Annotated in this window: 46 protein-coding genes (2 of these 46 cut by a window edge); 23 read left to right on the forward strand and 23 right to left on the reverse strand. The window is 30.9% G+C overall.

Annotated elements, in window-relative coordinates; all coding sequences use genetic code 11:
* The 3 genes from ACH5TW_RS01115 to ACH5TW_RS01125 all read right to left on the reverse strand — a co-directional run.
* Positions 1-40 carry the beginning of a phage tail-like protein gene (locus ACH5TW_RS01115; protein ID WP_439334633.1) on the reverse strand. 1,643 nt of this gene lie to the left of the window's left edge, so 40 of the gene's 1,683 nt are visible here — the first part of the coding sequence; the start codon lies at positions 38-40; its stop codon lies off the left edge, out of view.
* 4 nt (positions 41-44) lie between these two features.
* Positions 45-536 carry a T9SS type A sorting domain-containing protein gene (locus ACH5TW_RS01120; protein ID WP_439334634.1) on the reverse strand — a complete coding sequence of 164 codons (492 nt, stop codon included), beginning with the start codon at positions 534-536 and terminating at the stop codon, positions 45-47.
* Positions 537-827: 291 nt separating this feature from the next.
* Complete coding sequence (locus ACH5TW_RS01125) at positions 828-1,937, reverse strand: heparan-alpha-glucosaminide N-acetyltransferase domain-containing protein (protein WP_439334635.1); 1,110 nt, start codon at positions 1,935-1,937, stop codon at positions 828-830.
* Positions 1,938-2,231: 294 nt separating this feature from the next.
* Here ACH5TW_RS01125 and ACH5TW_RS01130 point away from each other — a divergent pair, with 294 nt between their 5' ends.
* The 4 genes from ACH5TW_RS01130 (at position 2,232) to ACH5TW_RS01145 (ending at position 6,707) form a co-directional block, all read left to right on the forward strand.
* On the forward strand, positions 2,232-2,486 hold the full coding sequence (locus ACH5TW_RS01130) for a DUF4212 domain-containing protein (RefSeq protein WP_439334636.1): 255 nt from the start codon (positions 2,232-2,234) through the stop codon (positions 2,484-2,486).
* Positions 2,476-4,200, forward strand: a complete 1,725-nt coding sequence (locus ACH5TW_RS01135) for a sodium:solute symporter family protein (protein ID WP_439334637.1) — start codon at positions 2,476-2,478, stop codon at positions 4,198-4,200. Before ACH5TW_RS01130 ends, ACH5TW_RS01135 begins: the two co-directional genes overlap by 11 nt.
* Positions 4,201-4,229: 29 nt before the next feature.
* Positions 4,230-6,137, forward strand: a complete 1,908-nt coding sequence (gene acs / locus ACH5TW_RS01140) for an acetate--CoA ligase (RefSeq protein ID WP_439334638.1) — start codon at positions 4,230-4,232, stop codon at positions 6,135-6,137.
* A 96-nt stretch (positions 6,138-6,233) separates the two neighbouring features.
* Positions 6,234-6,707, forward strand: a complete 474-nt coding sequence (locus ACH5TW_RS01145) for an OsmC family protein (protein WP_439334639.1) — start codon at positions 6,234-6,236, stop codon at positions 6,705-6,707.
* A 47-nt stretch (positions 6,708-6,754) separates the two neighbouring features.
* Here ACH5TW_RS01145 and ACH5TW_RS01150 read toward each other — a convergent pair whose 3' ends face one another.
* From ACH5TW_RS01150 to ACH5TW_RS01160, 3 genes are read right to left on the reverse strand one after another with little or no spacing between them, the layout of a single operon-like run.
* Positions 6,755-7,417: a 3'-5' exonuclease gene (locus ACH5TW_RS01150; protein ID WP_439334640.1), complete on the reverse strand. Its 663-nt coding sequence runs from the start codon at positions 7,415-7,417 to the stop codon at positions 6,755-6,757.
* Between the two features lies 1 nt (position 7,418).
* The gene (locus tag ACH5TW_RS01155) at positions 7,419-9,338 is read right to left on the reverse strand and encodes a DUF294 nucleotidyltransferase-like domain-containing protein (protein ID WP_439334641.1); all 1,920 of its coding nucleotides are present in this window, start codon (positions 9,336-9,338) and stop codon (positions 7,419-7,421) included.
* 41 nt (positions 9,339-9,379) lie between these two features.
* Positions 9,380-9,994 (reverse strand): fumarylacetoacetate hydrolase family protein, encoded by a 615-nt coding sequence (locus tag ACH5TW_RS01160; RefSeq protein WP_439334642.1) that lies wholly within the window; start codon positions 9,992-9,994, stop codon positions 9,380-9,382.
* A gap of 135 nt (positions 9,995-10,129) precedes the next feature.
* On the opposite strand from ACH5TW_RS01160, the gene ACH5TW_RS01165 reads away from it, so the two are divergent.
* The gene (locus ACH5TW_RS01165) at positions 10,130-10,291 is read left to right on the forward strand and encodes a hypothetical protein (protein WP_439334643.1); all 162 of its coding nucleotides are present in this window, start codon (positions 10,130-10,132) and stop codon (positions 10,289-10,291) included.
* A gap of 72 nt (positions 10,292-10,363) precedes the next feature.
* On the opposite strand, the gene ACH5TW_RS01170 is transcribed toward ACH5TW_RS01165, so the two are convergent.
* Both ACH5TW_RS01170 and ACH5TW_RS01175 read right to left on the reverse strand, forming a co-directional pair.
* The gene (locus ACH5TW_RS01170; protein WP_439334644.1) at positions 10,364-11,800 is read right to left on the reverse strand and encodes a DUF1593 domain-containing protein; all 1,437 of its coding nucleotides are present in this window, start codon (positions 11,798-11,800) and stop codon (positions 10,364-10,366) included.
* 132 nt (positions 11,801-11,932) lie between these two features.
* Positions 11,933-12,169 carry a hypothetical protein gene (locus tag ACH5TW_RS01175; protein ID WP_439334645.1) on the reverse strand — a complete coding sequence of 79 codons (237 nt, stop codon included), beginning with the start codon at positions 12,167-12,169 and terminating at the stop codon, positions 11,933-11,935.
* A gap of 136 nt (positions 12,170-12,305) precedes the next feature.
* Between ACH5TW_RS01175 and ACH5TW_RS01180 the strand changes: the two genes are divergently transcribed.
* From ACH5TW_RS01180 to ACH5TW_RS01205, 6 genes are all read left to right on the forward strand, one after another.
* Positions 12,306-14,261, forward strand: coding sequence for a peptidylprolyl isomerase (locus ACH5TW_RS01180; RefSeq protein ID WP_439334646.1), 1,956 nt, complete (start codon positions 12,306-12,308; stop codon positions 14,259-14,261).
* Positions 14,262-15,113, forward strand: a complete 852-nt coding sequence (locus ACH5TW_RS01185; RefSeq protein WP_439334647.1) for a peptidyl-prolyl cis-trans isomerase — start codon at positions 14,262-14,264, stop codon at positions 15,111-15,113.
* Entirely contained in the window at positions 15,076-16,587 is a 1,512-nt protein-coding gene (locus ACH5TW_RS01190) for a peptidylprolyl isomerase (RefSeq protein ID WP_439334648.1), read from the forward strand. The genes ACH5TW_RS01185 and ACH5TW_RS01190 overlap by 38 nt, the downstream gene beginning before the upstream one ends.
* A gap of 4 nt (positions 16,588-16,591) precedes the next feature.
* Positions 16,592-17,545 carry an AAA family ATPase gene (locus ACH5TW_RS01195; protein WP_439334649.1) on the forward strand — a complete coding sequence of 318 codons (954 nt, stop codon included), beginning with the start codon at positions 16,592-16,594 and terminating at the stop codon, positions 17,543-17,545.
* Between the two features lie 379 nt (positions 17,546-17,924).
* The gene (locus tag ACH5TW_RS01200) at positions 17,925-20,702 is read left to right on the forward strand and encodes a bifunctional aconitate hydratase 2/2-methylisocitrate dehydratase (protein ID WP_439334650.1); all 2,778 of its coding nucleotides are present in this window, start codon (positions 17,925-17,927) and stop codon (positions 20,700-20,702) included.
* Between the two features lie 169 nt (positions 20,703-20,871).
* Positions 20,872-23,145, forward strand: coding sequence for an aconitate hydratase (locus tag ACH5TW_RS01205; protein WP_439334651.1), 2,274 nt, complete (start codon positions 20,872-20,874; stop codon positions 23,143-23,145).
* 408 nt (positions 23,146-23,553) lie between these two features.
* Here the strand turns inward: ACH5TW_RS01205 and ACH5TW_RS01210 are convergent, their stop codons facing one another.
* Positions 23,554-24,996 (reverse strand): cadherin repeat domain-containing protein, encoded by a 1,443-nt coding sequence (locus ACH5TW_RS01210; RefSeq protein ID WP_439334652.1) that lies wholly within the window; start codon positions 24,994-24,996, stop codon positions 23,554-23,556.
* Positions 24,997-25,177: 181 nt separating this feature from the next.
* Here ACH5TW_RS01210 and mazG point away from each other — a divergent pair, with 181 nt between their 5' ends.
* Positions 25,178-25,957, forward strand: a complete 780-nt coding sequence (gene mazG / locus ACH5TW_RS01215; protein ID WP_439334653.1) for a nucleoside triphosphate pyrophosphohydrolase — start codon at positions 25,178-25,180, stop codon at positions 25,955-25,957.
* A 184-nt stretch (positions 25,958-26,141) separates the two neighbouring features.
* The gene (locus ACH5TW_RS01220) at positions 26,142-28,622 is read left to right on the forward strand and encodes an FIDD domain-containing protein (protein ID WP_439334654.1); all 2,481 of its coding nucleotides are present in this window, start codon (positions 26,142-26,144) and stop codon (positions 28,620-28,622) included.
* A 67-nt stretch (positions 28,623-28,689) separates the two neighbouring features.
* Here ACH5TW_RS01220 and ACH5TW_RS01225 read toward each other — a convergent pair whose 3' ends face one another.
* The 11 genes from ACH5TW_RS01225 to ACH5TW_RS01275 all read right to left on the reverse strand — a co-directional run bounded on the left by ACH5TW_RS01225 (position 28,690) and on the right by ACH5TW_RS01275 (position 43,253).
* Positions 28,690-30,750 carry a DUF349 domain-containing protein gene (locus ACH5TW_RS01225; RefSeq protein WP_439334655.1) on the reverse strand — a complete coding sequence of 687 codons (2,061 nt, stop codon included), beginning with the start codon at positions 30,748-30,750 and terminating at the stop codon, positions 28,690-28,692.
* 105 nt (positions 30,751-30,855) lie between these two features.
* Complete coding sequence (locus ACH5TW_RS01230) at positions 30,856-31,596, reverse strand: shikimate dehydrogenase family protein (RefSeq protein WP_439334656.1); 741 nt, start codon at positions 31,594-31,596, stop codon at positions 30,856-30,858.
* Complete coding sequence (locus ACH5TW_RS01235) at positions 31,593-32,609, reverse strand: DUF368 domain-containing protein (RefSeq protein ID WP_439334657.1); 1,017 nt, start codon at positions 32,607-32,609, stop codon at positions 31,593-31,595. The genes ACH5TW_RS01230 and ACH5TW_RS01235 overlap by 4 nt, the downstream gene beginning before the upstream one ends.
* Entirely contained in the window at positions 32,609-33,529 is a 921-nt protein-coding gene (locus tag ACH5TW_RS01240) for a polyprenyl-phosphate transporter (protein ID WP_439334658.1), read from the reverse strand. Before ACH5TW_RS01240 ends, ACH5TW_RS01235 begins: the two co-directional genes overlap by 1 nt.
* 52 nt (positions 33,530-33,581) lie before the next feature.
* Entirely contained in the window at positions 33,582-34,970 is a 1,389-nt protein-coding gene (locus tag ACH5TW_RS01245; RefSeq protein WP_439334659.1) for a tetratricopeptide repeat protein, read from the reverse strand.
* A gap of 161 nt (positions 34,971-35,131) precedes the next feature.
* On the reverse strand, positions 35,132-36,313 hold the full coding sequence (locus ACH5TW_RS01250; RefSeq protein WP_439334660.1) for an aspartate aminotransferase family protein: 1,182 nt from the start codon (positions 36,311-36,313) through the stop codon (positions 35,132-35,134).
* 5 nt (positions 36,314-36,318) lie between these two features.
* A complete protein-coding gene (locus ACH5TW_RS01255; protein ID WP_439334661.1) occupies positions 36,319-38,478 on the reverse strand; it encodes an OstA-like protein in 2,160 nt (719 codons plus the stop codon).
* Between the two features lie 138 nt (positions 38,479-38,616).
* Complete coding sequence (locus tag ACH5TW_RS01260) at positions 38,617-39,900, reverse strand: adenylosuccinate synthase (RefSeq protein WP_439334662.1); 1,284 nt, start codon at positions 39,898-39,900, stop codon at positions 38,617-38,619.
* Positions 39,901-39,911: 11 nt separating this feature from the next.
* Entirely contained in the window at positions 39,912-40,364 is a 453-nt protein-coding gene (locus ACH5TW_RS01265; RefSeq protein WP_439334663.1) for a Fur family transcriptional regulator, read from the reverse strand.
* Positions 40,365-40,390: 26 nt separating this feature from the next.
* Complete coding sequence (locus ACH5TW_RS01270) at positions 40,391-42,610, reverse strand: RelA/SpoT family protein (RefSeq protein ID WP_439334664.1); 2,220 nt, start codon at positions 42,608-42,610, stop codon at positions 40,391-40,393.
* A gap of 70 nt (positions 42,611-42,680) precedes the next feature.
* Entirely contained in the window at positions 42,681-43,253 is a 573-nt protein-coding gene (locus ACH5TW_RS01275; protein ID WP_439334679.1) for a non-canonical purine NTP diphosphatase, read from the reverse strand.
* Between the two features lie 98 nt (positions 43,254-43,351).
* Between ACH5TW_RS01275 and ACH5TW_RS01280 the strand changes: the two genes are divergently transcribed.
* Together ACH5TW_RS01280 and hpf are read left to right on the forward strand one after the other, a co-directional pair.
* Positions 43,352-43,741, forward strand: a complete 390-nt coding sequence (locus ACH5TW_RS01280) for a hypothetical protein (RefSeq protein ID WP_439334665.1) — start codon at positions 43,352-43,354, stop codon at positions 43,739-43,741.
* 170 nt (positions 43,742-43,911) lie between these two features.
* A complete protein-coding gene (gene hpf, locus ACH5TW_RS01285) occupies positions 43,912-44,211 on the forward strand; it encodes a ribosome hibernation-promoting factor, HPF/YfiA family (RefSeq protein ID WP_439334666.1) in 300 nt (99 codons plus the stop codon).
* A gap of 39 nt (positions 44,212-44,250) precedes the next feature.
* On the opposite strand, the gene rlmH is transcribed toward hpf, so the two are convergent.
* Positions 44,251-44,724: a 23S rRNA (pseudouridine(1915)-N(3))-methyltransferase RlmH gene (rlmH, locus tag ACH5TW_RS01290; RefSeq protein WP_439334667.1), complete on the reverse strand. Its 474-nt coding sequence runs from the start codon at positions 44,722-44,724 to the stop codon at positions 44,251-44,253.
* 131 nt (positions 44,725-44,855) lie between these two features.
* On the opposite strand from rlmH, the gene nadC reads away from it, so the two are divergent.
* The 3 genes from nadC to priA all read left to right on the forward strand — a co-directional run bounded on the left by nadC (position 44,856) and on the right by priA (position 49,191).
* Complete coding sequence (gene nadC / locus ACH5TW_RS01295) at positions 44,856-45,716, forward strand: carboxylating nicotinate-nucleotide diphosphorylase (protein WP_439334668.1); 861 nt, start codon at positions 44,856-44,858, stop codon at positions 45,714-45,716.
* A 76-nt stretch (positions 45,717-45,792) separates the two neighbouring features.
* Entirely contained in the window at positions 45,793-46,734 is a 942-nt protein-coding gene (locus tag ACH5TW_RS01300; protein ID WP_439334669.1) for a YihY/virulence factor BrkB family protein, read from the forward strand.
* Positions 46,735-46,737: 3 nt separating this feature from the next.
* Positions 46,738-49,191: a replication restart helicase PriA gene (gene priA / locus ACH5TW_RS01305; protein ID WP_439334670.1), complete on the forward strand. Its 2,454-nt coding sequence runs from the start codon at positions 46,738-46,740 to the stop codon at positions 49,189-49,191.
* A gap of 16 nt (positions 49,192-49,207) precedes the next feature.
* Here the strand turns inward: priA and ACH5TW_RS01310 are convergent, their stop codons facing one another.
* The gene (locus tag ACH5TW_RS01310) at positions 49,208-49,903 is read right to left on the reverse strand and encodes a LytR/AlgR family response regulator transcription factor (protein WP_439334671.1); all 696 of its coding nucleotides are present in this window, start codon (positions 49,901-49,903) and stop codon (positions 49,208-49,210) included.
* A gap of 280 nt (positions 49,904-50,183) precedes the next feature.
* Here ACH5TW_RS01310 and rpsF point away from each other — a divergent pair, with 280 nt between their 5' ends.
* The 5 genes from rpsF (at position 50,184) to hisS (ending at position 53,366) form a co-directional block, all read left to right on the forward strand.
* Positions 50,184-50,522 carry a 30S ribosomal protein S6 gene (gene rpsF, locus ACH5TW_RS01315; RefSeq protein WP_439334672.1) on the forward strand — a complete coding sequence of 113 codons (339 nt, stop codon included), beginning with the start codon at positions 50,184-50,186 and terminating at the stop codon, positions 50,520-50,522.
* A complete protein-coding gene (rpsR, locus tag ACH5TW_RS01320; protein WP_204244201.1) occupies positions 50,522-50,821 on the forward strand; it encodes a 30S ribosomal protein S18 in 300 nt (99 codons plus the stop codon). The genes rpsF and rpsR overlap by 1 nt, the downstream gene beginning before the upstream one ends.
* A 13-nt stretch (positions 50,822-50,834) precedes the next feature.
* Positions 50,835-51,281: a 50S ribosomal protein L9 gene (gene rplI / locus ACH5TW_RS01325; RefSeq protein WP_439334673.1), complete on the forward strand. Its 447-nt coding sequence runs from the start codon at positions 50,835-50,837 to the stop codon at positions 51,279-51,281.
* A gap of 98 nt (positions 51,282-51,379) precedes the next feature.
* Complete coding sequence (locus ACH5TW_RS01330; RefSeq protein WP_439334674.1) at positions 51,380-51,847, forward strand: DUF6495 family protein; 468 nt, start codon at positions 51,380-51,382, stop codon at positions 51,845-51,847.
* A 148-nt stretch (positions 51,848-51,995) separates the two neighbouring features.
* Positions 51,996-53,366, forward strand: coding sequence for a histidine--tRNA ligase (hisS, locus tag ACH5TW_RS01335; RefSeq protein ID WP_439334675.1), 1,371 nt, complete (start codon positions 51,996-51,998; stop codon positions 53,364-53,366).
* A 76-nt stretch (positions 53,367-53,442) separates the two neighbouring features.
* On the opposite strand, the gene ACH5TW_RS01340 is transcribed toward hisS, so the two are convergent.
* Positions 53,443-57,671 carry the 3' portion of a DUF8693 domain-containing protein gene (locus ACH5TW_RS01340; protein ID WP_439334676.1) on the reverse strand. 1,864 nt of this gene lie beyond the right edge of the window, so 4,229 of the gene's 6,093 nt are visible here — the last part of the coding sequence; its start codon lies beyond the right edge, outside the window; the stop codon is at positions 53,443-53,445.

The raw sequence follows: 57,671 nt of genomic DNA on the forward strand, positions 1-57,671 counted from the left end.
AGACTAACAGTAAAATTATAATTAGGGCTAGTTTTTTCATCGGATTAATTTTTAATTATTTTAAATGTTTTGGTTGTGTGGTTATGTGTATTATTAATTTTTAGAAGATAGGTAGCCATTTCTAAGTGGTTTACATTAATCATAGTAGTTTTATCTTTAATGGTTCCGCTGGTTATTAATTTTCCAGAAATATCTAATAGTTTGTAAGACATTGCTTTCGGTTTAAAATCATCAATTTGAATATTTAAAATAGACGTAGTTGGATTTGGATAGGTTGAAACATCTAGATTGGTTTCTAAATCTATAACCGTTAAACTTGAAGCATCAAAATTAAATTGAATGCCTTTAATAACAGTACCATTTGAGCTGGTTGCATTCTGTTGCATTATTTGACCAACAGAATAACTAACAGAACCTCCAGTATCTGTTGTACTATTTCCTGAAGTTAAAAGGACTTCTTGAGCTTCTATTTTATTAGTATGAATTACTAATACTAATAAAAAAACAATAGATTTTAAAATGTTTTTTTGTTTCATATTATGTGTTTTAAAACTTAAATAATCGATAAAATACTTATAAATCTGTTCAAATGTAATAAAACTATATTTAAAAACAAAAAAATCTTACAATTTAGTTGTTGTGTAGGATTTTGAAATTCCTTTGGAGAAGAATATTAATTTGTTGATTTTAATATTTTTCTATTTGAGGTTTTAATTGTATTCTTTTGAAACGTAAAAATGTTTTTTTTAGATAAGTATAATTAAAACCTTTAAGAAGAAACTTTTGTAAAAGCCGATGTTACTAATATTCAAAAAAGTGTATTGAAGTTAATCTTTTAGTGAATGTGTTTGTTTTTTGAATTTGTCAATTAATTTCCTAGCTAAATTATAAACAAAGTGATTTGTTTTTATATAATAAAATGAAATAAAACAGACTATGGCTATAAATAGTAAAGCGCCTAAAATGGCTTCAGTGGGATTTAAAGATTGATTTAAAAACCGTTTTAAGCCATAACCGGTATAACTTCCAAAAAGAATAATAAAATGTATCACATAAATGGATAGTGTTTTTTCTCCTATTCTAGAAATAATAGATTGTTTTAAGAAATTTTCAAATGCATAAAAAAGACCAAACAGGATGAGTACATTTCCAAAACGAGAAAAAAGGTAATTGTAATCGGCACTTCGTTTTAATAATTCAATACCTGTAAAAGTATTTAGTTTTAAAAGAAACCATGTAGAAAAAAACATAAGTAAAATTCCTATTGCAAAAAATGTAAGTATAGTAACTATTTTAAAACGATTACGATGCGCATGTCTAAAAAATACGGTAGAAATAAAAGCACCAAAAGCAGAATAGCCTAACCAAGGTAAAATGGTGAAAACAGAGCCGTTTATTTTTGTCATATAGTTGGCAATAATAAGAGGCAGGTTGTTTATAACTAAATTTCTATAAAGCGGTTCAGATAAAAAAGAAAAGCAACCAATTGCTAAAAGCACACATGCAAATAAGTAGCTGTGTTTTTTTAAGAGAATATGTAAACAGACTAGAATGATTAATGCTAATCCAATACATTGCAATACATCAACTACTAAAAAATAAGAATTAAAATTCCCATAAAACCAATTCATTAAATTAACTCTGAGACTATAACCTATAATTATTAGTAGCAAGCCTCTAAAGAGTCCTTTTTTTATTCTAGGTTGGTCATTGCCTTTAGCATGAGCACGTAGTAGTAAATATGTAAATATTAGACCAGAAATAGTGAAAAATACTGGTGCTGTAATACCTCTAAAGTAAGACCATATAACAAAAGCAGTTTTAGATGAGTCTTTGTAAATAGGATCTAAGAGTGTGTCAATAAAATGGCCTTGAAGCATCATTAGTATAGCAAAGGCTCTTACGGCATCAATAAAATATAAACGGTTGGTATGCAATACAATTTGGTTTGGTTGATATAAAGATACTTTTAAATTTTAAATTACATAAAATAAAAATTTGTTTAAAATTGTCAATATTATTTTACTAAATGGTAGTGTGTGTTTTTATTATTAGTTCATGTAAGATCATGATAGTAGTTAATGTTTTTAATATTATATTAGCGACTTTGTATTTTTTAAATAATATAAAATATGATTTTTGTTAGTTTTCAATAAATTATTTTATTAAAATTATTGAAGATTTATAATACTAAATACATTTAAAAACAACCAACTAAATTAAATTAAGAAATGACAAAAAGTAATGCAAAAGCCTATTGGAAAGAAAATATAAGGTATGTTCTCATACTTTTAGCAATATGGTTTATAGTTTCATTCGGAGCAGGAATTTTATTTAAAGACACATTAAACACTATTAGAATTGGGGGTTTTAAACTAGGTTTCTGGTTTGCACAACAAGGGTCTATGTATGTCTTTGTTGTTTTGATTTTTGTATATGTTCGCTTAATGAATAAACTTGATAAAAAATACGGATATGATGCATAGTTTATTAATTGAAGGCATAGGTGTACAAAATTGGACGTACATTTTAGTAGGCGTAACATTTGCAATTTATATTGGTATTGCTATCTGGACCCGAGCCGGATCAACCAAAGAGTTTTATGTTGCTGGAGGAGGTGTTTCACCTTTAGCTAATGGAATGGCTACAGCTGCTGATTGGATGAGTGCTGCGTCATTTATTTCTATGGCAGGAATTATTTCTTTTGATGGCTATGATGGTGCCGTGTATCTTATGGGATGGACAGGTGGTTATGTGCTTTTAGCATTATTATTAGCGCCATATTTAAGAAAGTTTGGAAAATTTACAGTACCCGATTTTATAGGAGATCGTTACTATTCTAACACAGCACGTTTAGTAGGTGTTATTTGTGCACTTTTAGTATCGTTTACGTATGTTGCAGGACAAATGAGAGGTGTTGGACTCGTATTTTCTCGTTTCTTAGAGGTCGATATTAATACAGGTGTTATAATAGGAATGCTAATTGTATTATTTTATGCTGTACTAGGAGGTATGAAAGGTATCACATATACGCAAGTAGCACAATACTGTGTATTGATTTTTGCTTTTATGGTACCTGTTATTTTTATATCTATTCAAATGACAGGAAACCCAATACCTCAATTAGGATTTGGTAGTACATTGGCAGATGGATCTGGTACTTATTTACTAGATAAATTAGATGGCTTGAGTACCGATCTTGGTTTTGCTGAATATACAGAAGGTTCTAAATCTACTATAGATATTTTTGCAATTACATTTGCTTTAATGGTTGGTACAGCAGGTTTACCACACGTTATTGTACGTTTCTTTACTGTTAAGAAAGTTAAAGATGCTCGTAAATCGGCAGGTTTAGCATTATTACTTATCGTTATTTTGTATACAGCTGCTCCAGCAGTTTCTGTTTTTGCTAGAACAAACATGATTGAAACGGTTTCTAACCAACCATATGCTAATATGCCAGAATGGTTTAAAAAATGGGAAACTACGGGTTTAATTGTGTTTAACGATAAAAATAAAGATGGTATCATCCAGTATGTAGCCGATGAGTCTGTTAATGAATTAAAAGTAGATAAAGATATTATGGTTTTGGCTAATCCTGAAATAGCAAAACTACCAAATTGGGTAATTGCTTTAGTTGCAGCAGGAGCATTGGCAGCAGCTTTATCAACAGCAGCAGGTTTATTATTAGTAATTTCATCATCAGTTTCTCATGATTTAATTAAGAAAATAGTAAATCCTAATATTTCAGAAAAAGGAGAACTAGTAGCTGCACGTTTATCGGCAGTAGTAGCAGTATGTGTTGCCGGTTATTTCGGAATTAATCCACCAGGCTTTGTAGCAGCAACAGTTGCTTTAGCGTTTGGTCTAGCAGCAGCATCCTTTTTTCCTGCCATTATATTAGGAATTTTTTATAAAAAAATGAATAAAGAAGGCGCTATAGCTGGTATGGTAGTAGGTATTGTAGCCATGTTGTTATATATGGTTAAATATAGATTAGGCTGGTTTGATGATGTTGTTCCAAACAAAAGCGAATGGTGGTTTGGTATTTCTCCAGAAGGATTCGGTACTGTGGCCATGGTTTTAAATTTTATAGTATCTATCATTATTATGAAATTCACACCAGATCCGCCACAAGACGTACAAGAAATTGTAGAAAACATAAGAATACCAAGTGGTGCAGGTGAGGCAACACATTAAAAAGAAAATAGAATATTTTAGATAGCAGTATGAGTAATTATCACATTAAACATTTAGAAGAATATTATCAAGTTTATAGAAAATCAGTTAGAGACCCAGAGAGTTTTTGGGAAGAAGTAGCTGAAGAACATTTTTTGTGGCGTAAAAAATGGGATAATGTTTTAAGTTGGGATTTTAGTAAGCCCGAAGTTAAATGGTTTGAGGGTGCTCAACTTAATATAACTGAAAACTGTATTGATAGACATTTAGCAACTCGTGCAGATAAAACGGCTATCCTGTTTGAACCAAATGACCCCAAAGATCCTGCCGAACATATTACTTATAGGCAATTACACGAGCGTGTTAATCAGTTTGCTAATGTTTTAAAAGATCAGGGTATCAAAAAAGGAGATCGTGTTTGTATTTATTTACCAATGATTCCTGAATTAGCTATTTCTGTTTTGGCTTGCGCTAGAATTGGAGCTATACATTCAGTTGTTTTTGCTGGTTTTTCAGCAACAGCTTTATCAACTAGAATTAATGATTCTGATTGCAAAATGGTTATTACAAGTGATGGTTCATATCGTGGAGCGAAAACAATTGATTTAAAAGGTATTGTAGATGAAGCGTTAGAAAGTTGTAATGGAGTAGAATCTGTTTTAGTAGCAAAAAGAATTAATACAGAAGTAAATATGAAAACAGGTCGTGACCAATGGTTGCAACCTCTTTTAAATAAAGCGTCTATAATTTGTGAAGCAGAAACAATGGATGCTGAAGATCCATTATTTATTTTATATACCTCAGGATCTACTGGGAAACCAAAAGGAATGGTTCATACCACAGGAGGTTATATGGTTTATACAGCATATACCTTCAAAAATGTGTTTCAATATAGAGAAAATGATGTGTATTGGTGTACTGCAGATATTGGTTGGATTACAGGTCATAGTTATATTGTTTACGGTCCTTTGGCAAACGGAGCTACAACCGTAATGTTTGAAGGTGTGCCAAGTTATCCCGATTTCGGACGTTTTTGGGAAGTTGTAGAAAAACATAAAGTAAATCAGTTTTACACTGCACCAACCGCTATTAGAGCCTTAGCTAAGCAAGGATTGGAGTTGGTTGATAAATATGATTTATCATCTCTTAAAGTTTTAGGATCAGTTGGTGAACCTATTAATGAAGAAGCATGGCATTGGTATAATGATAATATTGGAAAAAATAAAAGCCCTATTGTAGATACTTGGTGGCAAACCGAAACAGGAGGTATAATGATTAGTCCAATTCCGTTTGTAACACCTACAAAACCCACTTACGCGACTTTGCCTTTTATAGGTGTTCAGCCAGCATTAATGGATGAAAACGGTAAAGAATTAAAAGGGAATCAAGTAGATGGGCGTTTATGTATTAAGTTCCCTTGGCCAAGTATGGCACGTACAATTTGGGGGAATCATCAACGCTATAAGGATACTTATTTTTCAGCTTATGAAAATAAATATTTTACAGGTGACGGTGCATTACGCGATGAGGTAGGATATTACAGAATAACAGGTCGTGTAGATGATGTTATTATTGTTTCAGGACATAATTTAGGTACTGCACCAATTGAAGATGCTATTAACGAGCATCCAGCAGTTGCAGAGTCTGCTATTGTAGGATTCCCACATGATATAAAAGGAAACGCATTATACGGATACGTTATATTAAAAGACTTTGGAGAAACTAGAGACCATAATAATGTTCGCAAAGAAATTAATCAAATTATTACAGAGCATATAGGACCCATTGCTAAATTAGATAAAATTCAGTTTACAAGTGGCTTACCAAAAACACGTTCTGGAAAAATTATGCGTCGTATTTTACGAAAAATAGCTTGTAAAGACACCAGTAATTTAGGAGATACGAGTACATTATTGAATCCAGAAGTAGTTCAAGACATTATAGATAATGTAAAATAAGTTATTAAATCCATTAAATGTTAAACCGTATTGCCATAAATTATTGGTAATACGGTTTTTCTTTAATTAAAAATTATATAAATAAAAAAATGTTCTATGAATCATACTTTTAAAGCTCATGTAAATTGGAAAGCATCAAAAGATGAAACAACTATAGATTCAAAATCATATAATAGAGCTCATATTGTTAAAATTGATAATAAAACTTTTGATTTAAAAATGTCGGCTGCTAAAATGTTTAGGGGCGATAGTGAACTTTATAATCCTGAAGATTTATTGCTTTCGGCATTAGCTTCCTGCCATATGATGTCTTATTTATATATGTGTTCGCAAAATAATATTGAGGTTTTGTCTTATACTGATAATGCTGAAGCTATTTTAGAAGTTGAATCATCAGGTAGTGGACATTTTACTAAGGCAACTTTAAATCCAATAATTAAAATAAAAGATGAAGCAAAAAAGAAACTTGCTTTAAGTTTACACGAAAAAGCGAATAGTTTGTGTTTTATTGCTAATTCTTGTAATTTTCCTATTACCCATAATGTTCAGGTTTTAGTTGAAGATAAATAAAGTAACTTTTTATATACTTCTTAAAGCTTATTTAAAAAAGATAATTACTATCTATTCAACAAATATCCCCAGCTTAAATGCTTTTTTTTATCAAGTCTCGATAAAATCTTCAAAAAAACAAAAGCTGTAATAAGCGAATCGCCAGTAGCAGTATGTCTGTCAATTGTAGGTACATTTAGCTCTTTACATAAATAATCTAACGTATAAGGTTTTGTGTTGTCTTGATAAATAATATGTAAAGACTTTTTGTATAAAACGCCTGTATCAATAAACTTGTTTTTTAGTTTTCCTAAACCATGTCTTGAAAGCATTTCGTTTATCATACGCTTATCAAAACTAGCATGATGTGCAATTAAAATATCATTTTTTATATATTCTAAAAAAGATTTGATGGCTTCTAATTCGGATACTTTATTTAATAAACCTTTTTTCATTAAGCCATGAATTTTAACGGTTTCAGCTTTGAAAACATCTTGTTCTAAATATAACTCTAAACTTTTATTTACTTCAATTGTTTTTCCAATAAATGAAACGGCTCCAATAGATAAAATCCGATCTTCTTTTTTATCAAAACCAGTAGTTTCTGTGTCAAAAGCAATAAAACGAGAGTTGTTAATATCAATATTGTTTTTGTTTTTAAAACAATTTATATATTCTAACCAAAAATCAGGATATTTAGGTTGTTTTTTAAAAGGCCAATTAAAACTCATATTATATAAAATTTTTTAAATCGAATCTTAATTTTAATGTTTCTTGAATTTCACTAATGGGTTTAAAACAGCGTTTTAATTTTAATTGTTCTTCTTTTGTTAAGGTTTCTATTTTTATGAATTTTCCCGAATTATTATGAAGTAAGCCTTGTTTGGTTTTAAATTTCGATAAAGCCTTAAAAGCATAAGAGCATGATTCATAAAGTTCTTTATTGTTGGGTTCTATCTCTGCTAATTTTTCATAACGTAGAGACGTGTTATTTATACCCTTTATTTTTTTACTTAAAATAAGTAATCTAGCCGCATCAATTAGCGGCATAAGTGCTCTGCTTTTTATATTAAAAAGGTCTTTTTCTTTATTGTTTTTTTCTAATACAAATTGTTTAAAAAGCCCCAGTGGAGATGGGTTTTTAAGAGCGTCTCTTCCTAGGAATTTGAAAAATAGTGAGGTTTCATCTAACGCTTTAAAAATAGAATTAGATAAGTCTTCTATTAAACTTTTGTCACCATAAACACAATTAAAATCGAAAAAAATAGATGATAGTAATATGGCTTTGTCATCAGGGTTTAAAACCCAACTACTAAATTGTGATTTCCATTCTGAAATAGGTTTACACCATTCTTTATTACTAGCCATCATGTCGGCTTCGCAATATTCAAATCCTATTTTGTTTAAAGATTTAGTAACTAGTTTTGCTAATTCTAGAAAATAGGTTTGAGTTTCTTCGTATTTATCTTCTGTGACATCTTGAAACACAATAGCGTTATCCTGATCTGTAAAAAGTAATTGTTCTTTTCTACCTTGACTACCAATTGCCATCCAAGAAAAAGGAACAGGAGGTGGTGTGGGCATTTTTTTTAAAGCTATTTCTACAGCACGAACTGTTACAGCGTCATTAATTTGTGAAATTATTTTAACAATATGAGATAAAGGAATGTTTTGTTCTAAATAACTTTTAATTAATGTTTTGGCTTTTAACCTGGCGACTCTAAGTTTTTTAGTCCGTTTTGCCCGTTTTATTTCTTTTAAAATTACCGAAGGGTTATTTCCTAAAGTAACTAAAACATCATGATGGGTTAAAACACCAATAAGTTTAGAGTTTACAGTGCCATCTTTTGTGATGCATAAATGACCGATGTTGTGCTTAATCATTTGAAGTTGTCCATCGGCTACAGTTAAATCTTTTTTGCTAGATATTACTGGGGAATTCATAATATTACTAACCGATGTTTCGATAGGGAATAATCCTGTTGCGATTTTGTTTTTAATATCGCTATTTGTAATTATACCTAAAGGTTTTTTTTGCTTATCAACAACAATAATACAGCCAATTTTATTAGCACTCATTTTAATTGCTGCATCTTTTAACGATGAATCTATTTTACAAGTAATGGGCTTTTTTGTGTAGTTTGCTGTTTGAAAGTTTACAATATCTTGAGAATTATTTGGTAAATAATCTCCAAATATTTTACCTGTTTCTTCTGCTGTGTAAGGATCGTATGAATTTGTAGCAAAAGCAGTAATTAAAAATTTATAAACTTTAGCATTATTGTTTGTAACTGTTTCAAATATATTTATAGGAATAGCATAAACAATAGATTCTTCATTAGCAGCAGCAGTTAGCTTATAATCTTCTTTAGTTATAAGTGGTCTTACTCCAAATACATCTCCAGCATCACTTATATTTATAATTTCTTGAATATTATTTACTGTTGTGTGTAATAAAGCTATTCCTCCATTTCTAACTATATAAAAATGGTCGTTAAAGCTATCACCTTTTTTAAATAAGTTGTCACCTTTTTCTAGATAGATTATAGATACTTGAGAAGAAATTTTTAGTAAATCCTCAAGCTTTAAAAGATTAAAAGGTGGGTAGTTTTTTAAAAAATCATTAACCCGTTCTGCAATGGAGTTTTTCATCAAATAAATTTATATTTCTGAAATAAAGAGATGTTATTTGTTTAAATCATTTTAAAATCTAGAAGCAATTCACCTTCAATAGACGCTTGTAAATGATCTCCTCTATGGATTTCTCCAGCTCCAACAGCAGGTGTGCCTGTAAAAATAAGATCGCCAGGTTCTAAAGTCATGTATTTAGATGTGAAAGTAATAATATCACTAAAATTGTAAATCATTAAAGCTGTATTTCCAACTTGCTTTTCTTCACCGTTAATAACTAAGTTAAAATTGATATTGTCAAGTTTAGAGAATTTCGAAACTGGTTTAAAATTAGATATTGGCGCAGCACCATCAAAACCTTTTCCTAAGTCCCAAGGGCCTTTAGTTTCTCTGCATGCATTAAAAACATCTTTTGCAGTATAATCTATACCTACACCAATTTCTGAAATGTAGGATGCTGCATCAGTAAGGGCAATGTCTTTTCCTTTCTTTCCTATTTTTATAACTAATTCAACTTCGTAGTTTAATTGGTTCGTAAAATTTGGATAAATAACATCTTTATTGTTTTTTACAAGGCTAGATTCTGGTTTAGAAAAGATTATTTGTTTTCCGCTTTTATTAGCACTAATATCTGCTTTATTGGTTACATAATTTTTTCCTATGGCTAGTATTTTCATGGTGTTTTATTTAGTTGTGATTAAGAATGTAAATTTAATAAAATAAGATGGTTATAATTGTTCTATATTTAACTTCTTTAAGTTAAAATATTGACAAGAATATATTGTATACTTATTTTAAGTAAGTAAAGAAAAGTGGAATTTAAAATTGAGTTTAAAGTTTGGTTTTCTAAAACTTATTATCTTAAATATTGTAAAAAAAAACAATGGGTCTTAAAAGAATATATAAAAGAAGCTGTTTTAACTCCAAAAGAGAAAAAAGCGGCACGATTAGCAAAAATTTCTAAACGTACTTAAGTTATTAGTTTAAAATTTTACATAAAAAAAACCACTTTTATTAAAGTGGTTTTTTTAATTTTTAAAATGGAGTTATTTAGGTAACACAGTAACAATAACTCGTTTGTATCTTGTTAGATTAGGCTCTCCTTTATCTGATAATTTTAGAATAAAATGTATGGTTTCCTTTTTGTTAACTTCAGGAGCTGTAAAATTAGCAACATGTACATTAGGAGCAGATAAAATTATTTCTTTCTTATACGAACTTTCTTCTACATAATTAAACCACATAAAACTTAGATTGTCACCATCAGGATCTGTAGAGTCTAAAGCATCTAAATCAAAACTTTCGCCAGATTTTAATGTGATGTGATCTGGGTGTAATAATATTGGTACAGGTGGATGATTGGCGTCTTCATAGTTTTTAATACACCAATCCATACGCGCTGCAAAATCATTTTGAAACTCATCTCTCCAGCGCCATAAAGTAGACTTAAAGTCGTTAAATATAAGTGTGTCTCTAACTACACTACGTCCAAATTGCTTCTTAATAAATGGAGCATAGTTATCATTGGCATTGGTCCATATCTTTCTAGTTTCAGGAGCAATTGGCACTATAGAACTTCCATCTTTTGTTTTAGAAAAATCTGGTATATATAATTCGTAGCGTCCTCCCCAAGCACCCCATTCTGGGTGTTCAGATTCGTTTAAACCATTAGGGATTAATGATAAAAATGCAGGTGTATCGCCTTCAACTCCCCAAGCTACATCAGGATATATAGCGCCTAGAGGTCCGTGGTCTTGTTGAATGTTTTCTTCTAACCAAGAATTACTAATAGTGGTGTTGTCTATACCTTTTATAAAGGTGTTAATACCTGTCCATGTAGCATTTTTATATTCATCGCCTGGACTCACTATATAGAATAAGTCTGGAAAGTTATTTCTAATCCAAATACCGCTATCATCTTGATCGGAAATTGTATAAACTCTAAGTTTAGATATTAGTCTCTTAGCTTCTTTTTTACTCTTGGTTTTTTTAATTTTATAGAGTGATTGTGCTAAAGTATTTACGCCACCCCAAACAGATATCCATAACGGACGATCATCTTTTTCTTCTAAAACATCTATAATCCATTCTGAACCTTCTGAATCTTTTCCTTTACCAACGCCTTTCATACCGTAAACAGGTAACCCGTCTTTTAAAACAGACAGTAAATCTTGTGCAACAGGAAAACTAGCTTCATGTTTTAAAAGGTTAGGCTGTATTTTATCATAAGCACTAATAATTTTTTCTATAGAAATAGGGTTTATCATGTTTTGATGCCAACACGAAGTAGTAGCCACAATGCCTTTAATATCTATTTGATTAGAGTATAGAAACAATCTAACGAAGGATTGTGTGTCATCTGGGTCTGCTTCAATATCAGATAATATAATAACTCTATTTTTTTCATTTGTTTGAGATGAAATAACATTTGTAAATAGCATCAAAGTAATGCTTAGGCAGATGATTTTTTTTAGTAATTGCATGATGTTTTTAATTTCTATTTATGTTTACGCAAACGGTTGCGTGGATGTAAAAATACATAAAATTTTAAATTAGAAAAGAATTAACCTTTTAATTTAGGGTAATTAAAAGTTTGATGTAATATTTTGATTCAACTAATTAGAAAATATTTGTCCTCTATGTGGTTTTAAGGCATCACGTATAGGTTTCATTTCATTTTCATTAACAACCATAAAGGCAATGCAGTGTAAAGGAGTAAGTTGTTCAAAACCAGTAATTTTTAGTTCCGTTTTTTTTATAGCTATATATTCTTTTAAATGAATTTCGTGGTGTTCAGCAATTTTAAGTGAATCAGGTCCACGAAAATCCCAAATAAGTTTTAATTGTCTCATGGTTTTTATGAAAATTAACAATTCAAATATACTTTAAAAAGGGAAATAATTTTGTTTTTAAAGCGTTTGTTAAAGCAACTTGTATTATAGGTTAATATTAGTATTTTTGTCAAAACCATAAAAATTAAAATTTCATATGAAACTAAAGTCTTTTTCATTATTTTTATTCATTCTTTTTTTATCTAAAGTTAATGGACAGTCTACTCAAAATGATGTGCTTTTTTCAGTAGGAGAAGAAACTGTTTATGCATCAGAATTCTTAAGAGTTTATAATAAGAATTTAGATTTGGTTCAAGACGAGTCTCAAAAAGATGTTGATGAGTACTTAAAGCTTTTTACAAATTACAAGTTGAAGTTAAAGGAGGCAAGAGCTTTAGAATTTGATAAAAAAACAACTTATCTTAGAGAATTATCAAATTATAGAAAACAATTGGCTCAAAGTTTTGTCACAGATACTGAGGTGACTGAAGCTTTAATAGAAGAGGCTTATCAAAGAATTTCATACGATATAAAGGCAAATCATATTTTAATAAAAATTGATGAAAGTGCAAGTCCAAAAGATACTTTGGTAGCTTATAATAATATTTTAGAATTACGAAATCGAGCTTTAAAAGAAGGTTTTGAGGTTGTTAGAAAAGAAGTTCATAATGGAAAAACTGTTTATGGAGAAGAATTGGGTTATTTTTCAGGTTTTAAAATGGTTTATAAGTTTGAAACAGTTGCATTTAACACACCAGTAGGAGAGATATCTCAACCTTTTAGAACAAGGTTTGGTTATCATATAATAAATGTTGAAGATAAAAGAAAATCTCTGGGCGAACGAACTGTAGCTCATATTATGGTTGTTAAAAACGAAGCAGATTCTTTAGCAGAAAAGCCAAAAGATAGAATTCATGATATTTATAAAAAGTTGCAGCAAGGTGAAGATTTTGAAGCCTTAGCTAAACAATTTTCAGATGATAAAGCAACGGCTTCAAAAGGAGGGATGTTAGCTCCTTTTTCTAGCGGACAGATAAGTGTGCCAAAATTTGAAGAAGTTGCTTTTGCTCTAAATAATGAAGGAGACCTATCTGAGCCTTTTCAAACTCAATATGGTTGGCATATTGTTAAACTTTACAATAAAAAACTTATTCCTTCATTTGACGTTATAAAACCAGAACTTGAGCAAAAGGTAAAGCGTGACTCTAGAGCAAAATTAATTGATGAAGCATTGTATAACTCATTAAAAGAAAAATATAATGTTGCACCAGAGCAACCAGCATTAAAATATTTTTCATCTATTTTAAACGATGATTATTTTAATAGAGCTTGGGAGCTTCCAAATGATTTTAAAGCAAAAACACCGTTAATTAAAATTGGAGATAAACAATTTAACTACAACGATTTTGGAGCATTTTTATTAAGAAAACAAAGAGATGTAGATACTAAATTAAGTTTTGATGCTGTAGTTTTAAATCAATATGAAGCGTTTTTAAATGAAAATTTAGTTAAATATCAAGAAGATAATTTAGAAAATGAAAATGAAGAATTTGCTCATATTGTAGAAGAGTATAGAGATGGTTTGTTACTTTTTGATTTAATGGAAAATACCATCTGGAATTCAGCCAAAACAGATACTATTGAAGTTCAAGAATATTACAATAATCACAAAAATAATTACACATTACCTAAAAGAGTTGATGCAGTAGTAGCATCTTCAACAAAACAAAAAACACTTAAAAAAGTTAGTAAATTATTGACTGATGGAATGGCTTTAGATCAGATAAAATCTTTAGTTAACAGTAATGATAAAGTAGAGGTTATTTTTACCAGCGGTATTATGGATGCTACTCATCAAGCGCTTCCAAAAGGATTCTTGTTCGAAAAAGGAGTTTCAAAAATATACAATCATAATAATGCTTTTGTAATTGTTCAAGTAAAAGAAACCTTGCCAGAAACACAAAAAACGTTTGACGACGCAAAAGGCGCTGTTATTTCAGATTATCAAGCATATAAAGAAGAAAAATGGCTTAAGGATTTAGCAGATAAATATAAAATAGTTATTAATCAAGAGACTTTAAACAAGGTAAAATCTCAAATAAAAAACCAATAAGTGCGTTTAAAATCCTTCATTCTTTTATTACTTATTATTGTAACATCATGCGAGTTTTTAAAAAAAACGGATGGAGGAGTTCCTGTGGCTAGAGTTAATAATGTTTATTTATATCAAGAAGATATTAAAGATTTAGTACCGGAAGGTACAGTATCGCAAGACAGTACGCTTTTAGTTCAAAATTTTATTAATAAATGGGCTACTCAGCAACTGTTTTTAGATGGTGCATTGCTTAATTTAAGTGAAGAGAAGCAACAAACTTTTAATAAATTAGTAGACCAATATAAAAACGATTTGTATACCAAAGCTTACCTTGATGCTTTGGTAAGAAGAAGTATAGATACTATTGTAAATATTCAAGAAGTCGAAGATTATTATAATGGTAATAAAGAAGCATTTAAATTAAATGAAGAACTTATAAAGTTTCGATATATTCATGTAGATGAGAATATTATAGATTTTAAGAATATTGAAGAGAAGTTTAAATCGTTTAATGAAGAAGATAAAAAGGAGTTAGATTCTATTTCTATTCAGTTTAAATCATATTCCTTAAATGATTCTATTTGGATACGAATTAATCAGGTAATTGATAAAATACCTGCTTTAAATGCCGAAAATAAAAATCAACTGTTAAAAAAATCTAATTTTGTACAACTCAAAGATTCATTAGGAGTATATTTGATGCAAATTAATGATGTTTTGTTACGAAATGATACGGCTCCTCTAGAGTATGTAAAGCCAACGATAGATCAAATCGTTATTAATAAGCGAAAGCTAGAACTTATTAGAAAATTAGAAAAAGATATTACTAAGGATGCTGTTAAAAATAAACAATTTGAAATTTACAATTAATTTGAAAAACCTATTACTATTAAGCATATCATTACTAGTTGTAAATGCTATGTCTGCTCAGGAAATAATAGAAGATGCAAAGGAGGTTAAGGTAGATACACTTCATGTAGCTAATGATAAACCTGTAGATTCTTTGTTTGCTGTTGTTAATGCTAAAATGGTAGATTCAATTAGAACGTATAGAGCTGTTAAAGTAGATGGTGTTGCTGCAGTTGTTGGAGATTATATAGTTTTAGACTCGGATGTAGAAAAAAACAGATTGCAATTAGAAGCTAGTGGATATGATGCAAAAAACATTACTGACTGCGAATTATTTGGTAAGCTTTTAGAAGATAAACTATATGCACATCATGCTATTCAAGATAGTTTACCAGTTTCCGATGCAGAAATTCGACAAAATGTAGATTACCAAATACAACAGTTTTTACAGCAGTTTAATGGTTCTATGGATAGAATGTTGAAGTTTTATAACAAAGATGACGAAAAAAGCTTTAGAGAGGAAATGTTCGAAATAAATAAAGGCAATTATTTAGCACAAAAAATGCAAGCTAAAATTGTTGAAGAAGTAGAAGTTACTCCTGAGGAGGTAAGAGATTTTTTTAATAAAATACCTAAAGATGAAAGACCTCGATTTGGAACAGAACTTAAAGTTGCTCAAATTGTTACAGAGCCAAAAGTATCTGCAGAAGAAAAGCAAAAGGTTATAGATAGGTTAAAGGGGTTTAAAAAAGATGTCGTTGAAAATGGTGCTAGTTTTAGGTCTAAAGTTGTTTTATATGGAGAAGACCCTGGTATAAAACAATCAGGTTACCATTACATATTAGATAGAAAAAAACCAAAAATGGTTAAGGAATTTAGACAGGTAGCTTTTTCACTTCAGGAAGGAGAAGTGTCTGATCCTTTTGAAACAGATTATGGATTTCATATTATTCATTTAGAAAAAATATTGGGACAACAATATGTTGTTAGTCATGTTCTTTTGATGCCAAAAGTTTCTATAGAAGCAGAAAAAGAAGCAAAAGAGCGTCTTAATAAAATAAGAGAACGTATTGTAAGTGGAGATATTACTTTTGCTGAAGCGGCAAAAGAAGCTAGTGATGAAAAAGAGACTAGAGGTGATGGCGGTCAATTAATAAATCCAAACACACAAGATTATAATTTTGAATTAACTAAGATGGAAACTGAATTATACTCTCAAATTCAAAATTTAAAAGATGGTGAAGTTAGTCTTATTCAAACCGAACAAGATAGAAAAGGAAATAAGAAGTTTAAGATTTTAATGGTTACAGATAGAATTGATGATCATGAGGCTGATTATGCACGTGATTATTTAAAAATTAAAGGTCTAGCTCTTGATGAAAAAAGAATAAAGACCATTGAAGAATGGCAAAAGGAAAAAATATTAGACACTTATATAAAAGTAAGTGGTGAGTATAGAAACTGTGAATTTTCTAGTAACTGGTTAAAAAAATAATGTTATGTCTGATGTAGTTGCTATAGAAAATTTTGTTAAGCAATATAAAGATTTAAAAACCGAAATAGCAAAAGTTATAGTAGGTCAAGATGAAGTCGTAAATCAAATATTAATTTCTATATTTTCTGGAGGGCACTCATTACTTATTGGTGTTCCAGGTTTAGCAAAAACATTAATGGTAAATACTATTGCACAGGCTTTAGGTTTAGATTTTAAGCGTATTCAGTTTACCCCAGATTTAATGCCTAGTGATATTTTAGGAAGTGAGATTTTAGATGAAGATCGTCACTTTAAATTTATTAAAGGGCCCATTTTTGCAAATATTATTTTAGCCGACGAGATTAACAGAACACCACCAAAAACACAAGCAGCTTTATTGGAAGCTATGCAAGAGCGATCAGTAACTGTAGCAGGTCATCATTATAAGTTAGAATTACCATATTTTGTTTTAGCAACACAAAACCCTATTGAGCAAGAAGGAACATATCCGTTACCAGAAGCACAGTTAGACCGTTTTATGTTTGCTATTAATTTAGATTATCCTTCTTTTGAAGAAGAAGTACAAGTTGTTAAGGCAACAACAAACGATGCGCCAGCAAAAGTAAATGCATTGTTTAATGCAAAAGAAATTGTAAATTTTCAGCATTTAATTCGACGTATTCCAGTAGCCGATAATGTTATTGAATATGCCGTTGCTATGGTTGGAAAAACAAGACCTAATAGTGATGCAGCTCCAGATTTAGTAAAAACCTATATTGATTGGGGAGCAGGTCCTAGAGCTTCACAAAATTTAATTTTAGCAGCAAAAACGCATGCAGCAATACAAGGTAAATTTTCTCCAGATATTGAAAATGTACAAGCTGTAGCTCAGAGTATTCTTAGACACAGAATTATAAAAAACTATAAAGCAGAGGCTGAAGGGATTTCAGAAGAAGTTATTATAAAAAGCTTGTTTTAATAGTATTCATATTTCTAACTTATAGTGTTATCAACTATAAAAGTTAATAGTAAATTCAAAATATTCTTAATTTATTCTCAAGCTTTGTCTTTTATGTCTTGTTAAATCCTCAATTTTAGTATTAAATTAGTGATAAATGAGTAGTCATTTTATTTTTTAATACCACTATAATAATTTCATATAGAACCTCAGTGTATTCTTTTTAATATTTTTAAATCTTTGCATTAATTTTGTATTTTGCGTCGCTTTTTAAAATTTAATTTAACGCATATAAATTCGTTTAAGTGAAAGTTCTAATTATAGATTGTGTTATTCTAACATCTCACGAATTAGCTATTATTACTTACTCAAATTAATTTAATATTGAAATATATCTCATATGAACACCTATAAAGATTACATCAAGGAGATTGAAGAACGAAAAGTTCAAGGTCTTAATCCAAAGCCAATTGATGGCGGCGATTTGTTAAGCGAAATTATCGCTCAAATTAAAGATACTTCTAATCCATACAGAGAAGATTCTTTAAAGTTTTTTATTTATAATACCTTGCCAGGAACAACAAGTGCTGCAGGTGTAAAAGCAGCATTTTTAAAAGAGATTATTCTTGGAGAATCTGTTGTAGAAGAAATTTCAACGGCTTTTGCTTTTGAACAATTATCTCATATGAAAGGAGGGCCTTCTATTGGTGTGTTACTTGATTTAGCCTTAGGAGAAGATGCTTCAATTGCTAAACAAGCAGCTACAGTTTTAAAAACACAAGTGTTTTTATACGAAGCAGATATAGAGCGTTTAGAAGCAGCTTATAATAACGGAAGTGAAATTGCAAAAGAACTTATAGAAAGTTACGCTCAAGCAGAATTTTTTACAAAATTACCAGAGATTGATGAAGAGATTGAAGTCGTTACTTTTATTGCAGGAGTAGGAGATATTTCAACAGATTTATTGTCTCCAGGTGGTGATGCGCATTCTAGATCAGATCGTGAGTTACATGGTCAGTGTTTATTCGAACACAATAAAGATATGCAAAACGAACTTTCAGCATTGAAAGAAAAGCATCCAGACAAGCGTGTGATGCTAATTGCAGAAAAAGGTACCATGGGTGTTGGTTCGTCAAGAATGTCAGGTGTAAATAATGTGGCTTTATGGACGGGTATACCAGGTAGCCCTTATGTACCATTTATAAATATAGCTCCTGTAATTGCAGGAACAAACGGAATTTCACCTATTTTCTTAACAACTGTAGGAGTAACAGGTGGTATTGGTATTGATTTAAAAAACTGGGTAAAACAAAAAGATGCTGATGGTAACACTGTTTTTGATGCAGATGGTGAACCAGTTTTAGAGCAAACATATTCTGTTGAAACTGGTACAGTGCTTACAATAAACACAAAAACTAAAAAATTATATAACGGAGATAAGGAATTAAAAGATATTTCTGCTGCATTAACGCCACAAAAAATGGAGTTTATTAAAGCAGGTGGATCTTACGCTGTTGTTTTCGGTAAAAAATTACAAACAATTGCTGCTAGAATTTTAGGAATTGAGATTCCTCAAGTGTATGCTAATTCAAAAGAAATTTCTATTGAAGGACAAGGTTTAACAGCAGTAGAAAAAATATTCAATAAAAATGCAGTTGGTAATACACCAGGAAAAACATTGCATGCAGGTTCTGATGTAAGAGTGGAAGTAAACATTGTGGGTTCTCAAGATACTACAGGTTTAATGACGTCTCAGGAATTAGAAATGATGGCCGCTAAAGTTATTTCTCCTATTGTTGATGGTGCATACCAATCAGGATGTCATACGGCTTCAGTTTGGGACGATAAGTCTAAGGCTAATATTCCTAGATTAATGACCTTTATGAATGACTTCGGATTAATTACAGCGCGTGATCCAAAAGGTCAGTACCACGCTATGACCGATGTTATTCACAAAGTATTGAATGATATTACTGTTGGAGATTGGGACATCATTATTGGTGGAGATTCTCATACACGTATGTCTAAAGGTGTTGCCTTTGGAGCAGATTCAGGAACCGTTGCTTTAGCATTAGCAACAGGAGAGGCTACTATGCCAATTCCAGAATCGGTTAAAGTAACGTTTAAAGGTAATATGAAATCATACATGGATTTCCGTGATGTGGTACATGCTACGCAACAACAAATGTTAAAACAGTTTGGTGGAGAAAACGTATTCCAAGGAAGAATTATTGAGGTTCACATTGGAACATTAACTTCAGATCAAGCTTTTACATTTACAGATTGGACTGCAGAAATGAAAGCGAAAGCTTCTATTTGTATTTCAGAAGATGAAACGTTAATAGAATCATTAGAGATTTCTAGAGATCGTATCCAAATCATGATTGATAAGGGCATGGATAATGAAACTCAAGTATTAAAAGGTCTTGTTAATAAAGCGAATACTAGAATAAGTGAATTGAAGTCTGGTGAAAAACCAGCTTTAAGACCAGATGCAAATGCTAATTACTATGCAGACGTTGTTATTGATTTAGATGAAATTGCTGAACCAATGATTGCCGATCCAGATGTAAATAACGAAGATGTTTCTAAACGTTATACACACGATACTATTAGACCATTATCGTATTATGGTGGTACTAAAAAAGTAGATTTAGGCTTTGTAGGATCTTGTATGGTTCATAAAGGGGACATGAAAATTTTAGCTCAAATATTAAAAAATATTGAGGAACAAGAAGGTAAAGTTGAATTTAATGCACCGCTTGTAGTAGCGCCTCCAACATATAATATTGTTGATGAGTTAAAAGCTGAAGGTGATTGGGAAGTACTTCAAAAATATTCAGGTTTTGAATTTGATGACAGTGCTCCAAAAGGTTTAGCACGTACTAAATATGAAAACATGCTATACTTAGAACGCCCAGGTTGTAACTTATGTATGGGTAACCAAGAAAAAGCAGAACCAGGTGATACTGTAATGGCTACTTCAACGCGTTTATTCCAAGGACGTGTTGTTAAAGATTCTGGTGAGAAAAAAGGTGAGTCTTTATTATCATCTACGCCAGTAGTTGTATTATCTACTATTTTAGGAAGAACTCCTACTATGGAAGAATATGAAAAAGCTGTTGATGGTATTGTGTTAACTAAGTTTAAACCATCTCAAAAACAATTAGTAATGTAACTTTTTGTTACTTTATAATATTTTAAAAGTCCGAATCTTAGATTCGGACTTTTTTTTGCATAGAAATTAAATTATCTTAATATATCAGTCAACCTTCTGTCTTTAAATGCTGTACTTATTTTTGTATCTTACATGCACTAAAAAACTAAGAATAATTAAAATAAATAATATGGCATTTGATATTGATATGATTAAAGGTGTTTACACCAAAATAGCAGAACGTGTTGATAAAGCTCGAGAAGTTGTAGGCAAACCACTAACACTTTCTGAAAAGATATTATATTCTCACCTTTGGGATGGTGAATCAACAAAAGCCTTTACAAGAGGTAAAGATTATGTAGATTTTGCTCCAGACCGTATTGCTTGTCAAGATGCAACAGCACAAATGGCATTATTGCAATTTATGCAAGCAGGAAAAAGTAAAGTAGCTGTTCCTACAACGGTACATTGCGATCATTTAATTCAAGCTAAAGAAGGGGCTGCTGCCGATTTAAAAAACGCAAATAGTGTAAGTAGTGAAGTCTTTAATTTTTTAGAGTCCGTTTCAAATAAATACGGTATTGGTTTCTGGAAACCAGGAGCAGGTATTATTCACCAAGTAGTCTTAGAAAATTATGCATTCCCAGGAGGTATGATGATTGGTACCGATTCGCATACCGTAAATGCTGGTGGATTAGGTATGGTTGCCATTGGAGTAGGAGGCGCTGATGCTGTAGATGTAATGGCAGGTATGGCTTGGGAATTAAAATTCCCGAAGTTAATAGGTGTTAAGTTAACTGGTAAATTATCTGGATGGACAGCACCAAAAGATGTGATTTTAAAAGTAGCCGAAATTCTTACTGTAAAAGGAGGAACCGATGCTATTGTTGAATATTTTGGAGAAGGCGCAACTTCTATGTCTTGTACAGGTAAAGGAACCATTTGTAATATGGGAGCTGAAATTGGGGCAACCACATCTACTTTTGGGTATGATGATTCTATGGAACGTTATTTACGAGCTACAGATAGAGCGGATGTCGCAGACGCTGCAAACACAGTAAAAGAATACCTAACAGGTGATGCTGAAGTATACGCAAATCCAGAACAGTATTTTGATGAAGTTATTGAAATCAACTTATCGGAATTAACCCCGTTATTAAACGGTCCTTTTACGCCAGATTTATCGACTTCTGTTGGTAAAGATATGAATGAAAAAGCAAAAGCTAACGATTGGCCAATTGCAGTAGAGTGGGGGTTAATAGGGTCTTGTACCAATTCCTCTTACGAAGATTTATCTCGTGCCTCATCCATAGCGAAGCAAGCTTTAGATAAAGGCATTAAAATGAAATCAGAATTAGGGATTAATCCAGGTTCAGAGCAAGTACGTTACACAGCAGATCGCGATGGCATTATTCAAGTGTTTGAAAAATTAGATGCTAAAATATTCACCAATGCTTGCGGACCATGTATTGGGCAATGGGCGCGTTATAGCGATCCTAAAAATGCACCAAAAAACAGTATTGTACACTCTTTTAATAGAAACTTTGCAAAGCGTGCCGATGGAAACCCAAATACACATGCTTTTGTGGCATCACCAGAAATTACAGCGGCTATTGCTATTGCAGGTCGTTTAGATTTTAATCCCATGACAGATAGTTTAATTAATGAAAATGGAGAAAAAGTGATGTTCGATGAACCAACAGGATGGGAGTTACCTCCAAAAGGTTTTGAAGTTAAAGATAATGGCTATTTAGCACCAGAAGCAGACGGAAGTCATGTGCAAGTAAAAGTAGCAGAAGATTCTGAAAGATTACAATTGTTAACACCTTTCGAACCTATTGGCAACAATATTACAGGTGCTAAATTATTAATAAAAGCTTATGGAAAATGTACAACAGATCATATTTCTATGGCTGGACCTTGGTTACGTTTCCGTGGTCATTTAGATAATATTTCAAACAACTGTTTAATTGGAGCTGTGAATGCCTTTGGTAAAAAAACAAACTTTGTTAAAAATCAATTAACAGGCGATTTTGGAGGTGTGCCAGATACAGCAAGAGCATACAAAGCGGCCGGAATTCCGTCTATAGTGGTTGGCGATCATAATTACGGTGAAGGCTCTTCTCGAGAGCATGCTGCTATGGAACCAAGACATATAGGTGTGGTTGCAGTTATTGTAAAATCCTTTGCTCGTATTCACGAAACAAACCTTAAAAAACAGGGTATGCTAGGTTTAACCTTTGTTAACGAAGCCGATTACGATAAAATTCAAGAAGACGATACCATCAACTTTTTAGATTTAGATGCCTTTGCACCAGGAAAAACTTTAAATATAGAGTTTGTACATGTTAATGGATCTAAAGATGTTATTGAAGTAAATCATACATACAATCAATCTCAAATAGATTGGTATAACGAAGGTTCTGCTTTAAACTTAATTAAAAAAGAGAATGCAGCTTCTTAATTCGAAGTAAACTATTCGAAAAGAAATTTCTCTAGGTTTTGCCTTGGGATTTCCGCTAAAATTGTCATTCCCGTGAAGACGGGAATCTATAAAAACCCATCACTTTTGCTGGGTTTTTTAATTTCTAGAATTATATTTTGGGCGTTACCATTATCCTAAATTTAGTTCAGGACTATGGGTCAGGCTTTTCACTACAATCCTTAACGCGCTTTTTTGATGGCTTATCATTTTTTTAATAAAAGTTGTATTATTTTGAAGAGGTTCGTTTAACGTTTATGTGTAAGGATAGTTGCGTGTTTAAGCAACTAACTCACTAAAAATGGAACGAACCAGAGGAAAATCCGCAGGATTTTCCAAGTAGACAAGAACCAAGCAATTATTTTTACACGTTGTTAGCAAAAGTTGTTTTTAATTTTTACAATTTTCATCCAAAATATCTTGTTCAGAAGGGTTAAATAAATTCCCTGAAACAATATAACTTCCAATTCCACTAATTCCATTGTTTTTTATTAGCGGAGTAATACCACAAAGATCATTTAATGATGTGTTCTCCTTTAATTCTAAATTTCCATTTAATGATATTGTTTTTATATTTATCAATCCATCAACATTTACCAAAGCAGAATTTCCAAGAATACTTATGCCTCCAGATTTATAAATAGGTGTTAATCCATTAATATTTATTAAAGAAGGATTTTCATTAATATTTATAAGAGTAAATTCATCACATATAAATTTTGATAAACCGTCAATATTAGTCAATGAAAGATTCCCGCTTATTCCAATTGAATTAAAATCAGTACCCGAGTTTAATGATACATTAGAATTAAATCCATCTAAATTTACCAGATCATCATTACCATTAATTTCTAAACCTAAAAGGCCTTTTATCTCGCTTAAGCTATCTAAACCTTTAAGAGTTTTAAGAAGTGTCCAGGATATTGTAAACTTTCCACCAATAGAATTTAAATTATTCAACCCTTCTAGAGTAGTAAAAGAATTATCACCCATAATACTTAGATCATCTTTAACAGAAATTAGATTCCTTAACGCAGAAATATCAATAAGATTCTCATTATGTCGAATTACTAATCGTCCGCCAACATTAGTTAAATTATTTAAACCTTCTAAAGATTTAAGCTGATCATTAGTACTTACTCTTAAATCTCCAATAGTATTTTTAATGTTTTTTAATGCCTCAATAGATTCTAATTGTTCATTTAAACCAATTACCAAATGCCCTCCAACAAAACTTAAATTTTCTAAACCATTTAAAGTTTTTAATTTATGGCAACTTCTAATTAATAAATCCTCACTAATTTTTGTTAAAGTCATTAGAGGAGCCAAAGAGGAAATATTACCACTAGAATTATTAAAATTAACCCATCCGGTTACTTCGGTATATTCCTTTGCACCAAAATCATTTATGTCTTCTTGAGAGCTGAAATCAAGATTACCAACAAAAACATTAGGTTCATTCAAATCATTTAAATTAATAGTTACAATAGATGTTTTGGAAACATTTCCATTTGAAACATTTATAACACCAGTAATTACTGGATTAATTTCGTAATCAAAATTATCAACAATATTTACTGTTAATTCGCCGGTAGTCTGATTAATATTGAAAGAATTACTTGGATTTTGAGAGGTAATTGAAAAGGTTACATCCCCTTGATTTGAAGAGCCAATTACAGTACCAATAATTGCATTTGCCTCAGGATTTTCATCAATTGTGATTGAAAAGTCTGTAGCCGAAACTGTGATTTGAATTTGAGAATCATCATTGCCTCCGCAAGAGAATACTAATATTAAAAATATTAGAACAGAAGAGCATTCTATTTTTATCATAATTTATTATTTAATTTTTGCTAATGACGTAGATATGAAATCGTTTTAATGATTTATATCATACGTTAAACGAAGTTAGCTATTTTTTCTGACAAAGTCAAGTGTGTTTATAAATTGAGAATAATAAAAGTAATTTTCAATTCAAATAAATCAAAACTGTATTTTTACAAAAACATTAAAAATGAATTCTAGAGCAGAACAACTAAAGGCGTTTGATAGATTGTTAACCATCATGGATGAGTTGCGTGAGCAATGTCCTTGGGATAAAAAGCAAACTATGGAAACCTTACGTCATTTAACCATAGAAGAAACTTACGAACTTGGTGATGCTATTTTAGATAAGGATTTAGAAGAGGTTAAAAAGGAATTAGGCGATGTGTTATTACACATAGTATTCTATTCTAAAATAGGAAGTGAAACTAAGGATTTTGATATTGCCGATGTATGCAATGGTATTTGTGAAAAGTTAATTCATAGACATCCACATATTTATAGCGATGTTAAGGTGGAAAATGAAGATGATGTAAAAAGAAATTGGGAAAATTTAAAATTAAAAGAAGGAAAAACAAGTGTTTTAGAAGGTGTGCCAAAAAGTTTGCCAGCCTTGGTGAAAGCCAATAGAATTCAAGAAAAAGTAGCAGGAGTAGGGTTTGATTGGGAACAACCAGAACAGGTTTGGGAAAAATTAGAAGAAGAACTAAATGAATTTAAAGTAGAAGTAGAAAAAGGCGATGATGATGCTATGGAAAGCGAATTTGGCGATGTTTTATTTTCTATGGTAAACTATGCACGTTTTTTAAATATAAATCCAGAAAACGCATTAGAACGTACCAATAAAAAATTCTCAAAACGTTTCCAGTATCTTGAAGAAAAAGCAAAAGCCATGAACAAGCCATTAAAACACATGACCCTTGCTCAAATGGACGTGTTTTGGGAAGAAGCAAAGCGATTGCCGAAATAGGGAATTGGAAAATCTGTGATTTTCAAATTTCAAAATCGGCAATAGGTCAAATGTCTTTAAACCTCATAGAGTAGGTTTTTATCTGTAAATTTTATTAATAGTTTTAAATTTGTATTATATTTATTAAATAAATATTTATTAAAACTTAATGCACAATAAATCAAATTGCATAATATTTTATATTGTGTTTTTTTTTCTTATAAATAGTTTTTGTTGGTCTCAAAATATAGCACCAACTATAACAGCTACAGGAGATCAGCTATATTGTCCTAAAACTCTAATTAACATTGTTACCGATTTTAATATTGAAGATCCCGATGATACAGAAATAGCAGCGCTTTATGTGCAAATTTCAACAGGTTATGTGCAAGGAGAAGATACGTTAATACTTACTGGAACACATCCAAGCATTACGACTTCTTGGAGCCCTATTGAAGGTAAATTAACCTTAAGAGGTCTTGGTTCAGCTTCTGCTATTTATACAGATTTAATACCAGCGGTTGAAGCTATTGTTTTTCAGAGTACAAGTAATAGCCCTAAAAATAAAACATTTTCAATAACCATAGGAGATGCTAATTATTTACCTAAGACAGATCATTATTATGAGTATGTATCAGATTATGGTATTTCATGGTCTGCAGCTAAAATCGCAGCAGAAAACAGAACTTATTTTGGTTTAAAGGGGTATTTGGTAACAATTCTTTATCCAGAGGAAGCTCAGTTAGTAGGAGAACAAGCAGCAGGTGCTGGCTGGATTGGAGGAACAGATGAGCAAACAGAAGGTGTATGGAGATGGGTTACTGGTCCTGAAGCTGGAACTATTTTTTGGAATGGAGCAAGTAATGGGTCTACTCCTAATTATGCAAATTGGAATAATAATGAACCTAATAATGTTAATGGAGGTGAAGATTATGCACATATTACAGATCCATCAATTGGTATTAAAGGTGCATGGAATGATTTAAGAGTTACAGGAGATCCACCAGGACCTTATCATCCAAAAGGCTATATTGTTGAATATGGTTCTCCTCAAGAGCCTTCTTTAAATATTTCAGCAAGTACAAAAATTACAGCTATTAATACTTCAATTATTGATGTAAAACCAGGTTCAGTTTGCGGTAGTGGTTTTATGACTATAGAAGCAACAGCTTCTTTAGGAGATGTTTTGTGGTTTGATTCGCCATCTGGAGGTGCTTCAATTGCTACTGGTACTGTATTTATAACACCAGATTTAAATATAACAAGAACGTATTATGTATCTAGTTCATTCAATGGTTGTATTAATGATGAAAGAATACCAGTAATCGCTACAGTTTATCAAATACCAGTTGTGCAGCCTTCAATTACTTTTAAAAATTGTGATGTAGATGGAAATCCAGATGGTAATACTGATTTTAATTTAAATGAAGTAAATGATATAATAACAAATAATAGTTCTTCAGGATTAGATATCTCATATTATACTGATTTAAGTGATGCAGAGAATGGAACTATAAACGCTATTAATTCACCAACATCTTTTAACAATTCAATTTCAAATACAGTATTTGTTCGTGCTGAAACCATTAATGGTTGTTATAATATATCAGAAATAACATTAGAAGTTTCTACAACATCGCTGCCTATAGATTTTTTTGAAGAGTTATCTTCATGTGATGATGATAATGAAATAGATGGGTTTTATGGGTTCGATTTATCGGAAGCAAGTCAAAGCTTTTTAGATAGATTACCTATAGGTCAAAATTTAAGTATTCATTATTTTGAAAATTTAACTGATGCTCAGCTAGAACAAAATGAAATATTAGGTGTTTATGAAAACAAAGATGCTTTTTCACAAATAATATATGTGCGGGTTGAAAGTGATGATAATGGAAATTGTTTTGGAATTGGTCCTCATTTACAATTAACAGTACATCCAAGGCCAGAATTTGAGGTAGGACAATCAAAAGTGCTTTGTTCTAATGCAGAGGTAATTACATTATTTACATTAAACTCTAAAGGTAAATATACATATGAGTGGAAAGATTCAGCTGGAACCATTGTAGCAGATTTATTTGAAACTGAAGTGTTATTAGGAGGTACTTATACAGTTATAGCGACTTCAGAATTTGGATGCGAATCATTTCCTATTGCATATAATGTTGAAGAATCTAGCATAGCTACAATTGATAGTAATGATATAGAAATTATTGAGTTAACAGATAATAATAGCATATCCATAAATAATGATAATAATAACCTTGGTATAGGTGATTATGAATTTACTTTAGATAATATTGATGGGCCTTATCAAGATGAACCTTACTTTGATAGAGTAGGAGCAGGTTCTCATATATTTTATATTAAAGATAAAAATGGTTGTGGTATAACATCTATTGAAGTCTTTATTTTAGGATTTCCTAAATTCTTTACTCCGAATAATGATGGTGTAAATGATACATGGCAAATTAAAGGATTGGGTACTGATTATACAGATGATTCAAAAGTAAGTGTATACAATCGTTATGGTAAATTAATAAAGCAATTAACTACTAAAAGTGGTGTTTGGGACGGAACCTTTAATGGTGAATTTTTACCAAATTCAGATTATTGGTTTTTAGCAGAACTGGTTGAAACTACTGGAGAAATTAGAGTTTACCGTGGACATTTTAGCTTAATTAGGTGAAATTGAATTATAAACAAAAACAGCTTGGTGATTTACCAAGCTGTTTTTGTTTATATAGTAAAGAATATTAATATAGTTCTTTAATCTTTTTTAACTTGCTTTTCCATAAAGCTAAAGACTCTTTATGAGTTTTTATATTGCTGTGTACTTCCTTTACAAGCGGATTATCATCATCAACATTGGTGAAAAATTGTAAGTTGTTTTCTAATTGATTTATCTGACTTTTAACTTCATCTATTTTTTTACGAATAAAAGAACGCTCATTATCTAAATCTCTATTGTCTTGAGAAGTATTAAAGTTATCCAGTTTGTTTTCAAACTTAATCATTTCAACTTCATTTTTATCCATTTTTAAATTAGATAATAAACCGTCTATAGTTTTTTGGAATTTACCTTCAATATAACGTTTATCATTTGGCACTCTGCCTAGTGCTTTCCAGTTATTAATTTGTTCTTTTATAGCCTTAATATCTTTATCTGTATCTCCAGAAGGTTTTAATTCTTTAAGAGAATCTAATAAACTAGCTTTTTTATTAAAAGCTTCTAATTCTTCTTTATTAGCAGCGTTCTTTTGGGCATGTAATCTGTCAAAATAAGCATTGCAAGCAGTTTTAAATTGCTTCCATATTTTATCACTATCTTTTCTTGGTACATGACCTATCTTTTTCCAATCACTTTGTATTTTTTTCATTAAAGCAGTTGTTACTTCAAAGTCTTCACTGTCTTTATTGTCTTCAGCTATTTTTATAAGTTCTAGTTTTTTCTGAAGATTGGTGTATTGGTCTTTTTTAAGTCCTTTATAAAAACTGTTTTTTTGTCTATTAAAAACTCTAACAGCATCTTTAAACTTAGCCCAAGTAGCTTCGTTTACTTTTATAGGAACTTTACCAGCACTAAAAAAATCATTTCTAAGCGCTTCAATAGCTTTGATTTTATTTTGCCAGCCACCGTGAGAATTGGTTTCTTGTGCATTTAGTGCATCAATATTTGCTATTATTTCAAGTTTATACTCTAGATTTTTTTCGTAAACTTTGTCAATTTCTTGATAATATACTTGACGTTTATCATTAATTATTTTAGTAGCAGCTTTAAAACGATCCCATATTTTTTCTCTATGCTCTCTTCCAACAGGTCCAAGTTCTTCTTTCCACATTTTATGAAGTTCTTGTAATTCTCTAAACGAGCGCATAACATTATCATCTTGTGCTAACTCTTCAGCACGTTCAATAATTTTAGTTTTTTTCTCTAAGTTATGTTTAAAATCTAAATCGCGTAAGTCTCTATTTAAGTGTAAAAAGTCATAAAACATTTCTACATGGTGGTGGTAACTATTCCATGCATTATTGTATTTGTCTCTTGGAATAGGTCCTGTATTTCTCCAACGTTCTTGTAATTCTTTAAAGTGCTTATATGTTGTGTTTATATTCTCTTCAAGGTTTAAAAGCCCTTTTAATTCTTCTATAATTTCAAGTTTATCGACTAAATTTTGTTTTAGATTTTTTTCTAAACTTTTATAATGGTCGTTTAGTTTTGTTCTGTATTCCTTATAAGCTTCTTTAAATCTTTTTTGAATGGGTGACGAGTAGAAAAAATCAATTTCGTTACCGCCATCATTTAAAAATTCTTCTTTTTTCTCATCTAGTAACGCTTGGAATTTTGTTTTGAATTCGTTGTTAATACCATCTACATGAGATTTTATAGCTTGAATTTTTTCGTTTTTAAGCAGTTTTTCTAACTCGATCGCTAGGGCTTCTAACGACATGTTATCATACTCTTTTACTTCAATAGTATGTCGTTCTTTGTTGCCTTCATCTTCAGCGTCTTCAGCATTAGATTCTTCTATTTCATTAATAACTTTTTCGCCTTCTTCATCAGATTTAGTAACTTTAGAAGTGTCTTCATTATTCGATTTAGTATCTTCACTTACTGGTTGTTCAGTATCTTGATGATTTTCTGCCTCAGCGTCTTTATTAACAACATTAACCTCTTCAACGATAGGTTTTACTTCTTGAGTTTTTCCTGTTTCTGTTGAAGAATTGTCAACTAAGTTATCATTGTTTAACTCGTTTGTGTTGTTTTGTGTTTCTTCTACTCCTTCTGCTTTTTGCAGTTTATTACTATCAGACATTTTTAAAAATGTTTAGGTTCATCAAATTACTTTCGCATTAAAGATACTAACAAGTATACTATTTACAAAAGAGAAGCGATGCTTTTAGTAAAATAAAAGATAGTTTTACTCTAAGTTCCAAATAGACCAAGCTTTTTCAGCTTGTAATTTTAACATCTTTAACCCGTTTTCTATTGTTGCACCTTGTTTTTTTCCAAATTTTAGAAACTTAGTTTCTTCTGGATTATAAATTAAATCGAATAAAATGTGATTGTTTGTAATGGCGTTATATGGAATATCTGGACAATTATCAATATTAGGAAAGGTGCCTAAGGGTGTACAATTTATTATGACTTGGTGTTCTTTAATTACCGATTCGTTTAATGTTTCGTAGGTATAGCTAATACCTCCAGATTGCTTTCGGGATACATATTTATACTCAATTTCTAGCTTTTCTAAACTATATGCTACAGCTTTACTAGCCCCACCTGTACCTAATATTAAAGCTTTTTTATGATGTGGTTTTAACAATGGTTCAAGAGATTTTGAAAATCCATAGCAATCTGTATTGTAGCCAACTAACTTTCCTTTTTTTGTTATTTTTATAGTGTTTACAGCGCCAATAGATTTAGCTTTTTTGTTTATTTTATCTAAAAAAGGCATGACATCTTGTTTGTATGGAATAGTTACGTTTAAGCCCTTTAAGTTTGATGTGTCAGTTATAATAGATGGGAATAACTCAATAGATTCAATATCGAAATTTTCGTAAGTGGTATTTTCTATATTTTCATCTTTAAATTTCTGTTCAAAATATGATCTTGAAAAAGAGTATGATATGTTTTTGCCTAAAAGCCCTAATTTGTTCATTTATTTATTCTTGTTTTTTGCCCGTAAATTTCTAATGCTAAAACGATAGCTATTCCTAAAAATATAAAGGCGATAGCATAATAAGTTTCTGTGTTTAATTCGGGGATATAGCGTTTGTAATTTTGTATAATTTTTTGCTCAGTTGAATCTAGTAAAAAGCTTCCATCTTCATGTATTTTGAAAATAGTTTTTTTCCATGGCCATACAACACCTAGTGAGCCAACTATAAATCCAATAATGGACGAAAGCGTAATACTTTTATAATGCTTTAAAATATAGCTTAATGCATGTGAAAAAGTAACTAAGCCTGTTATTGATCCTAGAGTGAAGACAATAAGAGTTTTTAGCATTCTTATGCGTTCTGTATTTTCAACAAAGCTAAAATCACTTCCTAGAATTTCATAAACAGTATCGTATAAAGCGTTTACAGAATCGACTAAGAGCAACACATAGTTTCCTAAAAGAATAAGAATGAAAGATCCTGAAAAACCAGGAAGTGTCATACCAGATACACTAATAATACCACAAAAAAATACAAACCATAGGTTGTCGTTTTCTTTGGCAGGATTTAAAAAACTAATACTTATTCCTATTGCAATTCCAACAGCTAGACATAAGTATGTTTTATAATTCCAATCTTTAAAATCTTTATTTATATAATAAATAGAACCAATAATCATTCCGAAGAATACGCTCCAAACATAGAGTTCATAATGTATTATAAGATAATCTAGAACTTTAGAAATGCTAAAGTAACTCACTATCATTCCTAAGAAAAGTAACCCTAAGAAGCGTCCGTTAATATAGTTGTAAAAGCTTTTAAAGCGCCCATTAATAAGTAGCATAAAAGCTTTACCGTTAATCTTTTTTAACGAATAAATAAATTCCTCATAAAAACCAGCAACAAAAGCAACAACACCACCAGATACCCCAGGAACTTTATTCGCAGCCCCCATACCTAATCCTTTTAGAATAAGAAAAAGTTTATCGGTTAAAGTTCTAGTTTCTTGCATTACTGTTTCTTAGTGCCTAATCTTTCTAAAATAAAAATAGTTAAAAATCCAATAACCATTAAGCTTATGGCAAAAACGATTTGATTATCGCCATTAAAAGCAAATGGTGAGATGCTTTCTTGTAATAAAGGAGTTTTTATACCTTTTGAATCTGTATACCATGATACGGTATTTTTCCAAGGCCAAACTTTACCTAACGATCCAAAAATGAAACCAGTAAGAACTGCTAAAGTAATATTATGATAATTTTTAAAGAGCCATTTTAATAAATGGCTAAAACTTAATAAACCTAAGAGAGCACCAGAAGCGAAAATAATTATTTTTTTTATATCAAAATCATGAAAAGCGTCGCTCAGTGTTTTATAGGCGCCTAGAATAATAAGTATGAAAGATCCAGAGATTCCAGGTAAAATCATGGCACAAATTGCAATAGCTCCAGCCATAAATAAGTATAATGAGTTCTCGTTATTAGATAGAGCTGGAAGTGATGAAATATAATATGCACTTAGAGCTCCCATAGCTAATGCTATTATAACTGTAATGTTCCATTTGGTAATTTGCTTTCCTATAAAATAAATACTTGCTATAATGAGACCCAAAAAGAACGACCAAATTAAAATGGGGTGATTTTCTAATAAATATTTTGCTAGCCTCATAAATGATATAAAGCTTATGATAATGCCGCTTAAAAGAGCTAAAAGGAAATTTCCATTTATTTCTTTCCAAAACGGTTTTATACCTTCGCTTAAAAGAGTTTTAAAAAGAGACGGTTTTACGTTACTAATTGTAGAAATTAATTCTTCATAAATGCCAGAAATAAAAGCTATAGTACCACCTGAAACACCAGGTACAGCATCAGCAGCTCCCATAGCGACTCCTTTTAGTGAAATAATTAAATAATCTTTAAAACGTCTTTGCATGTTTTGATTTTTATAAGCAAATCAAAGATATGTATTTTAACGCGATGATTAATTATAGATTTGTTTTTAGTAGATTTTTAACAAGTATTTTGTTAGAAACTTCAGGAAAAAGTTCTTCAATAATAAAAGCGTATTCTTCATTATGTTTTAAACCATTTTTTAAATAAAATATGCCTTTGTCATTTTCATTTAAAGAGAAATACAATCCTGCTAAGCGATATGCGACTTCGGCATTTTTTGGATGAAACTCTAAAGCTTGTTCAAAATTAATAACAGCAGCTTCTGGCTCGCTTAGTTTAATTAATAAATCACCCCGAGATAACCATGTATTTAGTTCGTAATTGCCTAGTTCTAACGTTTTTTTAAATCCGCGCTCAGCTTCTTCATAAAAGTTTAAACGTTGATTAATTTGGGAGAAAAGCTTCCAATATATAACATTTTCAGTATCAATATTTATAGCTTTATTAATATAGTATAGAGCTTTTTTGTAATTCTTTTTTTTGTTATAATACCTAGTAATTGCTATCCATCCTTTGTCTAATAAAGGGTCTTCATGTACCGTTCTATCATAATATTGAAGCGCTAATTCATCATTACTTAATTTTTCATAACAGGAGCCAATACGTAATAAAGCAAAGGATGTAGGTTCGTCTAATTTCAAGGTTATGCTATAGTTTTCTATAGCTTCTTCATATTGTTTTAGTTTTTCAAGAACTTTTCCACGTTCTAGATAGGCGCCAATAAAAGTATCATCAGAAATAATAGCAAAATCAAACGATGTTAATGCCTTTTTGTATTCTTTTAAAGAGAAATATTGTTTGCCTAATTGATGCCATGCGACTTCACAATACGGGTTTTTATCTAAAAATATATTTAAATATTCTATAGCATCTTCATTCTGATTTAAAAACTCAAAACAATAAATCACATTATAAAGTGCCGAGTAATCTTCAATATCTTCCTCTAAGCATTTCATGAAATATGTTTTAGCATCTTCAAATTGGTCTAGAAATAAGTATTCCATACCAATTAGAGAATATAAGTCGACTACATCATCAGTGAGTTCAATTGCTGTTTTTAATACTTCAATAGCTTGTAAATGGTCGTCCTTTTTAGATAATATATTTGCTTTTTGAATGAATATTTCTTCATTCATTGGGTCTAAACTGTAAAGCTCATTTAATAAGGAGTCGGCTTCAATAAGTTTATCTTCAAACACATGAATTTCTACTTTAAAAAGTCTTAAATTGATAGAAGAAGGGTGTTGATCTAAACCCAGTTTAATAGCTTTTTTTGCTAATGCTATTTTGCCTTGATTAAGATAATGATGAATAATGTTTTCAAATTCTTCTGAATCGAAGAATAAAACACGATTCGTTTTTAACATCGATTCAAATTTAGTAAGCGGCAAGTTGTTATTGTCGTTATGACTAAACTCCATAAGCACATTTGTAAGGTTTCTACCTGAATAAATTTAAGATTCTATTCTGTTTTATGGGATTAATTACATAAATGTTTTCAACAAAGTAATGAACAGTTGGGTGTTTAGTGTTCTAGTTTTTTGTGTTATTGGTTGATTTTTAGAGTGCTGGAAGTGTTTTGTTAATCTTGAATGTTGTTCAAAATATCAATAATTATAGCACAGCCTTTAGTTATTTCTTCGTTTGAGATGGTTAAAGGCGGTGTGATTCTTACAGCTTTAGGCTCAAAAAGCAACCAGAATAAGATTAAACCTTGGTCTTGGCCATCTAAAACTATTCTGTTTGTTATGGATTCTGATGGTGTAATGATGGCAAGCATAAGACCAATACCTCTTATTTCTTTGATTAAAGGATGCACTAAAAGTTTTCTGAATAGTTGTTCCTTTTCTAATGCTTGCTGCATTAAATTACTAGTTGTAATTTCTTTTAAAGTTGCTAAAGCCGAAGCAGCAATAACTGGATGCCCTCCAAATGTAGTAATGTGTCCTAATTTAGGGTTGTCTTGAAGTAAATCCATTAAGCTACTAGAAGCAGTAAAGGCTCCAATAGGCATACCACCACCTAAAGCTTTGCCAGTTACTAAAATATCTGGAATACAATTATAATTTTGAAAACCAAAAAGGGTTCCAGTTCTACCAAATCCTGGTTGAATTTCATCTAAAATTAAAAGAGCTCCAACTTTATCACATTGGTGTCTTATTTTTTTTAAATAGTCATTTTTAGGGACAATAAATCCAGCACCACCTTGTATGGTTTCTAAAATTACACAAGCAGTTTTTGTTGTTATTTGTTGTAAATCGAATTCGTTATTGAATTCTATAAATTTAACATCAGGTAGTAAAGGTCTAAAGGCTTGTTTGCGTTCTTGGTACCCCATAATGCTTAATGAACCCATAGTGTTGCCATGGTACGCTTTATTTGCAGCAATAATTTCGCTTCGCCCAGTAGCACGTTTAGCTAATTTTAAAGCACCTTCAATCGCTTCGGTTCCAGAATTGGTTAAATAGGTTTTGCTTAATGAGTAAGGAAGGTTTTTAGCTAATAGCTTAGCAAGATCTACAGCTGGTTTTTGAGCGTATTCACCATAAACCATGACGTGCATGTATTTGTCTAATTGCCCTTTAATTGCTTGGACTACTTTTGGGTGATTATGTCCTAGGGGCGTTGCAGATACACCTGCAACAAAATCAAGATATGCTTTGTTGTTGGTGTCATAAATAAAACTTCCTTTGGCATGTGACACTTCCATTGCTAAAGGGTGAGGTGATGTTTGTGCTTGGTATTTTAGGAAGTCTTGTTTCATTATTTCTAATTTGATAATTCAAATAGCTCTGCTCCCCATAAATTAACATTATCACTTATTAAAATTTTAGTTATAATACAGTTTAGGATATTATCATCATCTTTTTTAGCTATTAGTTTATATTTTTCCCATTTATTTGTTAGTTCTATATCTAAATACTTGTATACAGTTGAATCTCCTCCATTTTCTTGCAGCATTATTTGTATATTTCCTTTCCCTTTTGCCCAAACTGCCCACATAATATTGCCTTTAGTTATTTCTATTTTTTGAAAAATAGAACCACTATCTCTTTGTAAGCCAATAATCGCATCTGCAGTCTTTTCACTATTAGGGTCTTCATCAATATTTGGTTTAACAATTATATTATGCTTAAACCAAATATTGTTACTAAAATCTTGTGAATATTCAATTAAATTATTCGATAATATTTTTTTTTGATTTTTTTCTTCAGGAATATTTATTACAACTTGATTAATAGGAGTGTTTTTACCAGTCAGTTTTATACGTTCCATCATTTCATCATCAAAAAACGCATCTTGAGGAATATAATCATCTAGCCCTTTTATAATTGGTAAAACTAAGGGTTCATCATCTTTAAATAAATCTTCAACACTAAGTGGGCATTCATCTTCTCTCCAGTCAAAACCTTTTAGGAATTGTTCTTTTTCAGGGTATTGTGATTGTGGATATGTTTTTCCATCAGCTTGATTAATTCTATTATATTCCTCAATATCTCCATTTTCAAATAACATGGAGATACTTCCAGATTTAGCTTTATCTATCCCGATAAGTTCATCTTTATCATTTCTAAGGTAAAAAATAGATTCAGCATTTTTATTAATATTTATTTTTCGTAAGGTGTTTTCTTTGTTAAACCAACCTTTTAAGTGTATACCATAAATTTGACTATAACCATTATCACTCAGGGTGTCTTTGTTTATAATAAAAGCATTGTTGTATACCAAAAGTGAATCTAGTTTTTCTGTTTTTGGATTTGAAATTAGATGTATTGTGTCTCCAGTCATTTGGCTTTTTATATTCCAAAGAATGGGTTTGCGTTTAGTAGAAAAGGCATCACTAGAGTCAAAACGATCTAAATTAATTAATTGTGTTAATCCTGTTTTTTGATCGGCATGAATAGAATCTGCCTTTGCACTAATATCCGATTTATAAAGTTTAGCATTATAATATGCTTTTACAATTCGATGTTCTGGTTTACCTGTAACCATAATTTTATCGGCATGCATATAAATAGAATCATTTTCTTGAACTGTTATGGCTAAGGCTCGTTTTGTAATAAAAAGCGAGTCTTTTTCTTTGAAAATTTCAGCATAATGGCCTTTTATAATACTATGGTTTATGGTGTCTGTTACTTTTATGTTATTAGTAGCAGAAGCAAAACTTATGTTGTTATCAAAATATAAACTATCTCCTAGGATTTCTCTATCATCGTAATCTATTTTTGCGTTTTTAAGCGCATAACCCACTTTGTTTTCGGTGTTATAAAACCCTTTTTCGCAATAGGTTTTACTGTCTTCTGTTGTAATAGTTGATGGTCCAAATAAATAAGCATGGCCTGAATCGGAATAAAAATCGAAAAAACCAGAATGTATGATAGCGTCATCACTTGTTAAAACAACATTTTCTACAAATTGATATTTTTTAAGATTCATATAATAGCGACCTATTTTACTAGTAATTGTTCCTGTTGAATCCTTTACAACCGTTCCTCCATTTTTATAAAAGGATTCTTGTTTTAATTTATCATAATATAATGTATCGGATGTAATAGTAGAATTTGGATCTTTTAAAACTACTTTGCCACTAGCAAATGCTAATTCCGTTTCACCACTATATTCTAAATATTTTGAGGTCATATTGATGGTGTCCCCTTCTATCATTCGTACATGGCCATAAGCCTCAATAAATTTTTCTTTTCTGTATTGTATAGCTTTATCACACCAAAGATCAATGCTGCCATGTTTTATGTGAACTTGTTGAGAATCATCACGTGTCATTGTGATAGCACCAGGAGCTTTTTCTTCATCAATGGTTGTTGTACCTGCATATTCAATTTTTATCTGCTTCTTTTCTTGAGCTTGTATGTTTGTTACTGAAACAAAACAAAATAATATTATAAAAAATATAGATGGTAGTCTATTCAAAATATAAAAGATTTGTGACAAAAATAACGATTAATATGATGTTTAATTATCTGTTGGCTTTTTTTTATGATTTAGTTTGAAACAAAAAACGCTCCAAAATAATTTTGGAGCGTTTAAATATATTTAATAGTTTATTTATTAAACTAATTGTTGTCTAAAAATAGTTTGTTTTCTATCTGGTCCAACAGATACAATAGTAATAGGTGTTTCTAATTCTTTTTCTAAAAATTCAATATACTCATTTAAGGCTTTTGGTAATTGAGATGTTTCAGACATACCTGTTAAATCTTCAGACCAACCATTAAATTCTGTATAAACGGGCTCTACATTTTCTGGTTCAATATTATAAGGGAAGTGTTCTATAACTTCTCCTTTATATTTGTATGCAGTACATACTTTTAAGGTTTCAAAACCAGAAAGTACGTCACCCTTCATCATCATTAATTGTGTTACACCATTAACTTGACAAGCGTATTTTAAAGCGACTAAATCTAACCAACCGCAACGACGAGGTCTACCTGTTGTGGCTCCAAACTCGTTACCTATACGAGCCATTTCTTGTCCGTCTTTATCAAATAATTCAGTAGGGAATGGGCCAGAACCAACACGAGTTGTATATGCTTTAAAGATGCCAAAAACATCTCCTATTTGGTTAGGAGCTACTCCTAAACCAGTACAAGCACCAGCTGCAGTGGTGTTACTTGACGTTACAAAAGGATAGGTTCCAAAATCAATATCTAATAATGATCCTTGAGCGCCTTCAGCAAGAATGGTTTTTCCAGTTTTTTGGGCTTGGTACACATATTCTTCAGAATCAATAAACTTTAACGATTTTAAAACTTCGATAGCTTTAAAGAATTCTAATTCAAGTTCTTTTAAATCATATTCAATATCTACATCGTAAAACGCAATCATAGACTCATGCTTATCGGCTAAAGCTCTATAGCGTTCTTTCCAATCAGATAATTCTAAATCGCCTACACGAATACCGTTTCTACCAGTTTTATCCATATAAGTTGGTCCAATACCTTTTAAAGTAGAACCAATTTTTGCTTTACCTTTTGAAGCTTCACTAGCAGCATCAAGTAAACGGTGTGTTGGTAAAATAATATGTGCTTTACGAGAAATAACTAAAGATTTTCTGTAATCTACATCTTGCTCTTCAAGTTTATCTAACTCAGCTTTAAAAATAACAGGATCTATAACCACACCATTTCCAACTAAGTTGGTTTTACCTTCGTGGAAAATTCCAGAAGGAATGGTGTGTAAAACATGTTTTTTTCCGTTAAATACAAGGGTGTGTCCTGCATTTGGGCCTCCTTGAAAACGTGCAATAATATTGTAGTTGGTGGTAAGTACGTCAACAATTTTTCCTTTGCCTTCGTCTCCCCATTGTAATCCTAGTAGTAAATCTACTGCCATTGTAAAATTAGTTATTTGGTTGATTTTCTATTTCCGTAAAAATAAAGTGAATGATTGTTAATTTCGATATCGAAAACTTCTTCGATTGTTTTTTTGATAGATTGAATTCTTGGATCACAGAATTCAATAACTTCACCTGTATCGGTTAGTATGACGTGATCATGTTGTCTATCAAAATATGATTTTTCGTAATGTGCTTGGTTTTGACCAAATTGGTGTTTTCTTACCAAACCACATTCTAAAAGTAATTCTATAGTATTATATAAAGTTGCACGAGAAACACGATATTTTTTGTTTTTCATGTTAAGATACAGCGATTCTATATCGAAATGCTCTGTGCTATTGTAAATTTCTTGTAGTATAGCGTAACGTTCAGGTGTTTTTCGATGCCCGTTGTTTTCTAAAAAGTTAGTGAATACACTTTTTACTATGTCTTGATTTTTTGTATCTGTCTTTGCATTCATAATTTCGTCGCAAATTTACACTTTTTTTACAGTCTAGTAACCTTATCTATACCATTAATTTTTTTAAGCTTCTCAATAAGCTTTTTAACAAGTGTTTTATTTTTAACAACAACACTGATTTTTCCTGAGAATAAACCATCATCACTATCAAAACTTAAGTTCTTTATATTCACATGCATATTACCAGAAATAATTTTAGTAATATCATTTACTAATCCAATATGGTCAATCCCTGTAATAGCAATTTTTGCAGCAAACTCTTGTTGAGAAGAGTCTACCCATTTAGCAAGCATGATTCTATATGCGTAGTTAGATTGTAACGTTAAGGCGTTTGGACAATTTTTTTTATGAACTTTGATACCTTCTGTTACTGTTAAAAAACCAAAAACATCATCACCAGGAATGGGATTACAACAATTTGATAACTTATATTCTAGTTTTTCTTCTTCTTTACCAAATACAATAGAGTCATACTTTGCAGTTACTTCATCTTTTTCTAAATCTTCTTTTTTAACATTTGCTTTTCTAGTTATTTTATTTTTAATAAAACTCATTAAAGCATTATTTCTAGAAGAAGCATAGTCTTTTATCATGGTATTATCTATTGTACCAAGACCAACTCTGTAAAACAAGTCTAAACTTGTATTAAGTTTAAAATAATTAACTAACTCGTTAATAGAATTTTCATTTAAAGTAATTTTAAGTTGTTTTAATTTTCTTCTTAAAATTTCTTTACCATCTTCTCCAATACGTTTTTTGTCCTCTTTTAAAGCCGATTTAATTTTTCCTCTAGCTCTAGCTGTAGTTGCATAATCTAACCAATTTGCATTTGGTTTTGCACTTTCTGAGGTTAATATGTCTACTTGATCGCCACTATTAAGTTCGTGACTTAAAGGGACGAGTTTGCCGTTAACTTTTGCTCCACGGGTTTTCATACCGATTTCAGTATGAATACTAAAAGCAAAATCTAAAGAGGTGGCTCCTTTGGGAAGTGATTTTAAATCGCCATTAGGAGTAAAAACAAAGATTTCTTTTGAATATAAATTGAGTTTAAACTGTTCAACAAAATCTACGGCATTTGTTTCTGGATTTTCTAGGGCTTCTTGTAACCTATTTATCCAACCTTCTAAATTATCTTCTTTTTCGTTATCTTGTTTGTATTTGTAATGTGCAGCATAGCCTTTTTCGGCAATTTCGTTCATACGCTCACTACGTATTTGTACTTCAACCCAACGTCCTTTTGGTCCCATTACAGTTATATGTAACGCTTCGTAACCTGTGCCTTTTGGAGATGATATCCAATCGCGAAGTCTAATAGGGTTAGGTCTAAAATGATCTGTTACAATAGAATAAATTTTCCAAGCTAAAAACTTTTCATTAGCAGCATCGCTTTTGTAAATAATTCTAATTGCAAATTTGTCATAGACTTCATCAAAAGAAACACCTTGTTTCATCATTTTTTTTCTTATTGAAAAAATTGATTTAGGGCGTCCTTTTATAGTGTAATTAAAATGCTCTTTATTTAAAGAGTTTTTTATGACATCGCTGAATTGTTCAATGTACTTATCTTGTTCTTCTTTACTTTCTTTTGTTTTATTTAGAATATCAAAATAAACTTCAGGTTCAGTATATCTTAGTGCTAAATCTTCTAATTCGGTTTTTATATTATAAAGCCCAATTCTATGAGCTAAGGGTGCGTATATGTATAAGGTCTCCGATGCTATTTTTTCTTGCTTGTCTGGTCGCATAGAATCCATAGTTTGCATATTATGGAGTCTATCAGCTATTTTAATAATGATAACGCGTACATCATCATTGAGGGTTAGTAGCATTTTTCTGAAATTCTCAGCCTGTAAAGACACATCCATGTCTTTTTCTTTACTTAAAGATGAAATTTTAGTAAGTCCGCTAACTATGGTTGCAACCGATTTCCCAAACAGTTTTTCAATATCTTCAATTTCATAATCAGGACTGTCTTCAACCACATCATGAAGTAATGCAGATGCTATAGAAGTGGCATCTAACCCAATTTCTTGTGCTACAATTTTTGCAACCGCTATGGGATGAAAAATATAAGCTTCTCCAGATTTTCTGCGTTGATTTTTATGGCCATCTAAGGCTGTGTCAAAAGCTTTTCTAATTAGTTTTTTGTCATCATCAGTAAGTGTTGTATAGCTAACTTTTAATAACTCTTTGTAAGCTTTTGTTATGGCTGCGTTTTCTTTTTCTATATCATCCTCTGTCATAAATTAAAAATAGCATAAAGAAAATTAACAGCCAACAGGATTTTAGTTTTTGTTGTTATTTTTTTAAGATTTATGAATTCAGAAATTCAACAAGTAGAGTGATTGCTTTACCACGATGCCCAATACTGTTTTTTAAACTCAAATCCATTTCAGCAAATGTTTGTTGGTAGCCGTTTGGTTTAAAAATGGGGTCGTAGCCAAAACCTTTTTCACCGTTTTTATTAGTAGTAATTTCACCTTTACAAATACCAGTAAAATTATGTTGTTTATTGTTTATTATTAAACTAACAACAGTTTTAAATTGAGCATTTCGGTTGTCTAAACCATTTAAGTTTTTAAGTAACAAATTCATATTATCATTTGCATCGCGTTTTTCTCCAGCATAACGTGCAGAATAAACACCTGGAGCACCATTTAGAGCTTCAGCTTCAAGCCCAGTATCGTCCGCAAAACAATTGTAACCATAGTGTTCTGTTACATATTTTGCTTTTTGAATCGCATTACCTTCTATTGTTTTTTGTGTTTCAGGAATATCTTCAAAGCAACCAATATCTTTTAAGCTTAAAAGTTTTATATGGTTAGGAATTAAAGATTGTACTTCTTTAAGTTTGTTAAGGTTGTTTGTTGCAAAAACGAGTTTTATCATTTTTATAAAAAAGATGTATTATCTTTAAGTTTATTAAAATTAATTATTTTAGTAGAGTTCATTAATGTAAAATATTAAATAAAAAATATTCAGTCATGAAAAAAATATTAGTTATTATCACTCTATTTGTGTTTTCTTATTCACAAAGCCAGAATATTAAAAATATAAATATTAAGGCAAAGTATGAAAATATATTTTATAAATCTCCAAACGATACTAACAAAGAAACACCTTTTAAAGTGAATAAAGTTGTTTTTTCTTCAAACTTTAAAGGATCTAAAAATGAGAATAAATATCAAGTTTCTGTTTATGGGATTGTGAATAATAAAAAAGAAACTATTCATTATAATGCTGCATCCATTGAAGAGGTTCAATATTACTCAAAAATTTTTCATAGTAAATTTAAAAAAATTGTGTTGTATGAGTATGAATATAAAGTTGGAGCGAATAAATATACAGATACTTCTATCGTAGTTGAATATTAGTGATTTTTAATAAATAGAAATCAGCAGGATAAGTGGTTGTTTGTTGTAATCAAAAATTTAATTACGTTAGTTTAAAAAAACATTTAACCTATAACTATTATTTTTATGACAAAAATCATCAATAAATAAACAATACTCTTTTAAATTTGAATAAATAACAAATAAATATTATGACTGTAAATTTTGAATATGTAGGCGTAGATGTAAGTGAAACACTTTCAGCTTTCACTGAAGAAAAATTAGATAAATTATTTAATAGATATGAATTTTTAATAAATGCAACGGTTCATTTTAAACAAGAAGGACAAGAGCATGATGCAGGTAAAATTTGTAATATAGAATTAAGCCTTCCTGGACCTAGAATTTTTGCTACTTCTAATGAGCGTAATTTTGAAGTATCAGTAAGAGAAACTATTAGTGATTTAGAGCGTCAATTAAAAAAGCGTAAACAAGTATATAAAACGCATTAATTTATAAAATAAATTTATTCGTAATAATTGAAAACTTTTTTACCTATGATGGTAAGGTTCGTTTTTTAAAATCGTAAACCCTCTATAAAGTTGTTCTATGATAAAAAGTCTAACCATTTGATGTGAAAATGTCATTTTAGATAATGATATTTTTCCATTTGCTTTTTTATAAATGTCTTCAGAAAAGCCATAAGGTCCACCAATAACAAAAACTAGTTGTTTGATACCTGAATTCATATGTTTCTGTAAGTATGCAGAAAATCCAATAGAATCTAATTGTTTGCCATTTTCATCTAGTAAAATTAAAATATCAGTATTATTCAGCTTTTTTAAAATAAGTTCACCTTCTTTTTGCTTTTGTTGTACTTCACTTAAGTTTTTCACGTTTTTTATATCTGGAATAATTTCTAGTGAGAAATTAATATAAAATCCTAAACGTTTTTGGTATTCAGTAATTAAGGCTAAAAGTTCTTTGTTGTCTGTTTTGCCAATGGCGAGTAATTTGATAGTCATAATAGCAAAATTAGCATTTTATATTTGTTAAAAATGAATTTAAATAGTGATAATTTGTGAAATTCATAAGTTTAAATTTATAAAAGTAAATCAATTTCTTATTTTTGTTAAAAACAAACTAACCAAACAATATGATTACACAAGAACAATTTGATAGCGAAATAAAAATGATAATTGCAAATGCAATTAGAGAAGATGTTGGGGATGGCGATCATAGTTCATTAGCTTGTATACCTGAAAATGCAAGAGGAAGAGCTAAACTTTTAGTAAAAGACAAAGGTATTATCGGTGGCGTAAATTTTGCTAAAAAAGTATTTGCCTACGTTGATAAAAGATTAAAATTAGATGTGCTTATTGAAGATGGTACAGAAGTGACTTTTGGAGATATTGTTATGTATGTTGAAGGACCTTCTCAGTCTATTTTAAAAGCAGAACGGACAGTTTTAAATGCTATGCAACGTATGAGTGCTATTGCAACAAAAACTAGAATGTTTGTAGATTTATTAGAAGGTACAAAAACCAGGATTTTAGATACACGCAAAACAACACCGGGCATTCGAGTTTTAGAAAAATGGGCTGTAAAACTAGGGGGTGGAGAAAATCATAGATTTGCTTTGTACGATATGATTATGTTAAAAGATAATCATATAGATTTTGCTGGCGGTATTACTAAAGCGATAGATATGGCTAAGGCATATTTAAATGAAACGGGTAAAAATCTAGATATTATGGTTGAAGCTAGAAATTTGACCGAAGTAGAAGAAATTTTAAAAAGCGATGGTGTTTACAGAATTTTAATTGATAATTTTGATTACGAAGACACAAGAAAAGCTGTTAAAATGATAGGAGATAAATGCCTTACCGAATCGTCAGGAAATATTAATGAAGCCACTATACGTCATTATGCCGAATGTGGTGTGAACTATATTTCTTGTGGTGCCTTAACGCATTCTGTTCATAATATGGACTTAAGTCTAAAAGCAGTAAAATAATAAGCTTTACAAGTAGTATGTAATTGTATTCTTCTTTATTTTAATAACTTTGCTATAAATATAACGCAAATTATTAATGGCAAAATCTATTGAGGATAAACTAGATAAAATTCCTGTAATTAATATCTTAGTGCGGTTTTTTAAACAATTTAAATTACCAGGTCTTGAAGGGTTGTCGTTTTACGATTTGTTAGAACTTTATATTACAGGTATAGTAAGAGGTGCATTAACTACGAGAGCAAGTGCTATTGCATTTAGCTTTTTCATGGCATTGTTTCCTTTTTTGTTGTTTGTTTTAATAATTATTCCAGAAATACCTATAGATAATTTTCAGAAAGAATTTATGGACTTTTTGGATTCTTTTTTACCTCCAACTACTTCCGAGTTTTTCTTTCAAAATATTTTTGAAAACATTGAAAATTCTCAAAGAGGCGGCTTGTTGTCCTCCGTTTTTGTTTTATCAATAGCATTAATGGCAAATGGTGTTAATGCTGTGTTTTCTGGGTTTGAAAATTCGTATCATGAGCAATTAACCCGTAATGTTATTAAGCAATATTTATATGCATTGGGGATTGCATTAATATTAGCGTTCCTACTTATTATTACTATTGCGGTTTTAGGATATTTTCAAATTTATGTTGTTGAAGGGGTTATTGATGCTTTAGAAACCCGAGGTTATGAAACATGTTCGCAGAGTATTATTTGGACCGATATAGCTAAATACGTCTTTTTTGTTATGATGGTATATTTGGCAACAGCAACATTGTATTATTTTGGAACAAAAGAAGGGAGGCTTTCTAATTTCTTTTCGGTGGGTGCTTTATTTACTACTTTTCTTATTATAGTAACTTCATATTTATTTGGTGTTTATATTGAAAATTTTGGTCAGTATAATAAACTATACGGATCTATTGGAGCGCTTTTAGTTTTGTTGTTTTATTTGTGGCTTAATGCTAATATTTTATTGTTGGGTTACGAATTAAATGCATCTTTGAATAAACTACGTAAAAGGTGTTAGTTTATGCAGTATTTTATAGATGTAATTATTCCTGTTCCGCTTAAAAAGCTATTTACTTATGGTGTAACAGCCTCTGAAGCTGAATTTTTAAAACAAGGAATGCGTGTTGCGGTACCTTTTGGGAAATCTAAAATATATACAGGCATTGTTTTTAGTATACATAATGATGCACCAACTGCATATGAATCTAAAGATATTCAACAAATTTTGGATGAAACACCTATTGTAAATGCTAAGCAATTACAATTATGGCAGTGGATAGCGAGTTATTATATGTGCACTTTGGGCGATGTTATGCGAGCTGCATTACCAAGTGGTTTTATTTTAGAAAGTGAAACAATAGTTACTAAGAATAGTGTTAATATTATAGATGAGTCTGTTTTAAAAGATGATGAGTTTTTGGTTTATGAGGCTTTGCAACATCAATCATCATTAAAAATTCATGATATATCTAATATTCTTGATAAAAAGAATGTGCTTCCTGTTATTAAACGTTTGATAGAAAAAGAAGCGATTTCGGTTGAAGAAGAGGTGTATGAAAAATATAAACCTAAGTTGGTTAGGTATGTTAAACTACATTCTAATTTTTCTTCAGAAACAGCGCTTAAACAATTGTTAGATGATTTAAGTAGAGCGCCTAAGCAGAAACAGGTGGTTATGACTTTGTTTTCGGTATCTGCAACAACAAAGAAACCTGTGAAAGTTTCCGATTTATCAACACAAAGTGATGCTTCTACGTCCATTATAAAAACATTAATAGATAAAGGTGTTTTTGAAGAATATCATATTCAAACAGACCGTGTACAATATTTAGGAGACGATAATGAGGATACAAAACATCTTAATACATATCAAGAAACCGCATTAAAAGAAATAAAAGAATCTTTTAAAACACATAATGTGTCTTTGTTACATGGTGTCACTTCATCTGGTAAAACCGAAGTGTATGTAAAATTGATAGAAGAGGTTTTAAGTACTGGTAAGCAAGTTTTGTATTTGTTACCAGAAATTGCGCTTACCACACAATTAGTCACCAGACTTCAAAATTATTTTGGAGAACAAGTAGCGGTTTTTCATTCTAAATATTCAACGCATGAACGTGTTGAGGTTTGGAATAACGTTTTAGATCATTCCGCGAAAGCGAAAATAGTATTAGGCGCACGTTCTTCTATATTTTTACCATTTGATAATTTAGGATTGATTATAGTAGACGAGGAACATGAACAATCCTTCAAGCAATTTGATCCAGCACCTCGTTATCATGCTAGAGATACAGCGGTTGTTTTGGCTTATATGCACGAAGCAAAAATTCTTTTAGGATCGGCAACACCTAGTTTAGAAAGTTATTTTAATGCCAAACAAAATAAATATGGTTTTGTTGAATTGATGCATCGCTTTAATAATGTGTTAATGCCAGACATTGAATTGGTAGATATTAAGGAGAAGCAGAAAAAAAAGCTCATGAAAGGGCATTTTAGCGATCGGCTTATTTTAGAAATGACTGAAACTTTAGCAGAAGGGCATCAAATTATATTGTTTCAAAACAGACGCGGGTTTTCTCCTATAGTAGAGTGTAATACGTGTGGTGTGTCTCCGCAGTGTCCTAATTGTGATGTGAGTTTAACCTATCATCAATACAGGCATCAATTGCGTTGTCATTATTGTGGGTATGTAGAAGCAATGTTAAAAACTTGTAAAGCTTGTGGAAGTAGTGAAATAGATAGTAAAGGTTTTGGTACCGAGCAAATAGAAGCAGAGGTGAAATTATTGTTTCCAGAACATAACGTTGCTAGAATGGATTTAGATACCACACGTGGAAAATATGGTTACGAAAAAATTATTACAGCATTAGAACAGCAAGAGATTGATATTTTGGTTGGAACACAAATGCTAACCAAAGGCTTAGATTTTAGAAATGTGAAGCTTGTTGGTATTATGAATGCCGATAATATGTTGAACTTTCCTGATTTTAGAGCACACGAACGAAGTTTTCAGCTCATGTTGCAAGTTGCGGGTAGGGCAGGTCGTACCGAAGAACGTGGTAAGGTTTTAATACAAACGTATAATCCGTATCATAATATATTACAGCAAGTGTCTACAAATAATTATGTAGATATGTTTAACGAGCAAATGAATGATCGTTATAACTTTAAATATCCGCCAATTTACAAACAGATAAAAATTACTTTAAAACATAAAGATTATAATAGGGTAGAAACGGCATCTATTTGGTTTGCTAAATCGTTACGACAAGTTTTTGGAGATTTGGTTTTAGGACCAGAGTCGCCACCTGTAGCTAGAATTAGAAATCAGTTTCATAAAAACATTTTGGTAAAGATTCCTAAAAACCAATCCTTATCAAAAACAAAAGAAGCTATTGCTAAAATAAACAACAGCTTCTTTAGTATAAAGGATTTTCGGTCAGTTAAAGTAATTTTAAATGTCGATAACTTTTAATTTAGTTGAGGTTTACTTAAATATTATTTAAAGCATCAACTAATTGGGTTTTCTTATTTCTACTCAAAGGAATTTCATAAGTACCAACTTCAACATTTTTACTGTTAAACCTGTCAATTTTATCAAGGTTTACAATATAAGATTTATGGATTCTTAAAAACTTGCCTTCAGGTAATTCAGCTTCAAAAGATTTCATAGTAGATAAAACTACTAAGCTATTTTCTTCTGTTACTAATTTAACATAATCACCAAGCGCTTCAATCCATTTAATATCTTTAATGTAAACTTTACGTTTTTTAAGATTACTTTTTACAAAAATATGTTCGCCTTCTTCTTCGTTAAAGTCTAGAGTTAACTTATGTTGTTCTAAAGCTTTATCTACTGAAGTATTGAAACGTTCTCTTGTAATTGGTTTGTGTAAGTAATCGGTAGCATCATAATTAAATGCTTTAAAAGCATATTCGGTTTTACCGGTTACAAAAATAATTTGAGGTTTGTTGTTTAATACGTCTAGAAGTTCAAATCCATTTAGCACTGGCATTTCAATGTCTAAAAAAATTAAATCTACTTGTTGCGTATTTAAACCATTCTTTGTTTCTAGAGCACTACTGTACTCTGCTATTAAGTTAAGAGAGGGGTGGTTCTCTACAAGCTTAACAATAGACAGACGTTGTATTGCTGAATCGTCTACTACTACACAGTTTAAAGTCATAACATTTATATTATTTCGGTTAAGATATCGACAATAGTACAAAAAATTCGGCTAAAAACCAAAAAACATCGTTTAAATGCATTAATTAACAAAATTTTAACATATGTAATTGCTATGTTTAACTAGTCAAATATATTGTTTAACTATAGATATTGATAATTATTTTATTATAAAATATTAACAATGTGAAATGGATAAAAATTAAGGTGAATATATTGTTGTTTTATATATATGTATTTGCTACTTTTGCACCCAATTTTTAACAATAAAAACGATTTTTATGAATCATTATGAAACTGTTTTCATCTTAAATCCCGTTTTATCTGAAGATCAGATAAAGGAAACAGTAAAGAAATACGAAGATTTTCTTGTTTCTAACGGCGCTAAGATGGTATCAAAAGAGGACTGGGGACTAAAAAAATTAGCCTACCCAATTCAAAACAAGAAAAGTGGCTTTTATCACTTATTTGAGTACACCGTTACTGGTGAAGTAATTAATGCTTTAGAAGTAGAGTTTAGACGTGATGAGCGTTTTATGCGTTATTTAACTGTAGCGTTAGATAAACATGCTGTTTCATGGGCAGAAAGAAGAAGAGTTAAACTTAAACAAAAAGCTTAATTATGTCATCAATAGAACAACAATCTAAAGGAAAAAAAGACGGAGAAATTAGATATTTAACTCCGCTTAACATCGATACAAATAAGGCTAAGAAATATTGTATGTTTCAAAAGTCTGGAATTAAGTATGTTGATTACAAAGATCCAGATTTTTTAATGCGCTTTATAAACGAGCAAGGTAAAATTTTACCAAGACGTTTAACAGGTACATCATTAAAGTACCAAAGAAAAGTAGCCGTAGCTGTAAAAAGAGCACGTCACTTAGCTTTAATGCCTTATGTAGCAGATTTATTAAAATAAAATACCGATAACAATGGAACTTATATTAAAACAAGACGTTGAAAATTTAGGATTTAAAGACGATGTTGTAACAGTTAAGAACGGTTATGGTAGAAACTTTTTAATTCCTCAAGGACAAGCTATATTAGCTACAGTGTCTGCAAAGAAAGTATTAGCAGAAAACTTAAAGCAAAGAGCTTTTAAAGAAAAGAAAATAGTTGATGATGCTAACAAGATTGCTGAAGCTTTAAAAGCATTAGAAATTAAGATAGCTGCTAAAGTAGGTGCAGGAGATAAATTATTTGGTTCTGTAAACAACATTGATGTTGCTGCCGCTTTAGAAAAAGAAGGTCAAGCTATTGATAAAAAATTCATCACAGTTACAACTGTTAAACGTTTAGGTAAATATACTGCCGTAGTACGTTTACACAGATCTGTATCTGTAGATTTAGAATTTGAGGTTATTGCACAAGCAAGCTAATATCAAATATTTTAGTACAAAAGCCTCAACTTAGTTGGGGCTTTTTTTATTAAATTTATAAGGTTTCTGTTTTTACGGAAATGTAAATCAAATTTTTAATGAAATATAGTAGACTTACAAAAGAACAATTTGAAGAATTGCATCAAGAGTTTATAAACTTTTTGGCAACACAATCTATAACTGCAGATGAGTGGGCAAATTTAAAAGAAAATAAACCAGAAATGGCTGAAATGGAACTCGACGTTTTTAGCGATTTAATTTGGGAAGGTGCATTAAATAAAGCAGAATACTTAGAGCATTTTGCACCAAAACACATGTATTTATTTCGTTTAGGTGAAGAGAAAATGAATGCCATTGTAGTAAATGTAAAGAGTGATGTTGATATTACTACAAAAGAAGGTTATAACTGGTTACGTGAAAATTTGATGGATGATAATGTTGAGTTTTTACAAGCCGATAAAGATTATACCGATGATAAAAATTTAGATAAATTTAAAATGATTGAACAAGGCGCTGTAATTACTAAAGGCGAATTGTTTAACTATTTTAATAAGTTAATAAATTAAATTTTGTCATTCCTGTAAAGGCAGGAATCTATTTCAATTAAAACTATTATTTTTGTCTTTCCACCTCATACAATAACAAAGGAGTTAGTGTGATGTGGATACATTCATAACAATTCATTAAAAAGATACCCGTTTTCACGGGCATATTATGGCTCAAAAACCAAGCATCCCAAAAGGAACCAGAGATTTTAACCCAGAACAGGTAGCAAAACGTAATTATATATTTAATACTATTCGTGGTGCTTTTCAAACTTACGGATTTCAACCTATTGAAACACCAAGTTTTGAGAATTCAGATACGTTGATGGGGAAATATGGTGATGAAGGTGATCGTTTGATTTTTAAAATTTTAAATTCTGGTGATTATTTAGCTAAATCGAATGAAGAAGCTTATAATAAAAGAGATTCAACTAAGTTAACCTCAAGTATTTCTGAAAAAGCTCTACGTTACGATTTAACTGTGCCATTTGCACGTTACGTAGTACAACATCAAAACGAAATAGAATTTCCGTTTAAACGCTACCAAATACAACCTGTTTGGAGAGCCGACAGGCCTCAGAAAGGACGTTTTAGAGAGTTTTTTCAATGTGATGCTGATGTAGTTGGAAGTAAATCGTTATGGCAAGAGGTAGAGTTTATACAGTTGTATGATACGGTGTTTTCTGCTTTAAAATTAGAAGGTGTTACTATAAAAATTAATAATAGAAAAATTTTATCTGGAATAGCTGAAGTTATTGGAGCAAGTGAAAAATTAATCGATTTTACAGTCGCTTTAGATAAGTTAGATAAAATAGGTGAGGAGAAGGTGAAAGAAGAAATGCTTAGTAAAGGAATTTCGAAAGCTGGTATCTCTAAACTTCAACCATTATTTACATTATCTGGTTCTTTTGAATCTCAAATAGAAAGTTTAAAAGGTATTTTGTCTTCTTCTGAAGAAGGGCAAAAAGGTATTGAAGAATTAGCTTTTATAAATACAGCTATTAAAGAATTAGGTTTAACAACAGCTGCATTGCAATTAGATGTAACACTTGCACGTGGTTTAAACTATTATACAGGCGCTATTTTTGAAGTAGCAGCACCAAGTACCGTTAAGATGGGATCTATTGGTGGAGGTGGTCGTTATGACGATTTAACCGGTATTTTTGGAATGAAAGATGTTAGTGGTGTTGGTATTAGCTTTGGTTTAGATCGTATTTATTTAGTTCTTGAAGAATTAGGATTGTTTCCAGAAACAGTTGCTAAAAATATTGAGGTGCTATTTATCAATTTTGGAGATAAAGAAGCCTTGTTTAGTTTAAAAGCAATTAAGCAATTAAGAGAGCTAGGTATTAATGCCGAATTATATCCAGATGCAGCAAAAATGAAAAAGCAAATGAATCATGCCAATAAGCGTGCTATACCGTTTGTTGTTTTGGTAGGTGACCAAGAAATAGAATCTAATACCTATACGTTGAAAAATATGGTTTCTGGCGAACAATTAAAAGTGTCTTTAGAAGCGTTAATTGCACATATAAAATAAAAAAGTCCTGAATTACATTCAGGACTTTAAGTTAAATTTAAAAATAGTTTTTGAAAATAACTTAGACTAATTCACCTTATTGTTTTATTAATACTTTTTTAGAAACAATTCCATAATCGGTTTTTATTTTAATTATATATGAACCTGCTTTTATTTGTCGAGTCTTATATTCAATGTAATTTTCAGCTGTTTGTTCACTAAAATTAAATATAGTTTGACCAAGCATATTATAAATTTCTATACTTTCTATGTTTTTCAATTCAGGGTTGTTTATTATAATGCTTCCCTTTTCATTAGAAAAAAATAATTGTAAACTTTTCTCATTAAGTTCTGCAATTTCTAGTGATTTATTTGATAATGAGTTTTTAAATGTTATTTCAAAACGATCAGTATATTCTCCAGGTTCTAAATAAATTTCGTAGTTGTTTTCATTTAAATTATGATAAAAATTTAATTCTTTATCATGTAAATATATTTCTTGTTCATTAGTAATATTTTCCAATGCATCAATTTTAATAGAAGCAAGTCCACTTTTATTTATTTTTATTCCAAGTGGAATAATTGAATTATCATCTAAGCTATTAATTGACTGAATAATTAATTTTGCGCTGTTTAATAGCCAATACATATCTTCTTTATTAGATTCAATTAATAAAGCTTCATATCCTAAATCAAAATCGTTAGTAGTGTTTTCATCAGCAGTTATGAGTATTTGACGATGATATCCACTTGGAGAATCAAACATTAATCTCATTTTTGGTCTTGTATCTAAATCTGTATTACCTGTACTAGATATTGATTTGCTACTTGATGACTTTAAAAACAATGAAGGGTCTGAAGCTTCTGTTTTAAAAGTACGTTGACTATTTTTAAATACTATATCACCACCATTAATTGTTAAAGATAAACCGTCGTCTAAAGTTGTTGTTGTGGCACCACCGTCTGTAGTACCTGTTAAATCAGAGCTTAATAAGGCAGAAACAAAAAAGCCTTGACCAACGGGGATGTATCGTTCTGGAATTTTTGTTCCAGCTGCACCTGTTGCATTAATTCTAGTATCATTCGAAATGGCTGCAACTGAACCTGCCAAGGTGTAAATTGCATAACCACCTTCATATTGAGCTAGGTTATGAGTATTGTTAGAGAAATGATCCCAGAAATACAAAGCTCCATTAATAATGTTTCCATTAGTATTTCTCCCTTGAGCTTCAGAATTACTAATATTATCTTTAATAAATTCATCTGCATCTAGTGCAGAAGCATAGGGGTTTCCTACTAGGTAATCATATCCAGGACTAATATTTAAAGTAATATCACCGTTATATGGTTTTCCTAAAAACACATAATTTTGTTCTGGTGTTGCTACTCCAGGTCCTTTCATTGTAAAACCTTCTCCTGCTAATAAATTACCAGTACTTCTTACATGTTGCCAGCTAGAATAATCATTAGCAGTATTATTTGCATATTTCCATATCCAATAATCAGCATTTCTAACTGGAGAAGATGTTCCGTTATAACCAGAGGTTAAAAAACCTACATTACTTACTATTTCCGGTAGTGTATAACTACTATTGTTAGCATTGTTAGTTACTCCAACAGGAGAAGACCAATAATTGTATGTGTAAGTATTAGAAGTTCCTTGTTGATCTCTTTCGAGAGAGCCTGAACTAGTTGATTCTAAAACACTTGTGTTCGTTTGTACTAATTGAGATTCTCCTTCTAAATCTAAGAGTCCATTTAGTTTTAAATACCAACTATTATACAAGCCTTTATCAGCTTCAATAGTAAATTCACGAGAAGAATCAACTATGATGCCAACAGTACCTTGTGTATTATATGAACCATTTAAGTTAATATTATTTTTAATATGAACAATAGAAGCGTCATCTGGATTGTCTTGTTTAGACATAATATCCCATTCACTTCCGTATAACCAGTTAGCTGCATTTGTCCAATCACCATCAGCTGATGTTTCATAAGGTAGAGGAGCTCTTTGAAAATAGATGTTTTTAAAATTATACATTTTTGCGCCTGTAACATCTCTTGGTGCTGTTTTCTTGTCATCTAGAATATCATCATCATAACCATCCATTTTGTAATACTTCACTAAGTTAGTTCCTATTGAGGCAGAAATATTTGTAGGGATTATTTTTCCACTATTGAAACCATTGGCATCATCTAATTCTTGATAAACCATTCTTTTTAGATCGTTTGAAGATAAACCTACATCAAAAACACGTACTTCATCTATTTCTCCTTTAAAGTAATTGTTATTGGTGGTTGCTCTTCCTATCATAAATAATGAACTACTATTAACACCACCAGAACCAGAAGTGTCAATATCTTCTTGAACACCATTTATATATAATACAGAGTCTCCACCCGAATTAGTAGTTACGGCAACATGTGCCCAAACACCATCTGTTAAAGAAGTTGTTGAAGTTAAGGTTGTACCTTCTACAATAGCACTAACAATGTTTGAAGTATCATCAATGATAATATAAAAATCACTTTGACCAACTGCAATTTGGTTGTCTCCTGTTGTATTTGTACCATCAGGTTTTACAAAAGCCATTAGTGTAGCACTACCAGATGATATAATATTGGTGTCTTCAATGTAATCATTTCTACCATCAAAATATAAACTATAACTTTCATCTAAATTTCTTGGTGAACCGAAAACAGTGTCATTACCATCTCTTGAATCTACAATACCATCACCATCGGTATCTGTTGTATCGTCCAATACACCGTTCGTGTTTGGTAATACCGCATAAATTTCCACAGTGTCTATATCATAAATTCCAGTAATATCGTTGTACAAGTCTATATAGTTTGGTATTCCATCGTTGTCAGTATCTAAAACATATAATGGTCCAGAACCTTGGCTATCATTTCCATATGAATCTGCATAATTTGTATTTGAATCAAAATAATCATATATGTCAAGGATACCATCACCAAAGCCTTCTGTTGTGCCATCACCATTAGCATCTTTTATTCTAAAAGTTTCAGAGTCAATCCCATCGCCTACACCATCACCATTTATGTCTCCATCACCATTTTGAAAAGATGTGTTATTCGTGTTTATTACTCCAGATTCATCAACGTCAAAAATACCATCGTTATCACTATCTAAATCAATATAGTTAGGAATGCCATCACCATCACTATCTAAAGGCAAAATACCTTCTGCAGGATCATACATACCGTTACCGCCGTCTGTCCAGGCAGCCACATTTGTTAAAGATGCTGTACCTTCACTTGCACTTGCATATCCTGCTTCTACTACATCTGGTATACCATCATTATCTGAATCTAAATCAAAAACATTAGCAATACCGTCTCCATCTAAATCACATAAGGTTTGTCTAACTTCTATATCATCAATTGCTAAATCATTACCTCCACCACCAGGTGCATTGTTTACAAACTGTACAACAAACGAAGTTTCAGTAGTTGTAAAATCTTGTGTAAATTGTTTCCATTCAGAGGTCGTACAAGAATTGAATGCTGGGTCAGAAGGGTTGTATGCTGGATCATTAGGGTCGTTAATAGCACCAGAACATCTAGTAATATCTCCCGTATCAAATGTTGCTAATAAGGTACTTCTATCTGAAGTGTAAAAATTTACTGTAACATTTGGTTGAATTCTAGGAACACTTCCTGGTCCTTCTTCAGCAATAAATCGAGAATCATCATTATCAATATTAATTACCCAAAAACTATAAGTAACAGGAACATTTGAAAGTGTTCCTTTAATTTCTGTTTCATAAAAAACTCCAGGTGCCCAAGCTGCGTTAAAAATCGCCATTCTACCATCCGTGTCACCAGGGGTATGGTCTTCAATGTTAGCCCATGCATACCAGGCCCAATCGGCTATATCTGGTCCAGTAGGTCCTGTAGTATCTGATTCGTTTCCATCTGTAATAAAACTTGCAATAGTATACTCTCCATCTTGTACACCGGTGTAATCAAAACTTGTATCACAGGGTGAGCTGGTTCCACTGTCTCCATCTTCAATGCAATAGGATGTTGTTGCTGTATAAAGTGTACTAATGGCTGTACTTCGCGTGGTTCCTGTACCAAACGTTTCGTTTAAAAATTTATAATCAGTTGTTAATGCAGTATTTGATAAACGACAAGCATTCTCTTCATCGGTATCTGTAATACCATCATTATCATCATCTATATCCGCATCATCGTAAATACCATCACCATCACTATCATAAAAAATCCTTGCACCAAGTGCTGATATATTTATGGTATAAGTTTCCTCGCCCGAATCACCGGTTGATAAAATTG

It is taken from the genome of Thalassobellus sediminis (genome assembly GCF_044386045.1).
In the GTDB taxonomy this organism is placed as follows: Bacteria; Bacteroidota; Bacteroidia; order Flavobacteriales; family Flavobacteriaceae; genus Thalassobellus; species Thalassobellus sediminis.

Excerpts from the sequence above, each read along its gene's own strand:
- ACH5TW_RS01120 (WP_439334634.1), bottom strand. The coding sequence starts at position 536 with ATGAAACAAAAAAACATTTTAAAATCTATTGTTTTTTTATTAGTATTA.
- ACH5TW_RS01130 (WP_439334636.1), top strand. The coding sequence starts at position 2,232 with ATGACAAAAAGTAATGCAAAAGCCTATTGGAAAGAAAATATAAGGTAT.
- ACH5TW_RS01135 (WP_439334637.1), top strand. The coding sequence starts at position 2,476 with ATGATGCATAGTTTATTAATTGAAGGCATAGGTGTACAAAATTGGACG.
- acs (WP_439334638.1), top strand. The coding sequence starts at position 4,230 with ATGAGTAATTATCACATTAAACATTTAGAAGAATATTATCAAGTTTAT.
- ACH5TW_RS01145 (WP_439334639.1), top strand. The coding sequence starts at position 6,234 with ATGAATCATACTTTTAAAGCTCATGTAAATTGGAAAGCATCAAAAGAT.
- ACH5TW_RS01150 (WP_439334640.1), bottom strand. The coding sequence starts at position 7,417 with ATGAGTTTTAATTGGCCTTTTAAAAAACAACCTAAATATCCTGATTTT.
- ACH5TW_RS01155 (WP_439334641.1), bottom strand. The coding sequence starts at position 9,338 with ATGAAAAACTCCATTGCAGAACGGGTTAATGATTTTTTAAAAAACTAC.
- ACH5TW_RS01160 (WP_439334642.1), bottom strand. The coding sequence starts at position 9,994 with ATGAAAATACTAGCCATAGGAAAAAATTATGTAACCAATAAAGCAGAT.
- ACH5TW_RS01170 (WP_439334644.1), bottom strand. The coding sequence starts at position 11,800 with ATGCAATTACTAAAAAAAATCATCTGCCTAAGCATTACTTTGATGCTA.
- ACH5TW_RS01175 (WP_439334645.1), bottom strand. The coding sequence starts at position 12,169 with ATGAGACAATTAAAACTTATTTGGGATTTTCGTGGACCTGATTCACTT.
- ACH5TW_RS01180 (WP_439334646.1), top strand. The coding sequence starts at position 12,306 with ATGAAACTAAAGTCTTTTTCATTATTTTTATTCATTCTTTTTTTATCT.
- ACH5TW_RS01190 (WP_439334648.1), top strand. The coding sequence starts at position 15,076 with ATGCTGTTAAAAATAAACAATTTGAAATTTACAATTAATTTGAAAAAC.
- ACH5TW_RS01195 (WP_439334649.1), top strand. The coding sequence starts at position 16,592 with ATGTCTGATGTAGTTGCTATAGAAAATTTTGTTAAGCAATATAAAGAT.
- ACH5TW_RS01200 (WP_439334650.1), top strand. The coding sequence starts at position 17,925 with ATGAACACCTATAAAGATTACATCAAGGAGATTGAAGAACGAAAAGTT.
- ACH5TW_RS01205 (WP_439334651.1), top strand. The coding sequence starts at position 20,872 with ATGGCATTTGATATTGATATGATTAAAGGTGTTTACACCAAAATAGCA.
- ACH5TW_RS01210 (WP_439334652.1), bottom strand. The coding sequence starts at position 24,996 with ATGATAAAAATAGAATGCTCTTCTGTTCTAATATTTTTAATATTAGTA.
- mazG (WP_439334653.1), top strand. The coding sequence starts at position 25,178 with ATGAATTCTAGAGCAGAACAACTAAAGGCGTTTGATAGATTGTTAACC.
- ACH5TW_RS01225 (WP_439334655.1), bottom strand. The coding sequence starts at position 30,750 with ATGTCTGATAGTAATAAACTGCAAAAAGCAGAAGGAGTAGAAGAAACA.
- ACH5TW_RS01230 (WP_439334656.1), bottom strand. The coding sequence starts at position 31,596 with ATGAACAAATTAGGGCTTTTAGGCAAAAACATATCATACTCTTTTTCA.
- ACH5TW_RS01235 (WP_439334657.1), bottom strand. The coding sequence starts at position 32,609 with ATGCAAGAAACTAGAACTTTAACCGATAAACTTTTTCTTATTCTAAAA.
- ACH5TW_RS01240 (WP_439334658.1), bottom strand. The coding sequence starts at position 33,529 with ATGCAAAGACGTTTTAAAGATTATTTAATTATTTCACTAAAAGGAGTC.
- ACH5TW_RS01245 (WP_439334659.1), bottom strand. The coding sequence starts at position 34,970 with ATGGAGTTTAGTCATAACGACAATAACAACTTGCCGCTTACTAAATTT.
- ACH5TW_RS01250 (WP_439334660.1), bottom strand. The coding sequence starts at position 36,313 with ATGAAACAAGACTTCCTAAAATACCAAGCACAAACATCACCTCACCCT.
- ACH5TW_RS01260 (WP_439334662.1), bottom strand. The coding sequence starts at position 39,900 with ATGGCAGTAGATTTACTACTAGGATTACAATGGGGAGACGAAGGCAAA.
- ACH5TW_RS01265 (WP_439334663.1), bottom strand. The coding sequence starts at position 40,364 with ATGAATGCAAAGACAGATACAAAAAATCAAGACATAGTAAAAAGTGTA.
- ACH5TW_RS01270 (WP_439334664.1), bottom strand. The coding sequence starts at position 42,610 with ATGACAGAGGATGATATAGAAAAAGAAAACGCAGCCATAACAAAAGCT.
- ACH5TW_RS01280 (WP_439334665.1), top strand. The coding sequence starts at position 43,352 with ATGAAAAAAATATTAGTTATTATCACTCTATTTGTGTTTTCTTATTCA.
- hpf (WP_439334666.1), top strand. The coding sequence starts at position 43,912 with ATGACTGTAAATTTTGAATATGTAGGCGTAGATGTAAGTGAAACACTT.
- rlmH (WP_439334667.1), bottom strand. The coding sequence starts at position 44,724 with ATGACTATCAAATTACTCGCCATTGGCAAAACAGACAACAAAGAACTT.
- nadC (WP_439334668.1), top strand. The coding sequence starts at position 44,856 with ATGATTACACAAGAACAATTTGATAGCGAAATAAAAATGATAATTGCA.
- ACH5TW_RS01300 (WP_439334669.1), top strand. The coding sequence starts at position 45,793 with ATGGCAAAATCTATTGAGGATAAACTAGATAAAATTCCTGTAATTAAT.
- priA (WP_439334670.1), top strand. The coding sequence starts at position 46,738 with ATGCAGTATTTTATAGATGTAATTATTCCTGTTCCGCTTAAAAAGCTA.
- ACH5TW_RS01310 (WP_439334671.1), bottom strand. The coding sequence starts at position 49,903 with ATGACTTTAAACTGTGTAGTAGTAGACGATTCAGCAATACAACGTCTG.
- rpsF (WP_439334672.1), top strand. The coding sequence starts at position 50,184 with ATGAATCATTATGAAACTGTTTTCATCTTAAATCCCGTTTTATCTGAA.
- rplI (WP_439334673.1), top strand. The coding sequence starts at position 50,835 with ATGGAACTTATATTAAAACAAGACGTTGAAAATTTAGGATTTAAAGAC.
- ACH5TW_RS01330 (WP_439334674.1), top strand. The coding sequence starts at position 51,380 with ATGAAATATAGTAGACTTACAAAAGAACAATTTGAAGAATTGCATCAA.
- hisS (WP_439334675.1), top strand. The coding sequence starts at position 51,996 with ATGGCTCAAAAACCAAGCATCCCAAAAGGAACCAGAGATTTTAACCCA.